Raw genomic sequence first — 55763 nt, forward strand, 5'->3', positions numbered from 1 at the left:
GCTTGGCCTTGACCACCTCGGTGTTGCCGGCCGCGGCGACCTGGAGGTCGAGGTCCTTGGAGCCGCCGAGCGTGCCCAGCGCCATGCCGCTGCCGTGATCGACGATGGCCGCGCCGATCGTGCCGTCGATGCTCATCATCTCCTTGAGGGAGACGTCCATTCCAGCCATGTCTCGTTTCTCCTTTCTGACGGGTTCGGTTCAGTGCTTGCGTGCTGCGACGGCGGCCACCGCGGCGGCCGTCTTCCTGCCCTCGAGCCGCAGCAGCCCGACGTTCGCGCCGGGTCCGGCCAGGACCGTGAGGACGATGGTGGGGCCGGCGGCGTAGAAGGCCACGAAGCCGGCGGTGCTGGAGATGAGCGTCTCCTCCAGGGCTCCCCGGCCGGTGATGACCAGCATCCGGCTGCTCATCGCGAGCAGCGCCGCCGACAGCGCCGCGACCTGCTCGCTGGTACGGCTCTCCAGGTCGCAGGCGATCGGCAGGCCGTCCACCGTGCAGGCGACGCTGCCGCTCACGTCCGGCGTACGCTCGCGGAGGAGCGTCATCTCCTCCAGCACCTCTTGTCGTAGCTCCACCGGTGGCCTCCTCCTGAGTGAGGGGAACCTCACGACAGCTCCTCCAGCGCCTTCTTCAGCCGCATCAGCAGCGCCAGATCGGTCGGATCGCCCGTGACGGGCGGCCCCAGCGGCTGGGGGGCCGCCCCGGGATCGTGCGGCGGTCTCCCCGCCGCCGCGTGCTGGCCGCGCTTGGGCAGGCCGGCCGGTTCCGGCTCGGCGAGCAGGCCCGCGGCGGCCAGCCTCCTGACGGCCAGCAGCACCGGGTACGCCGGCCGCCCGATCTGCTTGGCCAGTTCCAGCGGCGTCGCCTTGTGATCCGCCCGGACGACGACCTCCCACTGCACCCGGCTCAGCGTCACGCCGTGGCCGGGCAGCCGGGCCAGCGGACGTACCGGCAGGAGGTCCACATCGGCCGACGGCCAGATCTCGGCCAGCTGAGTCCGCCGCCGCGCGCACTCGCGGACCAGCCCGGCCACGTCGAAGAACCACTGCCCGCCCAGCCAGTGCCGCTCGCCCGGCCGGAACTTCGGCCGCGCCCCGCTGACCGGCAGCAGGAAGAAGGCCGCGTCCAGCACGCCGCCGAGCACCGCGTACTGCAGCTCGCCCGCCGTGAGCGGCCCCTCCTCGATCAGCCGCGCGCAGCCGCCGTCGTCCCGCAGCCGGCGCAGCGCCGTCTCGCTCATCAGGCCCCTGGCGGCCAGCAGCCGCTCGACGCTGGGCGCCTGGGCGCACTCCATGTACGTCACGCGCCCGTCCGCGAGGAAGATCGTGCCGCTCCTGCCGACCCGGAGCGCACCCGTGGAGCGCTCGCGGGCCAGGCCGGCCAGGAGGGTGTCCAACCTGGTCATGGGTCACTTCGTCGTCAGGGCGCTGGAGATGTTCTGCAGGCGGTGCCTGGCCAGGGCCAGGTTGGAGCGTTCCCGGTCCAGGCGCACGTAGATGACCAGCGGCCCCTCGAACACGGTCTCCAGCAGCCGCAGCAGATGGTGACCCTTGTCCGTGGTGACGAGCATGTCGTCGATGCGCACGACGTCGCCGGGGCACGAGCGGGCCAGCCCGTCGGTGGTGGCCCGCAGCGCCTCGGTGAGCGCCGCCGCCGACCGGTCGGCGTCCACCCCGGACGCGCTGCTGAAGGCCACCGCCATCCCGCTGGTGTGGTCGACCAGCATGGCGTCCAGCGCCCCCGGTATGGACATGACCTCTGCCAGGCAGGTGTCTATTCCGAGCACGGGACCTCCCTCGCCTTCATGGGAACGGAGGCAAGCGTAGGGGTCCGGCGTCACCCGACCGCGGCGGCGGAATCCTGGTGTTGGGCTTTTATACGGCTACGGGTAAGAAAAACAACACCAGTACGGATAACTCTACGATTTATGAATACATCTCACGGCTTCGGAGAATTTCGCCGACATGCTGCTCGGCCCAGGCGGCCACCGCCGCCATCGGATCGTGCAGGGAGTGCCCGAGGTCCGTGAGCGCGTACTCCACCCGCGGCGGCACCTCCGCGAACACCTCGCGCGTCACCAGCCCGTCCTGCTCCATGGCCCGCAACGTCTGGGTGAGCACCTTCGGCGTGACCCCGCCGATCCGCTCCCTGAGCCTGGTGAAGCGCATCGGCCCGCCGGCCAGGCAGAGCAGCACCAGCGCCGACCATTTGTCGCCGATCCGGTCCAGAACCACCCTCGTCGGACAGTTCGGGTCGAAGACATCACCGGTATCCATAAGGTACTTATAGCACGATGAAGTAACCAGTATCCGATGGATACTCTTGACCGCATGAAGATCCTTCTCTTTGGCGCGACCGGCATGGTCGGGCAGCGCATCGCCGCCGAACTCAGCGACCGCGGCCACGAGGTCACCGGCGTCAGCCGCCGCGGCCCCGTCAAGGGCGACATCCACGACACCGCCACCCTGGCCAAGGGTTACGACGCGGTCATCTCCGCCATCGGTCCCGCGCGCGACGTGGACGAGCCCGAGCAGCCGTTCCTCGACGCCAACCGCGCCCTGCTCGACGGCCTGCGCGCGGCCGGGGTGAGCCGGGTGATCGTCGTCGGCGGGGCCGGCAGCCTCCAGGTGGCCCCCGGTCTCGACCTGGTCGACACGCCCGAGTTCCCCGACGCGTACAAGAAGGAGGCGCTGGCCGCGCGCTCCGCCCTGCGCATGTACCGGGAAGTGGACGACCTCGACTGGACGTTCGTCTGCCCGGCGATCGTCATCGCCCCGGGAGAGCGTACGGGGACCTTCCGGGTCGGTGGCGACGAGCTCATGAGCGACGACGAGGGCAACAGCTTCATCTCCGCCGAGGACTTCGCCGTCGCCATCGCCGAAGAGGTGGAGCGCGACGCCAACCCGCGCCGGCGGATCTCCGTCGCCTACTGACCGCGTCCGGCCGCTACCGGCCGGACAACTCCTCGTCGGGCTCGTCCGGCAGCAGCGCCTGCTCGTCGGGCTTGTGCACCAGCACGTTGTCCACGTACGACTTCACCGCGGCGGGCAGCCCGACGTCGGCGCCCTCCTGCTCCGACAGGAACCAGCGGTGGTCCAGCAACTCGTGGAACAGCTGCGCGGGCTCCAGCTTCCCGCGCAGTTCCACGGGGATGGCCTCGACCGTCGGCTGGAACACCTCCGCCAGCCACCGGTGCGCCACGATGGCCTCGTCCTCGTGCCGCAGCCCCTTGGCCACCCGGAACCCGTCGAGGTCGTTGAGCAGCCGCCGCGCCTGGTTCTCCTCGACGTCGAGCCCGGTCAGCCGGAGCAGCCGCCGCTGGTGGTGCCCGGCGTCCACGACCTTGGGCCGGACGATCAGCCGGCCGGTGCCGACCTTGCGCCGCACCATCATCTCGGCGACGTCGAAGCCGAGCAGGTTGAGCCGCCTGATGCGCTGCTCCACGCGGTGCCAGTCCACCTCCTCGATGATCTCGCTCTCGTTGATCTCGTTCCACAGGCGGTGGTAGCGGGCCACGATGTCCTCGGCGGTCTCCATCGGGTCGATCGACGGGTGCAGCAGCCCGCCGGCCTCCAGGTCGAGCATCTCGCCGAAGATGTTCGTGTGCGCGGTGTCGATGTCGCCCAGCCGCTGCCCCTCGCTGATCATCGGATGCATCTCGCCGGTCTCGGCGTCCACCAGGTAGGCCGCGAACGCCCCCGCGTCGCGGCGGAACAGCGTGTTGGACAGCGAGCAGTCGCCCCAGTAGAAGCCGTTGAGGTGCAGCCGCACCAGCAGCACGGCGAGCGCGTCCAGCAGCCGGGTCAGCGTGTCGGGGCGCAGGGTGCCGGACATGACGGCGCGGTAGGGGAGCGAGTACTGCAGGTGCCGGGTGATCAGGGCGGCGTCGAGCCCCTCCTCGCGGCCGGTGACGTACGCGACCGGCTCGACCGAGGGGGCGTCGAGCCTGGCCAGGTCCCACAGGAGCTGGTATTCGCGCTTGGCGTAGCGCTCGCTGATCTCCTTGATCGCGTACACCTTGCCGGAGAGCCGGGCGAAGCGCACCACGTGCCGCGAGATGCCGCGCGGCAGATCGACCAGATGGCGCTGCGGCCAGTCTGCGAGGGGGACCTCCCACGGGAGGCGGATCAGGTCAGGGTCGCCTAGCGCGCCGGTGATCTGCAGGGGCATTTCCACAGGATAAGGTGCATCAGTGGACGAGTTTCTCAAGTGGTACTTTTCTCGCAATCCCGTCGCCGCAGCCTCTCTCGGGGCCGAAGGCCACGACCACACCCTCGGTGATCTCACCGCCTCCGGCTGGCAGACGCGCGAACGCGAGCAGGTCCAGTGGCTCGAACGCCTGTCGGCCGCCGAAGCTCCGTCCCTGGACGACGCGATCGACAGGGATCTCGTCCTGTCGCAGCTCAGGGGCTCGATCGCGCTCGCGTCCTGGCCCGAGTGGCGGCGCGACCCCGCCGTCTACCTCTCGACGATCTTCGCGTCCATGTACACCCCGTTCCAGCGCCGGCTCAAGCCCGAGGCCGAGCTGGTCGAGTCGGCCCTGACCCGGCTGGCCGAGGTGCCCGGCGTGCTGGCCGCCTGCCGCGCGAATTTGGACCCCGACCTGGCCGCCCCGCTGCTGATCACGCGCGGGCTCGGCCAGGCGCGCACCGGCCGCAACCTGCTCACCCGCACCATCCCGGCCATGGTCGAGGACGCCGGCCTGCGCGCCCGCCTGGCCGAGGCCGCGGAACCGGCCGCGCGCGCCTTCGACGACCTCGTCGCCTTCCTGGAGGGCTTCGAGTGCGGCGGCACCTGGCGGATGGGGGAGAAGCTCTACTCCACGCTGCTGCGCGAACGCGAGATGCTCGGGTACGGCGCGGCCGAACTGCACGCCAAGGGCCGGGCCGCCTGGTCGGAGCTGGACGCGCGGATGCGCGAGGTGGCGGTGGGGGTCAACGGCGGCGACGACTGGCGGGCGGCCATGGAGTTCCTCATGGACGACCACCCGCCGACGCTGGCCGACATGCGCGCCGAGTACGAGGCCGAGACGCGGCGGGCGCGCGAGTTCGTCCGCGAGCGGGACCTGGTGACCTTCGCCGAGGGCGAGGAGTGCGAGGTGCTGCCGTCCGCCGAGTACACCCGGCCGGTCCTCGCCGTGGCCCACTACCTGGCGCCGCCGCCGCTCAGCGCCTCGCGCAGGGGCGTCTTCTTCGTGCCGTACACGCCGGACGACTTCACCCCCGAGCAGGTACGCCAGCGCCTGCGCACCAACTCGCGGGCCCAGATGCCCTCCATCGCCGTCCACGAGGCCTACCCCGGGCACCACTGGCACCTGTCGTACATGGCGGGCAATCCCCGTGCCGTCAGGAAGGTGTTCAGGACGCCGTACTTCACCGAGGGCTGGGCCCTCTACGTCGAGAAGCTGCTGCACGAGCAGGGCTACTTCGACACCCCGGCCACCGAGCTGGCCCACCTCGACTGCCGGATCTTCCGCGCGGCCAGGATCGTCGTCGACACCGCGCTGCACTGCGAGGACATGTCCGTCGAGGAGGCCGAGACGTTCATGTCCACGAAGGCGTCGCTGTCGCCGGGGACGGCCCAGGGCGAGGTCAGCCGCTACTGCGCCTGGCCCACCCAGGCGCCGTCCTACCTCACGGGCGCCATCGAGATCGACCGCATCCGCGAGTCGTTCCGTGGCTCGCCGAAGGAGTTCCACGACCGGATCGCCGGATCGGGCGGGCTGCCGCTCGGACTGGCCGAGCAGGTCGCGCTCGCGTAGCCGGTCGGCGGCGGCCGCCTGAGCGGGTACGCGCTCGCACAGCCGCTCACCGGCGGCCGGCCGAGCGGGTCGCGTCCCCGCCTGGCCGATCAGCGGCGGGGGAAGGTGGGCGGGTTCGCCGCCCGCTCGATCACGGCGGCCAACTGCTCGTCCGTCAGGACGGTCGGCCGGCCGACGCCGAGCCCGCGCACGTAGACCTCGCACAGCCACTCCAGCAGCCGGGTGGCCTCGAACGCCTCCTCCAGGCTCGCCCCGATGCTCACCCCGCCATGGTTGGCCATCAGCGCGGCCCGCTTGCCCTCCAGGGCGGCGCGCACGTTCGCGGCCAGCTCCGGCGTGCCGTACGTGGCGTACTCGGCCACCCGGACGACCCCGCCCAGCAGCAGCGCGTTGTAGTGCACCGGCGGCAGCTCGGTCATCGTGGTGGCCACCACCGTGCCGAACACGGAGTGCGTGTGCACGATGGCCTGCGCGTCGGTGGTCTCGTAGACGGCCAGGTGCATCGGGGTCTCGCTGGACGGCTGCGCGTCGCCCTCCACGAGGTGGCCGGTCACGTCCACGATCGGGCAGATCTCCGGCGTCAGCCGGTCGAGCGCGACCCCCGAGGGCGTGACCGCGACCAGGTCGCCCTGGCGCACGCTGAGATTGCCCGAGGTGCCGATGACCAGGCCCAGCTCGACGGCGCGGCGGCCGTACTCGCACAACTGCTCGCGAAGGCTCATACGCGTGGAATGTAGTGCATCACAGGCGGTCCAGGGCCCGGAGCATGACGCGCTCGGCGTCGGCGCGGGTCAGGCGTTCGGGGTAGAGCAGCAGGTGCAGGCTGAGGCCGTCCATCAGGGCGAGCAGGTGCTCGGCGTGATCGTCCAGCTCGTCGGCGCCGTGGGCGTCCTGGTGGCCGGTGTCGAGGTCGTGGGCGGCCGGGCCGTCAGGGGCGGCGCCGTTCCGCAGTTCGCCGGCCGCGCGGGCCCGGCCGAGCAGGTCGCGGACGGCGGCGCGCAGCTCGTCCGCCTCCGCCCGCTGCACCCCGGCCAGCCGTTCCGAGGCCAGGCTGCGGCTCCAGAAGCTCACCTCCAGCCGGGTCTCACGGGCCCGCTCGTCGTCCAGCGGCAGGTTGTCCAGCAGCAGCTCGCGCAGCGCCGCGAGGGCGGAGCCGCCGGGACCGCCCGCGTCCGTCACCTTGCCGGTCAGCCGGGCGCGGATGCGCTGGTGCGACTGGCGCAGCGCCGACAGCAGGATCTCGTCCTTGTCGGCGAAGTAGTGGGCCAGCACGCCGTTGGAGTAGCCGGCCTCCTTGGCGATGGCACGGGTGGTGGCGGCGTCGATGCCGTCCCTGACGATCACCCGGCCGGCCGCCGACAGGACCTCGCGCCTGCGCTCGTCGTGATCGACGATCTTCGGCATCGAACCTCCGTTGACTTTTTATTCGGACGTCTGTCTATTTAGACTATGACCGTCGTCACCGTCGGCGTCCACATCGTCGACATACTCGCCCGGCCCGTCGAGCACATCCCCGAGGGCCAGGACACCGTACTGGTAGACCAGATCCGCCTCACCGCCGCGGGCGCCGCCGCGGGCACGGCGGTCGACCTGGCCAAACTGGGCCACGACGTGGTCACCATGGGATCGATCGGCGACGACGAGCTCGGCGACTTCCTGCTGATGATCCTGGCCAAGCGCGGCGTGGACGTCTCACGCCTCGTCCGCAGGCCGGGGGAGCAGACGGCGGCCTCGATCCTGCCCATCAGGCCCGACGGCGGGCGGCCCAGCTTCCACGTGCCGGGAGCCAACCTCGGGGTCACCTACGCCGACCTCGACACCGAGACGCTGCTCCGGGCGCGGGCGATCCACCTGGGCGGCATGGACGTCACGTTCGGCCTCGGCGACCCCGCGTTCTTCGAGCTGCTCGACACCGCCCGCGCGAACGGCGCCGTCGTCACCATGGACCTGCTCTCCGAGCTGCCCGACCTGCTCGGCATGGCCCGCGCGTTCCTCCCGCACGTCGACTACGTGCTGCCGAACGAGTCTCAGGCCCTGCTGACGACCGGTACGGACGACGTCGAGTCCGCCGCGCGGGCGCTGCTCGCCGACGGGCCGCGCGGCGTCCTCGTCACCCAAGGCGAGGCGGGCAGCCTCGTCGTGACGGAGGACGGCGTACGGCAGGTGCCGGCGCTGAAGACGGACGTGGCCGACACCACGGGCTGCGGCGACGCCTACTGCGCCGGCTTCGTCACCGGCCTGCTGCACGATCAGGACGTCCTGACGGCCGCCCGCTGGGGCACGGCCGCCGCCGCCCGGGTCGCCACCGGGCTCGGCTCCGACGCCGGCCTGACCGACCTCGACTCCACCCTCGCCCTCCTCTGAGCCTTCCCCAGAGCCTTCCACAAGCCTTTCTACGAGCCTTCCCACGAGCTTTCCCACGACAAAGGACCCCCTCATGACCGACGCAGACCTTCGCCTGCGGGCCCAGAAAGTCGTCCCAGGCGGCATGTACGGCCACCTCAACGCGGCCCTGTTCGCCCCCGGCTTCCCCCAGTTCTTCGAACGCGGCGAAGGCTGCCGCCAATGGGACGTGGACGGCCGCGAGTACATCGACTTCATGTGCAGCTGGGGCCCGATCGTGCTCGGGCACCGGCACCCGCGCGTGGAGGAGGCCGCCGCCCGCCAGGCCGCGCTCGGCGACTGCCTCAACGGGCCCGGCCCGGTCATGGTGGAGCTGGCGGAGCTGCTGGTCGACACCGTGCCGAGCGCGGACTGGGCGATGTTCTCCAAGAACGGCACGGACGCCACCACGCAGGCGCTCATGGTCGCCAGGGCAGCGACGGGGCGCACCAAGGTGCTGATGGCGCACGGGGCCTACCACGGGGCGGACCCGTGGTGCACGCCGTCCCTGTCGGGCACGACGCCGAACGAGCGGGCCGACCTGGTGGAGTTCGCGTACAACTCGCTGGAGTCCCTGGAGGCCGCGGCGGCCACCGTCGAGGGCGACGTGGCGGCGATCATCGTCACGCCGTTCAAGCACGACTCGTTCGAGGATCAGGAGCTGGTCGAGCCCGCCTTCGCCCGGGGCGCCAGGGCGCTGGCGGACCGGCTCGGGGCGGCGCTGGTGATCGACGACGTGCGGGCCGGGTTCCGGATCGACCTGCGCGGGTCGTGGGAGCCGTACGGTGTGCGGCCGGACCTGACGGCCTGGTCGAAGGCGATGGCGAACGGCTACCCGATCGCCGCCGTCACCGGGACGGACGCGCTGCGCGGGCCCGCGCAGACGCTGTACTCGACGGGGTCGTTCTGGTTCTCGGCGGTGGCGATGGCGGCGGCCAAGGCGACCATCGAGACGCTGCGCGACGAGGACGGCATCGGGGTCATGGAACGGGCGGGCACGCAGCTGCGTGACGGGCTGTACGCGCAGGCCAAGGCGCACGGGTTCGTGGTCAACCAGACGGGGCCCGTGTCGATCCCGTGGCTCAGCTTCGACGGCGACGCCGACCTGTCGGTGGCCATGTGGTGGAGCGACGCCTGCCTGCGGCACGGGGTCTACCTGCACCCGTGGCACAACTGGTTCATGTCGGCCGCGCACACGGAGGCGGACGTGGCCAAGGCCCTGGAGGGCACCGACCAGGCGTTCGCGGAGACCCGCGCCCACTTCGGCTGAGACGCGGGGTCACCCGCCCGTCACGGCGGCCGGGGCCCAGGGAAGCTCGCCGTCACGACCGTCGCTCCGACTCCGCGGCGGCCCAGGTGAAGACGCCCTTGGCCATGGTGGACAGCTCGTTCGCCGCCCTGGTGGCGAAGACCTCCGCGCGTACGCGGTGCACGCCCGCGTCGTCGGGCGCCGCCAGGGCGGCCATCTCCGCGAGGTGGCCGGCCAGCCGCTCGTCACCCTCGGACAGGGCCTTGCGCGCCGCGTCCGCCAGCGCGGCGGGACCGCCCGCGAGCTCCGCCACGGCCTTGGCCAGGACGGCGTCGGGGGCGGGCTTGAGATGGGCGGGGTTGCCGTCGTACCAGCCGCCGTAGAGCCGCCACAGGTTGCGCACCACGAACTCCGGCTCGTCGTAGCGCGCCCGCAGATAGGGCCGCTCCGACAGGTGCGCGGGCGGCCGTACGGCATGGACGATCTCGTCCAGCCGCGCGCCCGCGTTGAGCAGGTCGAGCGTCTGTGTGACCAGCGACTCCAGCCATTCGGCGGTCTCCAGCAGCGCCTGCCGGACGCGGTCGGCGCCGAAGATCGGCGCGCCGTGACTGGGCAGCATGATCTCCGCGCCCAGCCCGGCCATCAGGCGCAGGGCGTGCACCCACTCCCGGGGATAGCGCTGCACCTTCTGCGGGTTGCCGCAGTTGGGCGTCACCCAGATGAACAGGTCGCCGGGCAGCAGCAGCTTGTGCTCGGGCACCCAGCCGATGCTGGCGTCGTCGGTCTCGCCCTTGGCGTGCACGAGGTCGAACGTCAGCCCGCCGCGCCGCACGGTCAGCCGGTCGGCGTAGGTGACGTCGGGATGGCGGTAGACGTCCGGCCAGCGCAGCTGCGGCGCCTGGAACTGGCGCTGGTTGATCACCGCGTTGTAGCCGTTGGTCAGCACGTAACGCTCGAACCGGGCGACGACCGCCTCGTGGGCGTAGACCGTGGCCCGCCGCCCCTCCTCCTCGAAGGGGCCCGTGCCGAAGACGTGGTCGATGTGCCCGTGCGAGTAGAACGCGGTGGTCAGCGGGGCGCGGGTCCAGGCGCGTACGTCCTCGTGCAGCTTCTTCGCCGAGAAGGGGCTGCTGGTGTCGAACAGCGCCAGCTCGCCCTCGGTCTCGAACGTGATGACGTTGCCGAATCCCGGCCACCAGCCCACGCCGTCGGCGACGGTGAGGACGCCCCTGCCCTGCATGCCCGGGTCGACGATGCTGTCGTCGGCCTCGCCCCGCCACACGCGGTCCGCGTACTCGGCAATCATGGATCAACTCTTATTCTAGAATCTTGTTCTGTGCAAGCCCGTCACGGCAAGGTCACGTCTCGATCGCACCCTCTTGACGCCCGCGCGGGCTCGTTCGTACGTTGCGGAGATCGTTTAGGAAACTTTCCTAATTCAGGAGCCCCCATGACCCACCCGGGTGACATCACCAGGCGTCAGCTGCTCCGCCGGATCGGCATCACCGCGCTCGCCGCCGGCCCAGGCGCCGGTCTGCTGGCCGCGTGCGCCACCGCCGGCACCGGAGGCGAGCCCTCCGCCGCCCCTTCAACCTCGCTCCCCGCCTCCGCCGACCCGAAGAACCCCTTCGGCGTGGACGCCCAGAAGCCGCTCGAAGTGGTCATCTTCAGCGGCGGGTACGGCGACGCCTACGCCAAGGACCTGCACGAGGAGCTCTACAGGAAGGCGTTCGCCGGCGTCACGGTCAAGCACACGGCCACCCAGGAGATCGGCACCCAGCTCCGCCCGCGCCTGATCGGCGGCGACGCCCCCGACGTGATCAACAACTCGGGCCCCAAGTCGATGGACCTGGCCGCGCTGGCCGCCGAGGGGCACCTGGCCGACCTGGCCTCGCTGTTCGACGCCCCTTCGGTGGACGACCCGGCCAAGAAGGTGCGCGACACGATCACCCCGGCCGTGCTGGAGAACGCCAAGGTCACCGGCAAGGACCTGGTACTCAACTACACGGTGTCGCACCGGGCCCTGTGGTACAACGCCAAGCTGTTCGCCGCGAAGGGCTGGACGCTGCCGGCGACCTGGGAGGAGTTCACCGCGCTGGGGGAGACCGCCAAGAAGGAGGGCATCCTGCTCTTCGCCTATCCGGGGCAGAAGGGGCCGTACTACCAGTTCTGGAACGTCCTCTACACCGCCGCGAAGATCGGCGGGAACCAGGTCATCATCGACATCGACAACCTGGTCGACAACGCCTGGAACGCCGAGCCGATGAAGCGGGCGGTCACCGTCTGGGCGGACATCCAGGCGAAATATGGCGACAAAGCGTACTTCGGTCTCGATCACACCCAGACCCAGATCAAGCAACTGCAGAACAAGGTCCTCTTCTACCCGGTCGGCTCCTGGATCGAGAACGAGATGGCCAAGGACAAGCCGGACGACTTCGAGTACGCCATCGCCCCCATCCCCGAGGTCACCGGCTCCGACCGGATGCCGTACGGGGCCATCCAGGTCGGCGTCGGCGAGAACTTCGTGGTCGCCGCCAAGGGCAAGAACCCGCAGGGCGGCCTCGAATACCTGCGCCTCATGCTCTCCAAGGAAGGCGCGCGCGGCTTCACCGAGAAGACCAAGAACGTCACGGTCGTGAACGGCGCGGCCGAGGGCGTCGACCTGCCCGCCGGCCTCATGAGCGCCGCCAGGGCCCAGGACAGGGCCGGTCGGAACGTCATCACCGAGGCGCGCTTCGAAGGCTGGTACAAGGAGCTCTTCGACTACGGCACCGAGCAGATCAACGTGGTCATGGCCGGCCGGATCACCCCCGAGGAGTTCTGCGCCAACCTGCAGAAGAAGGCCGACGCCGTCAAGAAGGACGACGCGGTCACCAAGCAGACCAGGAGCTCGTGACCGATGGAGCGGCTGCGCAGGTACGGGTTCGTGGCCGGCTTCCTCGCCGTGCCGCTCGTGCTCTACACCGTCTTCGTCATCAGCCCGTACGTCCAGGCGTTCCAGCTCGCGCTGACGAGCTGGAACGGATACAGCTCGATCGTCCGCTACGTCGGGCTGGACAACTTCGGGCGGCTGTTCCAGGACGAGGTCTTCTGGCGGGCCCTGCGCAACCACGGGATCCTGCTGCTGGTGCTGCCGCTCGTCACCATCCTCATCGCGCTCGTCTTCGCCTTCCTGCTCAACCTGGGCGGCGGCACCCGCGGCGCCGGGATGAAAGGGGTGTGGGGGTCGAACTTCTACCGGACGGTGTTCTTCTTCCCCCAGGTCCTGGCCGTGGCCGTGGTCGGCGTGCTGTTCCAGGCCGTCTACCGGCCCGACGAGGACGGCGTGATCAACGGCGTGCTGGCCAGGTTCGGCGTCGACCCCGTCGGCTGGCTCATCGAGCCCGACCTGGCGCTGTGGTCGATCATCGCGGTGATGGTCTGGCAGGCGGTCGGCTTCTACGTGGTGCTGTTCTCGGCGGGCATGGCCGCCATCCCCAAGGACTACTTCGAGGCCGCCGCGCTAGACGGGGCCAACCGGCTGCGGCTGTTCTTCTCGATCACGCTGCCGCTGCTGCGCGACACCGTACAGGTCGGGTGGATCTATCTCGGCATCGCCGCCTTCGACGGGTTCGCGCTCATCCAGGTGCTGGCCGGCGACAAGGGCGAGCCCGACGGCGCCACCACCATCCTGCCGATCACGATCTACAACACCGCCTTCTCCTACCAGAAGGTCGGCTACGCCTCCGCCATGGGCGTGGCGCTGTTCTTCCTCACCGTGACCTTCGCGGTGCTGACCTTGCGGACCACCAGGCGGGAGAGGGTTGAGCTGTAGATGGCTCCGCGCGAGATCGAAAGACCCCGGTTCGGCGTGCTCAACGGGCTGTCCCACGTGGCGCTGGCCGTGTGGGCGCTGCTCATCGTCGCGCCGCTGCTGTGGACGTTCCTGGCCTCGTTCAAGAGCAACGCCGAGATCTTCGGCGATCCGCTGCAACTGCCCGGAGCGCTGCGGCTGGACGCCTGGGGGCGGGCCTGGGACACGGCGCACATCGGCCGGTACATGCTCAACACCGTCATCGTCGTCCTCTTCGGCACGGCGGGGACGATGGTGTTCGGCTCGATGGCGGCGTACGTGCTGGCCCGCTACCGCTTCCCCGGCAGCAGGCTGATCTACTACTACTTCGTGGCCGGGCTGGCGTTCCCGGTGTTCCTGGCGCTCGGGCCGCTGTTCTTCGTGGTCAAGCAGGTCGGGCTGCTGAACTCGCACGTGGGGCTGGTGCTGGTGTACGTGGCGTACTCGCTGCCGTTCACCGTGTTCTTCCTCGCGGCCTTCTTCAGGACGCTGCCCGAGGCCGTCGCCGAGGCCGCCCAGATCGACGGCGCCTCGCACACGCGCACGTTCTTCCAGATCATGGTTCCCATGGCCAGGCCGGGCCTGATCAGCATCACGATCTTCAACGTGCTCGGGCAGTGGAACCAGTATCTGCTGCCGCTGGTCCTCCTGGCCGGCGACCCGGACAAATGGGTGCTCACCCAGGGCATCGCCAGGATCTCCACCCTGGCCGGCTACGAGGCGGACTGGCCCGGCCTGTTCGCCGCCCTGTCCATCACCATCCTGCCGGTCATGATCGTCTACATCATCTTCCAGCGTCAGATCCAGTCGGGGCTCGGCTCGGGGGCCCTCAAGTAACGTGGGTGCCGAGGCGACGGAACGCGGGAGACCCCATGGACGTGGACAGCAGGCTCGCCGGCCTGCCCGGCTGGCGGCGCGAAGGCGACGAGATCAGGCGCACGCTCACCGCGCCCGACTTCCCCGCCGCCATCCGCATCGTCGACGAGATCGCGGTCAAGGCCGAGGAGCTCGGCCACCACCCCGACATCGACATCCGCTGGCGCACCCTCCACCTGGCCCTGACCACGCACGACGCGGGCGGGCTCACGGAGCTCGACTTCACGCTGGCCGCGCTGATCGACGACATCGCGGCAAAACATGGCGCCTAGCCGTCCATTACCCTACGTGGCCGAGCGGTCACTGGTTAGAGTGGGTGCCCTCTCGGAGCCCTCGTGCCGGTGGGGCTCTCGTCATGGGGGGTCTCATGCGCGTGCCCGCACTCCTGCTCATCCTGCTGACGGCGGCCTGCGCCGCACCGCCCGCTCCCGTCCAGAACGCCAAGACCGCGCCTGAGCCCGGGGAGACGGTCAACCTGTCCGCCGCCGGTGAGTTCACCGGCGACGACACCGCCGCCATCGCCTACGACCGCAAGCTCGCCCCGAAGGGCAGCCAGGCGAGCGTCACCGTCGAGTCCTCCAACGGTCAGACCCGCACCTCCCTCGTCGCCGAGGGCTTGCTGCCCGACCGCCGCTACGGCGCCCACCTGCACACCAAGCCGTGCGGCAGCAAGCCCGACGACTCGGGCCCCCACTACCAGCACCACCCCGGCCAGATCGACCCGACCAGCGAGGTCTGGCTCGACTTCACCACCAACGGCGAGGGCGCCGGCCGCGCCAGCGCCCGGCACGAGTGGGCCCTCGACCCGGCCAAGGTGCCCGGCTCGCTCGTCATCCACGCCAAGGCCACCAAGCCCTCGGGCCCGCAGGCCGGCCAGGCAGGCGACCGCATCGCCTGCCTGACGCTCAAGTGACCGCTCAAATCCTGCCGTCATAGGCCGCGACCGTCAGCGTTCCCGCGCGCTGCAGATAGCCGGGAATGGGCGCCTCCAGCCGGACCCTGATCGTCAGCGTCTTCTCGCCGCGCGGCTGTCTGCCCAGGCCGAAATAGCCGGCCCCGCGGCGGGTCGGCGGGGCGGAGCACTGATGGGGGCCCTTGATCGGGCGCCCGTTCACCCACATGTCGGTGGTGAGCCGCTCGGTGAGACCGTCCCCGCAGTAGGTGACGATGGCCACGGTACGACCCCGGTTCGGCACGGTCAGCGTCACCTCGCGGGTGCCGGGCCAGGTGGCGCTGGCCTTGGTGACCAGGTGGAGATTCTCGCTGATCTTCGCCGGCGGCTCGACCGGGGGCGCGGGGGCCTTCGGCGTGGCCGGAGCCGTCCACTCGTACACGCCGAACCGCCATTGCCCTTTCGCTTCGCGCCCGGGAAAGCTCTCGACGGTGAAGGTCACCGTCCGCGTCCCGGCGGGGAAGAGCTGCATGTCGACCGCCTTGCCCCGCTCGCACGAGTTCATCAGAAAGGGCGCCGGCAACAGCTGGAAGACCTTGCTCACACCCGGCACCCGTGCGCTGACCCTCGGTGGCCACGCTTTGGGAGCCGGGCAGTCGGGCAGGATGGCCACCGGCTTGCCGGTCACCTTCACCTGGAACGTCGTCACCTTCGCCCGCGACGGATCGAGCGTGGCCGTGGCGAGCCTGCGGTAGACGGTGCCGTCGGGCTCGACGTACCGCCGTGGCAGCTTCTCGTCGACCCGCGCGGTGATCGGCTGATCGACCTCGTCCGCCCCGCCCAGGCCGGCCACCGTCCCCGCGCCGGCGACCGCCACCGCGACGGTGCCGGCCACGGCGAGGGCGAGGGCCGACAGCCGGCGCCGCCGCGCGTGCCGCTCCCCGGCCCGCAGCGCGTGCCACGGAATCGGGCGGTCGAGCGCCGGCCGGCTGCGCTCGTCCAGCAGGTCGCGCAGTTCCCTGTAGCCGGTAGGCATGGCGTTACCCCCTCCTGTCGTACGCGAACGACTCGTCCATCCGCAGCTTGGCCAGCGCCCTGCTCGCCTGGCTCTTGACCGTCCCGACGCTGCAGCCGAGCGTCGCCGCGGTCTGGGCCTCGCTCAGGTCCTCGAAGAAGCGCAACACGATCACGGCCCGCTGCCGGGCCGGCAGCCGGCCGAGCGCCTGCCAGACCAGCTCCCGATCGTCGGCCCGCCCCATGTGGTCGGCCGCCTGCGCCAGGTCGGGCGGCGACCCGCTGGTCACCTCGGCCTGTCTCCAGCGCCGCCGCCACCAGGAGACGTGCAGATGCACGATGATCTTGCGTACGTACGCCTCCCGCTCGGCCTCCAGCCGCGGCCAAACCTGCCACGCCTTCAGCAGCGCCGTCTGCACCAGGTCCTCGGCCACTCCCCAGTCACGGGCGAGCAGGTAGGCGGTGCGGAGCAGCCGGTGCCACGACGCTTCGACGAACGCGTCGTACTCCGATCGATCCGCCATACGCGGTCCTTCCTCAGGGGACAGTCACCCGTCCTACGCCCTCGGAAGCCGAGAAGGTTGCTCAGCCTACGGGAAGCCCCCTATTCGCCGTGGTAGAGGCGGTCGAGATCCACGAGCAAATAAGTGCACTCCTAAAAGGGTTGCCGGTGTGGTCAGGGCTTGGTGAGGAGGGTGAAGGCGGCGCGGGAGACGACCAGTTGGTCCAGGCCGTCCTGGTCGGTGATCGGGGCGGTGGGGTCGACGGCCATGGTGGTGACGACGTACGTCTTGCCGGTCTTCGTCCGTGCGAGGAAGCTCAGGTCCGAGAGGCCGGCCTCCGAGCCGCCCTTGAACCACACCGTCGGCCACTGCTTCTCGTCCAGGCCGAGGCCGGCGTCGTTGATCGACAGGGCCTCCCCGACACGCTTGTCGCCCTGCCGCACCAGGTGCCCGTAGGCCCGGCAGATGTCGGACGGCGAGGCGAAGTACTCGATGGTGTCCAGCTCGCGCGGCTCGGTCCAGGGCTTGATCTGCGCGAGGGGCGTCCTGGCCACGACCTGCTCCAGGTACGCCTGCCGCTTGCCGGGGCTCAGCGACAGGTACCGCTTGGCCAGGCGCGGGTAGTCGGCGCCCTTCAGCGCGAACAGGTCCCTCGTCGTCAGGAGCGGCACGTTGCCCTTCGCGCGGACACCCCACGCGCGCATGGTGCGCTCGACGGCCTTCCGGCCCACCTTGTGGATGAGCAGGTCGGTGGCGGTGTTGTCGCTGATGGAGATCATCAGCTTGGCGGCTTCGAGCACCGACACCTTGCTGCCGTCGGGGCGGTCCTGGAGCTTGCCGGTGGGCAGGCTCTTGAGCTCGTCCTTGATCGTCAACTGGGTGTCCCAGCCGAACGCGCCGCGCTCGATCCGGTCGGCGACCGTGCCGAGCACGTACAGCTTGATCATGGAACCGAGCGGGCGGGCCCGGTCGGCGGCGATGGTGTGCGCGGGCACGCAGCGGCCCTTCCCGGTCAGCTCGGCCGCCAGGAAGCCCGTCTGCGGGGAGACGGCGCGCAGCAGTTTGTCCACCTCCGCCCAGCTCTTCGGGGCCGGCTTCGCCTCGACCGGCTCGCGGAACTGCAGGCCGGTCATCAGGCCCGCGCCGTCCACGACGATGACGATCTCGAACGGGGTGCCGCCCGCCACGACCCTGGCCACCAGCTGACTGTCGTCGGAACCCACGATCCGCTCCAGCCGCATGCCCTTGACGTCGGCGAAGATCTGGTTGATCTGCGCGGGGGGCACGGCCTTGAGGAAGTCCGCGGTGAAGTGCCCGGCCAGCTCGTCGTCGGCGATCGGCGCGCGCGGGACCGCCTCGAACAGCCAGCTCAGCTGCTTGCCCGCGGGGGTGCCGGGGATCTGCGGAGCGGTGGAGGACGGTGTGGGGGAGGCCGTGGGGGCGGTGTTCGCCTGGACGGGGGCGGGTCCGCTCACGCACGCCGTCATGGTGACCGCCATGGCGGCCGTCGCGAGCAGCCGGACGGGCTTCGACCTGGTATTCATGAGGAGCTCCGTTTCGGACTTGAGGCTGAAGGATTGGGGCTCTGGGCTTGAGGGTTTCGGGGCCGTGCTCTGGCTTCGTGGTCTCGGGTTCCGGGTTGGGGGGTTCTGCTTCGTCTCTTCAGCGAACACCGGGCGGCGTGGCCGCCACCACCAAGCGGGCCGCCGTTGTCGCTGGTGGGGATGGCCGTAACGAATATGCGGATAACCTCATAGACGCGTACGCGCACGTTCGTCACGATGAGGCTTTATGAAGCGGAGGCTGATGGCCGCGCCGCTGGCGTTGCTGGCGGCCGGGAGCATCGTGATCGGCGCGCTCCTGGAGTCGGGGCTGCCCGCGCCGGCCACGCAGTGGGCGTTCGTCGCGGTCTCCCTGCTCCTGCCCGCGCTGGGCTGGCTGCTGGCGGCCAGGCGCCCCGACCTCGGCTACGGCTGGCTGCTGCTGGCCGCCGCGCTGGCCCTGGGGCTCGGCTTGCTCGGCGTGGGCCTCGGTCTCCACGGCGGCCCCTCGGCGCTGGTCACCTTCCTCTGCTCCCTGCTGGCCGTGTTCTACGGCCTGACCTTGATCTACGTGCCGCTGCTGTTCCCCGACGGGCGGCTGCCGTCGCGGCGCTGGCGGATCGTGGCGTGGATCTCGGGCCTCGCGATCGCGGCGCACGCCGTGGGCGCCATCATGGCGGGCATCACCCCGTCCACGATGGACCGGCCGCCCTCGGCGGGGACACTGGCCGCGATGCTCACGTCGGGAACCGGGCAGCTGGTCACGTGGATCATGGCGGTGATCGTGTTCTGCGGGCTGGTCCTGCGCTGGCGGCGGGCCGGCGAGGGCGAGCGCGGGCAGTACGCCCTGATGGTCGCCGGCATGGTCGCGACCGTGGTGGGTGTGGTGCTGACGTTGCTGTTCAGCTACGGCGGGGTGCAGATCGCGGCGGTCGGCATGATCGGGATCCTGACGGTGGTCGGCTCGGTGCCCGCCGCGATCGCCGTGGCGGTCGTGCGGCACCGGCTGCTCGACATCCGCGTCGGCCTGCGGGGCTCGCGCCTGCAGCTCGTGTTCGACCTGCGGCCGACGGCGGACGAGGTGCTGTCCGACCTCGGTACGGCGCTGGAGGACGCCGCCGAGCCGGTGGAGCAGGTCGGCCGGCTGGCCGCGGCGGTGCGGTCCGGGCTGGACCTGCGGTGGGCGGCCGTGACGCTGGCCGACGGCACCCGCGTGGTGGCGGGCAGGGAGAGCGGCGAGGCGGTGCTGGAGCTGCCGGTACGCGGCGGGCTCGGCCGGATCGAGTGCGGCCCCAGGGACGCGGGCCCGCTGACCCGGGTGGACCGCCGGCTGCTGGAGGCCCTGGCCGTGCCCGCCGGGCTGGCGATCCAGAGCGCCGGCCTGGTCACCCGCCTGGTCAACGCGCAGGAGGCCGAGCGCCGCCGGATCGAGCGCAACATCCACGACGGCGTCCAGCAGCAGCTCGTCGCCCTCATCGCCGGCCTCGAACTGGCCCGGGCCACCGGCGGCGGCGCCGACCTGCTGGCCGGCCTGCGCGAGCAGGCCCGCCAGACGCTCGACGACCTGCGCGAGCTCGCGGCCGGCATCCATCCCTCCTCGCTCAGCCAGGGTGGCCTGGTGGAGGCCGTGGAGGAGCGCTGCTCCCGGCTCCCCGTGCGCACGACGGTGAGCGCGCCCCCGCCGCTGCGGGCCCGGCGCTTCGCCGACGAGGTGGAGGGCGCGCTGTACTTCACGGTGAGCGAGGCCGTGGCGAACGCGCTCAAGCATGCGGGCGCGGCCAGCATCGAGGTCGGCCTGTCGCAGCCGGACGGCCGGCTGAGCGCCACGGTCGCCGACGACGGCGCGGGCTTCGACCCGCGGACGACGAGCCGCAGGGGCCTGGCCACACTGGCGGACCGGCTGGACGCGCTCGGCGGCGAACTGACGGTGGACAGCGAACCGGGGAAGGGGACACGGGTGAACGCGTGGGTGCCGATCGGTGGGTGAGATGATCCGCACGGTGGTGGCGGACGACCACTACCTCGTACGCGAGGGCACCAGGCGGCTGCTGGAGATGTCCGGCGAGGTGACGGTCGTGGGCGCGGTGGGCGACGCCGACGAGCTCATGGACGCCGTACGCAGGCTCGGCCCCGAGGTCGTGATCACCGACATCCGGATGCCGGGCGGGCAGTGGCGGCAGGGCTTCGAAGGCATCGACGCCGCCCACCGCATCCGCGCCGCGCATCCCGGCGTCGGGGTGGTGGTGCTGTCGCAGTTCGCCGACGCGCTGTTCGCGTTCGAGCTGTTCAAGCACGGCACGGAGGGGTACGCGTACCTGCTCAAGGACCGGGTGGGCGATCTGGACGAGCTGCTCGGGGCGATCAGGGCGGTGGCGTCGGGCGGCTCGGTGATCGACCCGAAGGTGGTCGAGGGGCTGCTGGCCAGGCGCGACGTACGCGGCCAGCAGGAGGCGCTGACCGGCAGGGAGCGGGACGTGCTGCGGGAGATGGCCCACGGCCGGACCAACGCGGCCATCGCCCGCGCCCTGCACCTGTCGATCTCCTCGGTGGAGAAGAACGTCAACGCCATCTTCACCAAGCTCGGCCTGGAGAACAGCGGCGACGTGCACCGGCGGGTGGCGGCGGTGCTGGCCTACCTGGGGCCGGAGCCCTCGTGACCGGCCCCAGGCAGGCGGCTCATCCGTAGCCTGGACGGCTCAGCGGTAGGCCAGGCGGCGGAGCAGGATCTCGGCCGGGCCGCGGTGGCGTACCCGCCGCATGACGTCGGCCAGCACCAGCGAGCCCAGCCAGGTCAGCGCCGCCACGCCGGTGGCGGCGGCGAGGCCGAGGTCGTCCTGCAGCCCCAGACCGTAGGGGTAGAAGACCAGGACGAACACGACGGACTGGAAGAGGTAGAAGGTCATCGACCGCTGCCCGAGAGCCTCGACCATCGTGGTGAGCCGGCCCCTGCTCCGGGAGGCCCGGATCGCGACCAGGGCGACGAGCGCCGCCATGCCGATGCCGCCCGCGTACCCGGTGAGCGGCTGCGCCATCGCGGCCGCCCACACCGCCGCGTCCGGCGCGCCGTTCCACACCCCGATCTGCAGGAGACCCGCGGGCAGTCCCCCGGCGACGGACAGAGTGGTGCTGATCACCGCGAAGCGGATGAGGAGGGAGCGGTGGCGCTCGGGCTCGTCCAGGATGCGGCGGCGCGCCGCCCACATGCCCAGGGCGATCCCCGGCACGACCGTGACGATGACCGAGAGCACGCTGAAGGGCCAGACGAGGGTCCGCTCCACGAGCAGCTCGCCGAAGCCCCTGGCGCCGGCCGCGACGCTGCCCTTGGTGTAGGTGGACACGCCCTGCGACAGCGGGAACCACAGCACGGCCCCGATCACGGCGGTGGCGGGGATCAGCGTGAGCCCGGCCGTCCACAGCAGCGCCCTGTCGCCCCGCCGCAGCAGGCCGGTCAGCAGGACGGCGCCGAACCCGTACACGGCGAGGATGTCGATCGGCACCAGCGCCACCGTGTGCGCGAACCCGATCGCCATCAGCCACCAGCCCCGCCGGCGCAGCAGCTTGCGGGCGCTCACCCAGGACTCGCCGCGGGCGAGCCGCCGGTCGAGCAACTGCACCAGCGCGTACCCGAAGAGGAAGGCGAACATCGGCCGCGCGTGGTTGCCGACGAACAGGACGTGGAAGAGGTCGGCGATCGCGTTGGCCACCGCCGGGCCGCGATCGACGGAGGTCACGAACAGCGGCGCGTGCGCGAACCCGATGGCCAGCAGCATCACGCCGCGCGCCAGATCAGGGGCGAGCGCCCGTGCGGGAGCGGGGGTGGGGACAGTGCTGGTGGTGGGGCCCGGCGGGGCGGGGGCGGGGACGGTCTCGGCGGTGGTGGTGCCTGGCGGGGCGGGAGCCCCGGGCAGTGTGGTCATCTCTCCTCCTGCGTGCTCAGCCCGCCTGCGCGGCGCTCCTGGCCGCGTCGATGTTCTTGCGCAGGGCGGTCGTGATCGGCTTGACGGGCTCGGACAGTTGCTCGATCCGCTTGCGGTGCCGGTAGGACTCGGTCCTGGTCAGCACCACCTTCATCCGGGCGGCGGCGGCCAGCGCCGCCAGGACGCGATCGTCCTGCTCCATCCGGGTGACCGGCCGGCCGCCGCGGATGGCCTGGCCGACGCGCTCGGCGAGCCTGCGCCACAGGTACGCCTTGCGCGGCGTGACCACGGTGAGCGGGAACAGCAGGAAGCGGCGCCGTTCCACGTTGATGACCCGGTCGTGCTCCAGTTCGTCGCGCACCAGCCGGACCGCCTTGCCGCTCTCCTTACGGATCCAGTGCCGCCAGGAGCGGGGCGGCGAGGTGGAGATCTGCTCCCACACGACGCCCGGCAGCCCGCCGTGGCGGGGAGCGCTGCGGGCCCGCGGCTTGCCGGACTCGTCGGTCAGGTGCCCCGCCAGCAGCAGCTCGGCCAGGGCCGCGGCGCGCAGCAGGTAACCCAGCTCGCCGCGGTTGGTCAGGCGCTCCTTGCTCAGGTCGAAGGCCAGCATGAAGGCCGCCCTGGTCAGCGGTTCAGTCTGCTTCGCCGGTGTCTCCATCCGCCTGCTCCTGTTCGTCCTGGCCCTCGTCCTGGCTCTCGTCGGGGATCTTCTTCGGCCGCCCGCGCGGGCGGATCCGCCCCACCCCCTCGGGCATCCGGCCGGCTTCGGTGAGCGCCCTGCGCAGCAGGAACTCGATCTGGGAGTTCGTACTGCGCAGCTCGTCGGACGCCCACCTGGCCAGCGCGTCGTGGACCACGGGGTCGAGCCGGAGAAGGATCTTCTTACGTTCCACGGTGATTACTGGTAGAGCGTGCCGGTGTTGACCACCGGCTGGGTGTCACGGTCGCCCACCAGCACCACGAGCAGGTTGCTCACCATGGCGGCCTTGCGTTCCTCGTCGAGCTCGACGACGTCGTGCTCGGCGAGCTTCTCCAGGGCCATCTCGACCATGCCGACCGCGCCCTCGACGATCCGCTGCCTGGCCGCCACGACCGCCCCGGCCTGCTGGCGGCGCAGCATCGCGTGGGCGATCTCGGGCGCGTACGCCAGGTGGATGATGCGGGACTCGATGACCTTCACGCCGGCGGAGGCGACCCTGATCCCGATCTCGGTGGACAGCTGGTCGTTGATCTCCTCGGCGTTGTCGCGCAGCGACAGCCTGGGCTCGCCGTGGGCGTCGTACGGGAAGCTGCCCGCGATGTGCCGCACCGCCGTCTCGGCCTGGATGGCCACGAACTCCAGGAAGTCGTCCACCTCGAAGACCGCCTGCGCGGTGTCCTCCACCTGCCAGACCACCACGGTCGCGATCTGGATGGGGTTGCCGTCGGCGTCGTTGACCTTGGTCACGTCGGTCTCGTGGTTGCGGATCCTGGTGGAGACCCGCCGGCGCTGGGTGATCGGGTTGATCCACTGGAAGCCGGGGTTGCGCAGGGTGCCGATGTAGCGGCCGAGCAGCTGCACCACCCTGGCCTCGCCCGGCGCCACCGCGGTGAGGCCGAAGTAGAGGAAGAACCCGGTGAGCCCCAGCAGGATGCCCACGACGAGCGCCCACAGCCCCAATGTCCCGCCGTCCGTGGCGAGCACGGCGATCCCGACGATGAACAGCGCGATGCCGGCCAGCTCCAGCGCCGTCGCCACGCCCGCCATCACGAACCCGTTGGCCGCGCGCAGCGGCCGCTCGCTGATCTGGGGCGCCGGCATGTCCACGACCGTGCCTTCGAGCGCGACCCCGCCCGATGTGTTCGCCATCGGCCTGTCTCCCTTCCATGGTGACTTCACCTTGCTAGCAAAGTGATATCACTTTTTGAGAGATGAGGGAAGCCCTCGGCTCGGTGGGACCTTTGTGCGGGCATGGCGGCAGCGCCGCGCACGCGCAGGGGAGCGGCGGTTCTCAGGTGGTGCGGGGTTAGGAGGCCCGCCGAGGTCAGCCGAAGACGGCGGGAGGCGGGACCGGGGCGAGGACCGGGTCGCCGTCCTTGATGGCGGCCGCGCCGGCGACGAAGTTCGTCAGCGCCTCGCCGTGGACGCAGCGCGCCTGGGTCAGCCCGCCCGCCGCCCGCCGCGTCAGCAGGTCCATCGGCAGCTCGGTACGGGAGGCGGCCACGATGAGGTTGCCGAAGCGGCGCCCGCGCAAAATGCCGGGCTCGGCCAGCAGCGCGACGTGCCGGAACGTGCCCGTGACCGTGGCCACCAGCCGCCTGGCGAAGGCGAGGCCCTTGCCGTCGGCCAGGTTGATCAGCAGGGTGCCGCCGGGGCGCAGGACGCGGGCGAGGTCGCCCATGTACTCGGCCGTGGCCAGCTCGACCGGCATCGTCGCCCCGGTGAACGCGTCGAGGACGATCAGGTCGGCCGTCTCGTCCCACACCTTGGCCGTGCCCTCGCGCCCGCCCGCGACGATGACCTTCAGCCGGGGGACCGAGCGCAGATCGAGCTGCTCGCGGACCAGGTTGACCAGCAGGCCGTCCGGCTCGATCACGATGTGCCTGGACTCGCGGCGGGTGGCGGAGACGTAGCGGGGGATCGTGCAGGCGCCGCCGCCCACGTGGACGCAGCTCAGCGGACCTTCTGGCAAAAGGTCGATCACATCCGCCATGAGTCGTACATACTCAAATTCCAGAAATGTCGGGTCTTGTAGATCTACATACGACTGAGGTACGCCATCCTTGGACAGCACCCAGCCGTCCTGCCTGTCCAGATCCCGGAGCAGCTCGATCTCGCCGAAAGTCACCGGGTACAGGCCAGGCATCGGCTCCCGCTGTCCACGTGCCACGTCTGATCCCCTCCTGGGAGAAACCGTATGCGACGACGAAGGCTGATTGTGCTCGTTATCGCCGTGGTCGCGGTAGTCGGGGCGGGGGCCTTCGCCGTCATGGCGTCGAATCGGGTCAAGGGCAGCGCCTCGGAGACGGCCTCCGCGTACTTCGCGGCCTGGCGCGAGGCGGACGCGACGGAGATGGCGCGCCTGGTCTACCGGCCTCCCGGCGACTTCGTCGTCCGGCACCGCGCGCTGAGCGACGAGTTGCACGTCGAGTCCATCGAACTCGTGCCGGGCAGGTTGAACAGCACGGGGGAGGAGAGCGCCGAGGTGCCGTTCGCGGGGGTGCGGCACCTGTCGGAGTTCGGCGCGTGGCCGTTCGACAGCGTCTTACGGCTGGCCGTACGCGACCGGTCCTGGAAGGTGCTGTGGGCGCCCGAGACCCTGCACCCGCTGCTCAAGGACGGCGGCACGCTGGAGCTGGCGGAGATCGACGCCTCGGCGGCCGAACTGGTCACCGCGGAGGGCGACAAGATCCCGAACGACAGCTACGCCGACGCCTACCTCAACCCGCTCAAGCCCGAGTTCGAGCAGGCCGTGCACGGCTGGGCGCTGGTCGCCAAGGCGCCGGGGCAGCCCAACCGGCAGCTGATGACCCGGCGGCCCGAGGCGAACGTCGAGCGCACCACCCTGTCGCGCCCGGTCCAGGCGGCGGCCGCGCGGGCGCTGGACGGCGTGGAGGACTCCACGATCATCGTCATCCGGCCCAGCACCGGCGAGATCATCGGCCTGGCCGACCGGCTGAAGGACAACTACAGCGCGGTGCGCGACGTCTTCCCGCCCGGCTCCGTCTTCAAGACGATCACCGCGGCGGCCCTGCTCAAGAGCGGGCTCGACCCGGCGGCCCAGGTCGGCTGCCCGGGCACGTACCAGATCCCCTTCCACGGCCTGTACGAGAACGACGGCGAGGTGGACCGGGGGGTCGTCACGTTCACCGACGCCTTCGCCCACTCGTGCAACACCACCTTCATCGAGCAGGCCACCACGCGGCTGACGGGGGCCGACCTGCGCGAGACGGCGGACGAGTGGGGCTTCGGCCGGCCGATCGCCACCGGCATCGGCGGGACCTGCGGCACCGTGCCGGAGACCACCGACCTCGACCTGCTCGCCGCCGACGTCATCGGCCAGGGCGAGGTCGTCGCCACTCCGCTGTGCATGGCCGCGCTCGCCGCCGCCGTCGAGAGCGGCACCTGGCGCTCGCCGCGGCTGCTGTCGAAGGAGCAGGTACGCCGCATCGACGGCGTCCCGCACGGCGACGTCGTCATGGACGGGACGGTCGTGGCCGCGCTGCGGGACATGATGACGGCCGTCGTCGACCACGGCACCGCCAGCGACTCAGGGCTGCCCGAGGGGGTCGCGGGCAAGACCGGGACCGCCGAGGTGGAGGGGGAGACCTCGCACGCCTGGTTCCTCGGCTACCGCGACGACCTGGCCTTCTGCGTCTTCATCAGGAACGGGGGCTCGGGCCGGGCCGCGGCCGTCCCGGTGGCCGCCCGCTTCCTGAAGGGCCTGTGATTCCACCGGGCCGGAAGGAGAGCGTCCGCTAACCTACGGTACCGTAGGTTTCATGACGACCATCACCGTGAAGCCCAGGCTGCGAGGCTGGTTGCACACTGGAGCGCTGCCCGTCACCCTGATCGCCGGGTTCGTGCTCGTGGCGCTCGGTCCCACCTTGCAGGCGCGCGCCGCCGCCGCCGTCTACGCCGTCACCTCGGCCCTGCTCTTCGGCATCTCCGCCACCTACCACCGCGGTGAGCTCGGCCCCCGGCTCGCGGAGTTCCTGCGCCGGGTGGACCACGCGAACATCTACCTGATCATCGCCGGGACCTACACCCCGTTCGCCCTCCTGGCGCTGGACGGCGCGCCCCGCGTCGCGGTGCTCTCGATCATCTGGAGCGGCGCCCTGGCCGGGGTGCTGTTCCGGGTGCTCTGGATGAACGCGCCGCGCTGGCTCTACACGGTGCTCTACCTGGCGCTCGGCTGGACCGCGGTCTTCGTCATGCCGCAACTGCTCGAAGGCGCGGGCCTGGCCGCCGTCGTGCTGGTGGCGATCGGTGGCGTGTTCTACTCGGCCGGAGCCGTCGTCTACGGCCTGCGCCGCCCCGATCCCTCGCCCCGCTGGTTCGGCTTCCACGAGGTCTTCCACGCCTTCACCGTCGCCGCGTACCTGGTGCAGTACATCGCGGTGTCGATCGTGGTCTACTCCCACGTCTGACCCCCAGGCGGTCATGAAAGGGCCGATCGCCGACATTTGACCCGCCGCTGGTCTGTTCGAGGGCGTCTCCCGGAAAGGCAGACCAGTATGGGGGATATCTCTCGTTCGTGGTGGCTGCTGCTCATTCGCGGCCTGGCGGCGATCGTCTTCGGCATCCTGGCGCTCAGCTGGCCCGGGCTCACGCTGCTCGTCCTGGTGGTCTTCTTCGGCGTGTACGCCATCGTCAGCGGCGCGTCCGAGCTGTTCGCCGGATTCCGCCACGGGGCACGGTCACGCGCCTGGCTGATCATCTCCGGGATCCTCGGCGTCCTGGCCGGGATCGTGGCCTTCGTCTGGCCGGGCCTCACCGCCGTCGCCCTGCTCTACATCATCGCCTTCTGGGCCGTCTTCAGCGGTGTCGCCGAGATCGTGGCGGGCGTGCAGCTGCGCAAGGTGATCGACAACGAGTGGATGTTCATCGTCGGCGGCGTCCTGTCGGTGATCTTCGGTGTCCTGCTGCTCATCTGGCCCGGCGCGGGGCTGCTCGGCCTGGCCTGGCTGATCGGCGTCTTCGCGATCCTCTACGGCATCGCGATGATCGCCCTGTCACTGCGCGTGAAGAACTTCACTTCGAGGGCAGGTATACCGTAAATTTTGTCTGGATGCCGACATTCTTCAAGAGGAATGTCAGGCACCCGATCCGCTGTGGAGGCGCCATGGACGTACACGCCCGCCTTGCCCGCCACCTTCTCGTCGACGGATACCGGCTCGTGCTCGATCTGGAGCTCAGCCACGGCTCCTGGCTCGTCGACGCCAGGAACGGCCGCCGCTACCTCGACTTCTACACCTTCTTCGCCTCGGCCCCGCTGGGCGTGAACCCGCCCTTCGACCCCGACTTCACCCACCTGCTCGGTCAGGTGGCCCGCAACAAGCCGGCCAACCCCGACATCTACACCGAGCACCTGGCCGACTTCGTCGACACCTTCGCCCGCGTGCTCGGCGACCCGGCCCTGCCGCACCTGTTCTTCGTCGAGGGCGGCGCCCTCGCGGTCGAGAACGCGCTGAAGACCGCCTTCGACTGGAAGAGCCGCCGCAACGAGGCCGCGGGCCGATCACGCGACCTGGGCACCCAGGTGCTGCACCTGACCAAGGCCTTCCACGGCCGCAGCGGCTACACGCTGAGCCTGACCAACACCGAGCCGGGCAAGACCGACCGCTTCCCCGCGTTCGGCTGGCCGCGCATCGACGTGCCCGCCATCCACTTCGGCGACGTCGAGGCCGCCGAGGAGCGGGCACTGGCCCAGGCGCGGGCGGCGTTCGAACGGCACCCGCACGACATCGCCTGCTTCATCGCCGAACCCATCCAGGGCGAGGGCGGCGACAACCACATGCGGCCCGAGTTCCTCCAGGCCATGCAGCGGCTCTGCCACGAGTACGACGCCCTGTTCATCCTGGACGAGGTGCAGACCGGCGGCGGCACGACCGGGACGCCGTGGGCGTACCAGCAACTGGGGCTTGAGCCCGACGTGGTGGCCTTCGCCAAGAAGGTCCAGGTCGGCGGGATCATGGCGGGCCGCAGGGTGGACCTGGTGCCCGACAACGTCTTCCAGCAGAGCGGGCGGATCAACTCGACGTGGGGCGGTGGCCTGGTGGACATGGTGCGCAGCCGCGGCATCCTGGAGATCATCGAGCGCGACGGCCTGATCGCCCGTGCCGCGAGCGTGGGGGAGATGCTGCTCGAACGTCTCACCAAGCTGGAGGCGGAGCGTCCGGAGGCGCTGTCCGGCGTGCGGGGGCGTGGCCTGATGTGCGCCTTCGACCTGCCCGACCAGGCCGCCCGCGACGCGCTGGTGACCCGGCTGAGGGAGGAGCACGGGGTGCTGGTGCTGCCGTGCGGGCCCAGGTCCGTCCGCCTGCGCCCGGCGCTGAACATCCCCGAGCCCGACATCGACCACGGCCTGACCGCCCTGTCCGCGGCCCTGTAGACGGGGTTACTGGGTGACGCTGGTGGCGGTGCGCCGCGGCCCGGCGTAGCGCCAGAAGAAGTTGAGCAGCACGCTGACCCGGTTGCGCCCGCCCAGCAGGTACGCCACGTGGATGAAGATCCACACCAGCCAGGCGGGCAGCCCGCGCATGGTCAGCCCGTTGGCCAGCTGCAGCACGGCCTCCGCCTTGCCCACCGTCGCCATGATCCCCGGATCCTGGTAGGAGAACGGCCGCAGCGGACGCCCCTGGATCGCCGCGGCGATCTGCCGGCCCACGTGCTTGCCCATCTGGATCGCCGGCTGGGCGAGCTGGGGCAGCGGTTCCGGCGGCCCGGACAGGTCCCCGGCGACGAAGATCTCGGGATGCTCCGGCACGTTGAGCGCCTCGGTGAGCGTGATCCGGCCGCCCTTGCCCTGCGGCAGCCCCCAGGCGCCCACCTCGGGCGGCGCGGTGACGCCGAGGGCCCACACGGTCACGTCGCTCGGCAGCCGGGTGCCGTCCTTGAGCACCACGGCGTCCGGCTCGACGGAGGCCACGGTGGAGCCCAGCCGCAGCCGTACGCCGCGCTTGCGCAGCGCCTTGGCCGCCGAGTCGCGCAGCCGCGGCTTGTACGGCGCCAGCACGTAGTCGAAGCGCTCGACCAGCGTCACGCTCGTCTGGTCCGGCCGCACCTCGGGATGCGTCAGCGGAACCGTGCGCCGCCGCAGCTCGGCCAGCGTGCCGGCCATCTCGACCCCGGTCGCGCCCGCGCCCACCACCACGATGTGGGTGCTCTCACGCCGTCCCGCCGCGGTGTCCTCCAGGCAGTGCTGCATCAGCCGGCGCAGCGTGGCGGCGTCGTTGAGCGAGTAGATGGGGTGGGCGTTCTCCTGCGCGCCGGCCACGTTGAGCCAGTTGGTGGTGACGCCGGTGGCCAGCACCAGGTAGTCGTAGTCGAGCACGGTGCCGTCGTCCAGCTCGACCTTCTTCTCGTCGGCCAGCACCTTGCTCAGCGAGGCCCGCCTGGCCCGCACATTGGGCCACTTGGCGGCGAACGTCCTGATCGGATAGGACACGTCGGACGTCCCCATCCCCGCCGTGGCCACCTGGTAGAGCAGCGGCTGGAACGTGGAGTAGGGGTTGCGGTCGACGACCGTGACCAGCGCTCCGCTCCTGGCCAGCTCCCGTGTCGCGTTCAGCCCCGCGAAACCCGCGCCCACGACGACGACCCGCGCTCTCTTCACCATGAAGAAGTCCTTCCCCATCGACAGCGTCATGGATGCCTATGGCACCGCCAGCATCTCTTAAACCACTGAATACGGGATCGGCACGAAATCTCCGCCGCACGTAAGAGGGCCCTCTCGCCTGATCGGGGGAGCGAGAAGGCCCGTGACCGGGGCCGGCGGCTACTCCTGACGTGAGCGCCACAGCCCGATGGCGGTGACGCGGGAGTCGACGCCGAGCTTGGCGTAGATCCGGTTGACGTGGTTCTTCACGGTCTTCTCGCTGAGAAACAGCCGCCGCGCGATCTGCCCGTTGGACTGACCGGTCGCAATGAGGTCCATGACCTCGGCTTCGCGTTTGCTCAGGGACGTGAACACGCTATCGAACGCTGCGTCGTCGACTCTCATCCGGCCTCCGGGGGCGCGCAGACGGTCAGATCGCCGATGGCCCCCGTGCTTCCGGCGTTAGCGGTAGACAGCGAGCATAACCCGCATTGTCATGATTTGGGGCCGTTGTCGGTAGAAAAGACAAACGGCCGGTCCCGAAGGACCGGCCGTTCGCGCTGGGGTGAGTGAAGGGACTTGAACCCTCGACATCCAGGACCACAACCTGGCGCTCTGCCAACTGAGCTACACCCACCACGGCCACCCACTGCGTGGTGGCACAGGAAAAGTGTAGCGGGATTCGGGAGTCTTTACGCCACCCGTTTAGCCGCTGACCCGCTCTGCCAGGGCTCTCGCGGTCGCCGAATCGGGCCCCGGCTGACCCACGAAGATCGCCGCGCGGTAGTAGCGCAGCTCCCTGATGCTCTCCGTGATGTCCGCCAGAGCACGGTGTCCGCCCTGCTTTTCCGGTGCGGCGAAGTAGACCCGCGGATACCACCGGCGCACCAGCTCCTTGATCGACGAGACGTCGATCATCCGGTAGTGCAAATAGGAATCCACCCCGGGCATGTCGCGGGAGATGAACGTGCGATCGGTGCCGATCGAGTTGCCGCACAGCGGGGCCTTCTTCGGCTCGGGCACGTGGCGGCGGATGTAGTCGAGCACCAGCGCCTCCGCCTCCGCCAGCGTCACCCCGCCCGCCAGCTCCGGCAGCAGCCCGGAGGCGGTGTGCATCTCGCGCACGACCTGCGACATCTGCTCCAGGGACTCGGGCGGCGGTTTGATGACCACGTCGACGCCCTCGTCCAGCTGGTTGAGCTCGCTGTCGGTGATCACGCACGCTACTTCGACGAGCGCGTCGCGCCCCAGGTCGAGTCCGGTCATCTCACAGTCGATCCAGACCAGCACGTCACTCATTCGATCTCCTCGCCCAGCGGCTCGGAGCAATCCGCCCGCTTGTTACCCCACCAGCCTAGTGCCACCGGTCAGGCCGGTTTGAGCGAGCCGAGAACCTGCTCGACCACGTCGGTGCCCAGATTGTCGGGAACGGAGACGTACGCGATGGCCGGAGTCTGCCCGTCGCCCCGATCCACGAGCACGATCGCCCCGTTCTCCTTCTTCCACTTGTAGCCCTTCTCCTCCGAGATCTTGGTGAAGTCGAGCTCGAACCGCAACAGCCAGGCGTCCTTGTCGCCCACCTTCATCGCCTTGTCCTCGATGACCTTGCTCTCGTGGGCGGGCGCGTAGTAGCGGGTGGTGAAGTCCACGAAGACGGCCTTGGCGGTGTCGCCGAGACCCGTGGCGCCGGAGTAGGGGTAGAGCTCGTTGAGCAGCCCCGTGAAGACGTTGCCGATCCAGTCGTCCTCGCCCTCGTAGTTCTCCTGCGCGTCCGCCTTGACCGCGGCCGTCCACTGCTGCTCGGTCGGCCTGCCGTTGTTGACCGCGTTGACCGCGGCCACCTCCCAGCCGCTGGGCACCTTGAAGGCCAGCCCGCTGCGCGGATCGGTGATCACGCCGTCGGCCGGCTGCGGGAACTCGCCGCCCTGGCTCGGCAGCGGGTCCTGCGACGGCGGCCCCTGGGACGGAGGCTCCTCGGTGGGGAAGCGCGGCTCGGCCGTCTCACGGGGCGGCGACGCGACGCCCGTGCTGTCCCTGTTGATGAAGAAGATCCCGGCCACCACGATCAGCGCGAGCACCACCAGCGCCGCCAGGCCGCCGAACACCCACGGCAGCGGGTTGCCCTGCTTGGGCGGCGGCGGGTAGCCGGGCCCCGGCAGCGGCCCGCCCCACTGCTGGGTGGGCGGCTGCGCCGACGACTGGGTGGGCCCGCCGGGGGCGCCGTAGGCCGACTGGCCGTAGGTGGGGTTGCCGAACTGCAGTGTGGGGTTCGCCGGCGTCGCCGCCCAGCCGGGCCCGGTCTGCGGCTGGGGCTGCTGCTGGGGTGGTGGCTGGGGGAACGACTGTGTCGGGGCCTGAGCGGACGGCTGGGAGGGAGGCTGCGGCTGGGGGCCGGACGCCGGCTGCCGGGACTGGCCCTGCGGCTCCTGGGCGTGCAGCGCGTCCGTCCACTGGCTGCCGTCCCACCAGCGGAGCTGAGGCTCTCCGTAGGGGTCGGGGTACCAGCCCGCGGGGGTCTGCGTGGTCATGTTCGCCAGATTAGTAAGAACCGCTTTGATATGCATTGCTGAGCGCGATCGGGCGGTCCCCGCCCGGCCGGCCGGTCAGCACGTACGGGGCCCTGTCAGCACGTACAGAGGCTTGTCAGCACTTGTAGGAGAACGTGGCCTTGTCCGAGCGCACCGGCCCCGGCGTGAGGATCCGCAGCGTGGCCGTGGCCTTGACGTTGCTCCTGCCCCGCAGCGTCCACCGCAGCGGCACCGTGTACGACGTCTTGTCGGCCTGCGTGCGTAACGTCCCCTTGACGACCTCCTTGTCGAGGTTCTTGCGCCACTCGTACGTGATCTCGCCCGGCCCCCCGTTCGTGACGACCGTGCCGGTGACCACCACCGCGCGGTCGCAGCCCTGCGTCTTCTTCGGCGCCACCACGTTCACCGACATGACCGCCAGGTCCGGCGCGGTGCCCAGCTTGAGCCAGGCCAGGACCGCCCCCGCCATCACGATCGCGAACACGACCGCCGACAGGATCGTGCGCCGCCGCCTGGCCCGCGAGACCCGGTCGGTCCGCCCGCCGGGGCGGTGCATGGTGGCCGCCTCGTCGCGGCCCGCACGCCAGATCCGTTCGGCCTCCGTCTCCTGCCGCTCCCGCGCCTGCGGCTGGGTCCCGACCCCCGGCCCGAACTGAACCGGTCCCGTCGACCGGCCGGGGACGTGCAGCAGCGTGACGATGTCGCCCTCGTCCCTGTTCGGCGGGACGACCGGCGGGGCGGCCGAGGCGCGCCCGTAGGCCGGCGCCTGGGCGAACGCCGACCGGCCGCGCGCCGCACTCGCCAGGGCGTCCCTGCTGATGCGGCCGCCCGGCAGCGTGCCGCGCTCGTTGACCAGCAGGTCGCGGGCGGCGGCCAGACCCAGGGTGCCGGCCGTGTTCGCGGCCCGTTCGAACAGCGCGGCCACCTCGGGGGCCTGCCGGCCGGCGGAGGCGCCCAGGCCGCGGGCCAGTGAGGCCCAGCCCGCCGCGTCCCGTTCGCGCGGAGAGACCCGCGCCCTGATGGCGTCGGACAGCCCGCGCTCCGACAGCAACGAGACGCCCTCGGAGGTGACGACCACCGTGCCCGGATGCACCGAGCCGTGCGTGACCCCGGCGGAGTGCAGCGCGAGCAGCGTCTGGGCGGTCTCCACCAGGGCGGAGGCCGCCCCGCCCGGATCGACGGGACCGGCCGCGAGCAGGTCGGCCAGCGTCGGGCTGACCGCCTGCGCGGTGAGCAGCCACACCTGCTCGCCCGCCGCGACGACGTCCGCCACCGGGATCAGCCCGCTCAGCCCGGCCAGCACGAGCCGCTGGTCGGTCATGACCGCCTGCACGACGCGGTCGCGGACGCCGGGCAAGCCGACGATCTTCGGGTCGAACAGCAGCGCGCCGGCCCTGCGGCCGTCGGGCGAGATGGCGTCGATCCAGTTGCCGAGTTCGGTCATCCAGGTGTGCTCGGTGAGCCGGAATCCGGCGATACCGTTGTCAGGGTTGTTCATCGCCGTCTGCCCCCCGGGCGCGTCTAGCGCTTCCTTCTGTGACGTCCCGCCATACGGCGCCTCACCGCAAGTGTGACCGGTAGCGCGCCCGTCGTCACCAGGGTGAGCCCGATCAGCGCACCGCCCGCGCCCCCGTCAGTGGATCCGTCAGTGGATCCGCCAGTGGTCCCGTCGGTGGCCCGAGGGGCCTGCACCGTCGGTTCGCGGCGCGGCGGCTCCTGGCCGCCGTCTCCCGTGCCGCCCGTGGAGGTGGGCTCGCTCTGGGTGGGCGAGGCCGTGGTCGGGTCGGGGATCGGGTCCGGCCGCCGGGTCGGGGCCGTGGCGCTCGGCGCGGCCGAGGTGGGCGGCCGCTCGCCGTCGGGACGGTAGACGTCGCCGTTCAGCTCGGGCTCCTCGCTCTCCGTGGCGGTGGGCTTCGCGGTGGTGGGCTTGGGGGTCGGCTTCCTGGTCCTGACCGGCGTCCGCGCGGGCGTGGGGGTCGGCTTCCTGGTGGCCGTGGGCCGTACGACCGGGGGAGCGGCGCTTTCCGTGGCCGTCGGGACGGGCGCGGAGGTGGTCTCCTCCGGAGTGGGCACCGCCTCCTCCTCCGGCTCCTCGGTGGCCTCGTCCGGCGTCTGCTCGACGGCCGGCTCGGGCTCGGACGTGGTCGGCGTGACCTGGGTGGTCTGCGCCTGGAGCACCGGCTCGTCGGATCCGGTGCTGACGAACATCACCACGGCCGCGACGAGCACGCCCGCCGTGGCCGTGGCCAGGGCGATCTTGACCGGCAGCTTGCTCAGGACGCTCGGCGGCTCGTCGAAGTCCGTCTCGGCGAGCGCGGTCTCCGTCTGCGCGGGCTCCTCCAGCGCGGTCGGGAAGAGCAGCACCAGCAGGCCGGCGAGGGCGGCCAGGCGGCGGCGCCCGCGCTCCTCCCAGTCGGGCCCGTACGCCTGCGCCGCGACGGCCTCCAGCTCGGTCAGGAACGCTTCCGCCGACGGCGGCCGCTCCGCCGGGTCCTTGGCCAGGCCGCGCTCGACCAGGTCGCGCAGCTGCCCGGGGATCTCCTCGGTCGGCGGGGCCACGGCCTGGTGCTGGTGGGCCAGGGCGGCGAGGTTGGGGGCGCGGAAGGGGCGGGTGCCGGTCAGGCACTCGAAGAACACGACGGTGGCCGCGTAGACGTCGGTCGCGGGGCCCGCGGGCTTGCCCGCCCACTGCTCGGGCGCCATGTACGGCGGCGTGCCCGCGGCGCTCGCGTGCTCGCCGGTCCTGACCGCGATGCCGAAGTCCACCAGCTTGGTGACGCCGTCGTGCTGGACCATGACGTTCTCGGGCTTGAAGTCGCGGTGCACGACCCCGATGGCGTGCGCCGAGGCGAGACCCTGCAGCGAGCCCTTGAGCACCGTCAGCGCCGCCTCAGGCCCCGTGGGCCCCTCGGAGCGCAGGAGCTCGCGCAGCGACACGCCGTTGATCAGCTCCATGATGATCGCCGCGCCCTGCCCGGCCTCGACGTAGTCGATCAGCCTGGCGTGGTACGCGCTCTGTAACGTCGCCAGCAGCCTGGCCTCGTGGCGGAACCTGGCCACGAACCCGACGTCGGCTCTCAGCTCGTCGCTGAGGTACTTGATCGCCACCTCGGCGCCGTCGTAGTCACGCCTGGCCAGGACCACCCGGCCCGCGGCCCCCGAGCCCAGCTCGCGGACCTCGGTGTAGCCCGGGACCCCCCACGGCCCATCACCGTACATAACGGTTCTCCTCTGGAGTCACTAGGGCCCCCACCCTCATCAAACGGTCCGTAGCTTAACCAGAGGGAGCCGCTTTCCCGCTACCGTTATTCAGACAAGCGGGGAAATGTCACCCAACGGTACCGGGAGACTCGGGCCTCGGTGTGATCTTCGGCGTCGCCCGCGGCGTCTCCTTCGTGGGCTCCTGCGGTTCCTCGCTGGGCGTGTCCCGCGGCTGCTCCACCGGCTTGTCGCTCGGTGGCTCCTTGGGCGGCTCCTCCTCCTGGCACGCCGGGGTGGCGCCACTGCGACCGGCGCTCCCGCCGGCCGCGGCCGGGTCGGTGGCGGCCGTCACCGACCACTTCGAGCCGCAGGGCAGCTTGGCCCGGTAGGCGAACGACCGGCTGTAGGAGGTCGCGCCCGACAGGGTCACCGTGCGCGTGTCGGCCCCCTCGCCGGCCGCGAGCCTGACGGTGAGCCGTACCGGCTGGGTGTTCGCCGTGGTGACCCTGACCTGCGTGGAGACCCCGCCGGCCCGCGCGCCCGCCGCGACGATCGCCACCCGCCGCACCTGCGGCGGGCACGGCACCGAGACCCGCGCCGTGTCGGTCCTGCCGCCCGCGCTCACCCGCACCGACAGCGTCGAGCCGCAGGGACGGGACCTGAACGTGTGGGTGAAGGCCCTGGAATAGGAGGTGCGGCCGGACAGGGTCGCCTCGCGGGTGCCCGCCCCCTCGCCGTCGACCGCGAACCTGGCCTCGACCGGGATCGCGCCGGCGCCGCTCGCGGTGAGCCTGACCCGGGCGGTGGCCGTGCGGCCGGGCGCCTCGGGCAGGCCGAGGGCGACGCTGAGTGCGGTCACTCTGGCCGGGCAGGCCGGCACGGACAGGGAGGCCGTCCTGGTGCCGCCGGGGGCCGCCGGTGAGGTGGCGACGCTCAGCGTGACCGTGCTGCCGCAGGGACGCTCGCCGATCCGCCAGCTCAGCGTGCGGGTGTAGGAGGTGGCGCCGCTGAGGCGCAGGCGCTGGGTCCTGCCGTCCGTGCCGGGCGCCGCCCAGGTGGCGGTGACGGTGACCGCGCCGGCGCCGTTCGTGCGGAACGTGACCGTGCTGCGGGCGACGTCGTTCTCGCCGAGCGTGATGCCGCCCACGCTCACTCCCAGCACCGAGGCGGCCGGCGGCGTGCTCGGCTCCGGCTCGGAAGGCGTGGGCGTGGGCGTGGGGGTGGGGGTCGGTGTGGCGGACGTGGGCGTCACGCTCGGGGTGCCGCTGCCCGTGCCGGTGCTGGTCGGCTGGGTGGCCTGCCCGGTCGGCTCCTGCTCAGGGCGGTCGGCCTCGGGCGGGTCCTGCGGGACGGCCTGCGGCGTGGTCCCCGGCTCGGCGGCGGGATCGACGCCGGGGCCTGAATCCGGGCCGGTATCGGTGCCGGGATCGGACTCCGGTTCGGTGGCCGGCGCGGGATCGGACGTCGTCGGATCGGCGACCGGCGCCGTCTCGACCAGGCTGGGCGGCACCGCGGCCGCCGCTCCGACCGGCCGCTCCGGCGGCGGCTGCCGGTTGACCAGCACGACCACCACCGCCACGGCCGCCGCCGAGGCCACCGCGCCGCCCATGGCCAGCCGCCGCGTGTTCGCGCGCAGCCCGCGGAAGACCGTTCTGGCCAGCGACGTGGCCACCTCGGGCGCGGGTGCGGTCTGCGGGGTCGGTAACAGCAGCGCGAGCAGCGCCACGAGCGCGGCCAGCCGGCGCCTGCCCCGCTCCTCCCAGTCCTCCCCGTACGCCGCCCTGGCCACCGCCTCCAACTCGGCCACGAACGCCGTCGCCCCGCCGGGCCGACGCGCCGGATCCTTGGCCAGCCCGCGCCGCACCAGCTCGCGCACCGGCTCGGGCGCGTCGTGGAAGGGCACGGGGGCGTGCACGTGCTGGTAGCCGAGCACGCTCGGCTCCGTGGAGCGGTAGGGCCGGTGCCCGGTCAGGCACTCGAAGAAGACGGCCGTGGCCGCGTACACGTCGGTGGCCGGCGAGGCAGGCTGTCCCTCCCACAGCTCGGGCGCCATGTAAGGCGGCGTCCCCTCCGGCCGCGCGGTCGTGCCCTGCCTGACCGCGATGCCGAAGTCGACCAGCTTGCTGACCCCGTCGTCGCGGACGATCACGTTCTCCGGCTTGTAGTCCCGGTGGACCAGCCCCATCTCGTGCGCCTTGGCCAGCCCCAGCAGCGAGCCCTTGAGCACGACCAGCGCCGCCTCCGGCTCGGTGGTGCCGTTCTCGCGCAGCAGCGCCCGCAGCGAGACGCCGTTGACCAGCTCCATCACGATGGCCGCGCCGCCGAAGTCCTGGACGTACTCCCACATCGTGGCGATGTTCGGATCGCGCAGCGTGGTCAGCAGCCGCGCCTCCGACTGGAACCTGGCCAGCGCGGCCGGATCACGCCGCAACTCCTCGGACAGGTACTTGATCGCCACCCTGACCCCGGTGTCGTCGTGCACAGCCTGGACGACGCGCCCGCTGGCACCCGCCCCGAGCTGCTTGATCTCCGTGTAACCGGGAGCACTCCACTGCATATCCGCTCTCCCATCAGGAGCCGGCCCACCTGATGAGACGCGTGATCATGGGCTGGGGTTTTCCAGGTGGTTCCGGATTCATGGAACTACTCCCGATGGAGGATGTGAACAGGCGCACCGATACCTTCTGGGAGCACCGAATCCGGCTCGGGTTCGCCCCACGACGTGACCAGCGGCAACACCCCGGCCCATACCGGCAGGTCGTAGTCCTCCTCCTCGTCCACCGGACCGCCCCTGCGCACTTTGACCGAGGCCTCGTCCAGCGGCAGCGCCAGCACCGCCGTGGCGGCCAGCTCCTTGCGGTTCGGCTTGCGCACGTAGTCCCACTGGCCCGGCGCGAGCCGCTCGGCCAGCGCCCGCAGCCCCTCCATCCGCTCGTCCTCGTCCGTCACCAGCCTGGCCCGGCCGTAGACGATCGCCGAGCGGTAGTTGACCGAGTGGTGGAAGATCGAGCGGGCCAGCACGATGCCGTCAAGGTGGGTGACGGTGACGCAGACGTCGGTGCCCTCGCCCGCGCGCAGCGACGAGGCGCCGGTGGAGCCGTGCAGGTAGAGGGTCTCGCCGATGCGGCCGTAGCCGGTCGGCACGACCATGGGATGGCCGTTCACGATCACGCCCAGGTGACAGATGAGGCCGCTGTCGAGCACCTCGTACAGGTCGTCGCGGTCGGTGCTGCCGCGCTCCTTCGAGCGCCCCAGCGTCGTACGGGGAGTGGTGGAGAGCATGATTCGACCGTAACCACGAAGTGGACCTACGCTGTAGGGCCACTATCCAGCCCTTCGCAGAGACCACTTCCATGCGCAACCACGTTGACCTGCCCGTATCGCTGTCGCGCGACGCGGACGAACCGCTCACCGCCCAGCTGGCCGGCTGGCTGCGCCGCGCCATGCTGGACGGCACGCTGGCCGCGGGCGAGCGGCTGCCGTCCACCCGTGGCCTGGCCACCCAGCTCGCGGTCAGCAGGACCGTGGTGACGGAGGCGTACCAGCAGCTCTACGCCGAGGGCTGGCTGGACGGGCGGCACGGCTCGGGCACGTTCGTGGCCGACATCGAGCATGCGGCGCGGCCGCCCGTCCCGCCGGAGCGCGCCGTGCCCGCGCCCGTCCCGCCGCCGGCGCCGGCCGACGTGATCGATCTCACGGCCGGCCGGCCCTGGGTGCGCGACTACGACCGGGCGGCCTGGAAGCGGGCCTGGCGCCGGGCCGCCGACCTGCCGCCCGGCGCGGACCCCGACCCGTACGGCCTGCCCCGCCTGCGCGAACTGCTCGCCGACCACCTCAGACGCGCCAGAGGCATGGCCGTCGGCCCCGAGAACATCCTGGTCACCCGGGGCACCGGCAACGGTCTCGACCTGTGCGCGCTGGCCCTGCTCCATCCCGGTGCGAAGGCCGGCGTGGAGGACCCCGGCTACCACGTGGCGCGCACGGTGTTCGCGATCAGGGGCGCCGAGGTGGTGCCCTGCCCGGTCGACGCCGACGGCGTGATCGTGGACACGCTGCCCTCGGACCTGCGGGTGCTCTACACCACGCCCGCCCACCAGTACCCGCTGGGCGGCCGCCTGCCGATCCCGCGCAGGGAGCGCCTGCTGGCCTGGGCCAGGAGCACGGGCGCGACCATCGTGGAGGACGACTACGACGCCGAGTTCCGCTACGACGTCGCCCCGCTGCCCGCCCTCTACGGCCTCGACCCCGAGCGGGTGGTGCTGCTCGGCTCGCTGTCCAAGATCCTCTCGCCCGACGTGGGCGTGGGCTGGCTGGTCGGGGAGGCCGGGCTGGTCGGCCGGCTCGCGGAGCTGCGCCGCGCGACGGGTGACCGCACCAGCGGGCCCGTCCAGCAGGCGGTGGCGACCCTGCTGGAGCGCGGCGACATCGACCGGCACCTGCGCAGGATGCGGCTGGAGTACGCGCGCCGCCGCGCCGCCGTCGTCGAGCTCCTCGGCCCGGTCTGCCGGCTGCGCGGCGACACGGCCGGGCTGCACGTCCTGGCCGAGCTGCCCGCCTCCGTGGTGCCCGCCGTCGTCGCGCGGGCCGCGGAGCTCGGCGTGCTGCTCGACTCCGCCGAGCGCCACCACCACGCCGGCACGCGCCTGCACGGCCTGGTCATCGGGTACGGCTCCGCCTCGCTCCCCGACGTCAGGCGGGGCTGCAGGATCCTGGCCGCCCTCATCCGTGCGGGCCGGCCGTAGGCGGCTCCAGCCGGCGCAGGACGGGCAGCGAGCGGGCGGTGTACATCGGGTCCACGGGCAGCACGTGCCTGGCCCACCAGCGCGCGGGAGCGGGATCGGGGGAGGGGTCGGTGAAGGCGGGGGCGTAGTCGTCGTACGGCGGGTCGTACAGGTAGCCCGTCGAGACCCCGTGCCGCTCCAGCTCGGCGATGGCCGCGTCCCTGTCGCGTACGAGGAGCGGCACCCGGAACAGCGGCCGGCTCAGGTCGTCGAGCACGGCCGGGGCGACGGTGGGCAGCTCGGCCAGGCGCTGCACGCCCGCCAGCCGGCGCGCCCGGTCGCGGGGCACCTTGGCCGCCCGCCGCCCCTGGTACCAGCGGGCCACCCGGCCCCGGCGGGCCCGGTAGCGGTGCAGGTCGGCGTGGACCCAGGGGTCGAAGGGCGGCAGCGAGGGGATCTGCTTGAGCGCCAGTTCGAGCTCGGGCGCGGCCAGGGCGATGCGGAAGCCCTCACGCGGCTCCTGCAGGCCGAGGCGGCGCATGAGCTTGAGCGCGGGACGCACCAGGTCGAGCTTGAGCGCCCCCTGGCGGGCCATGGAGGTGGCCACGCTGAGCAGGTCGGCGCGCAGGGAGCCGCGGGTCAGCAGCTCGTCACGGGCGCGGGTCAGCGCGTCGAGATCGGCCTTGCTCTCGACGGCCAGCACGCCGCCCGAGCCGGCGCCGGGGTGCTTGGACAGGCTGAACACCCCGGCCTGGCCGAAGGTGCCGAGGGGCCGTCCGCCGAGGTCGGTCTCCATCGCGTGCGCGACGTCCTCGATCAGGATCTTCCCGGCGAAGGCGGGGGCGTCGTCGGGCAGGCCGTACAGGTTGGTCGTCAGCACGGCGTCGACCGCGCCGAGATCCACCCGGGCGACGTCGATGTTGCCGTCGCGGGGCGACAGCGGCGCGATCACCGGGCGCAGCCCGGCCGCGAGCACCAGGAAGAGGATCTCGTCCGCGGAGATGGGGGACATCAGCAGCCGCTGACCGGGCCGGCACCAGTGGCGTAGTGCCAGGTAGAGGCCGAGCCGGTTGGACGGAAGCGACAGACAGTGACGGCCTGTGCGCTCTGCGATGCGTTTCACCCTTGTAGGACAGTACGCAGTCTTCCGTACGTTTTCAATGCCTTGTCCGCAGTTTTGAGCAGCAGCGGATTGGCCATGACCGTAGCGCGGGTCTTGCGCGCCGGCACCCGCATCAGCCAGTGCAGCCCGGCCGCCGCGCCGACCCTGGCCACACGCCCTTCGGCCACCTCCAGCTCGCCGTTCTTGAGCTTGTCCTTGTACTCCTTCTGGCCCCGGCCCATGTCGATGACCTCGATGCCGGACTCGGCGGCCCGCTCGGCCATGGCCAGGTGGTGGATGAGGCCGGGGGAGTATTTGGAGTATCGGGGGTCGTAGGCGGGGAACCAGCCCGCCAGCGTGGTGCGCGTGCGGACGCCGAAGTGGCCGGCCACCGGCCGCTCGTCCACGTAGATCATGTCCAGCACCCCGGCGAAGCTCTCGGTCTGCGTGGCCAGCAGCCGCTCGACCAGCTCCACGATCCACTGGTGGGCGAACCTGTCGGTGCGGCCGGTGCGCCGATACTGGTCGGTCTTCCAGCCCAGCAGGGTGCGCAGGGGCGCCAGGTCGGTGGTCGCGTAGTCGTGGCGGATCGGCCCGGCCTCGCGCTGGAGCTTGCGCGACTTGGCCAGGGTGGACTTGTAGGTCTTGCCGGAGTGCGCACGCAGGAACTCCGTGTAACGTTCCCAGCCGTCGCGCAGGTCGATGATCGGCGAGGGATGCCGTTCGTGGTGCTCGCCCATCAGCGGCTGACCGGCCACCAGGTGGTCGAACTCGTAGACCGACAGCCCGCAGCCCTTGATCAGCCGGACCGGGTCGATGTGCACGTCCTTCGCGTGCACCAGCCCCTGCGCGTCGGTGAGCCCGGAGGCGACCGGCTTGCCGATGCCGAGGGGATGTCGCTCGAACGGGAAGAATCCCACGATCTCCTGGCCGTCGTGAATGACGGCGACTCTCACGTCATCGCGAAGTTCGCCCACCGTGAGCGTGAACTCGGGGGAGAGGAAGGGATTGTCGAAGGCGGCGTGCGCTTCCTGAAGGGCGCGCCATCGGGTCACTTCCGTCGGGCCCAGTTCGCGAGGCAGGGCAAGGGTGATGCGCATGGGCTCCTACTGTCGGCATGCACTCTCTGTCCGGCATGGGCCAGGGGTGTTCTCCTGCCAGATTAAAGGATCTCGCGCCATGGCATAGCCGCAGGTCCGGAACGTTACACAACTCCCAGGTGGTGTTCAGGACCGAGTGACGTTCTAATGTGTGTTCATGACCGTACCTGGCATCGACCACCCCCGATTGGTCGAGTGGATGGGCCGTAATGTGCCCGACGCCGGCGAACCGCAGTCCGTCGCGCTGATCTCGGGCGGCAGGTCCAACCTGACCTACGTGGTCGAGGCCCGGGAGCGCCGTCTCGTGCTGCGCCGGCCGCCCCTCGGTCACGTGCTGCCCACCGCCCACGACATGCGACGCGAGTGGCGGGTCATCTCGGCGCTCGCGCCGACGCCGGTGCCCGTTCCCGAGCCGGTCGCGTTCTGCGCCGACGAGGACGTGATCGGGGCCCCGTTCTATCTCATGGGGTACGTGGAGGGCGTCGCCGTACGCGAGAGCGAGCAGCTCGGCGACCCCACGCCCGAGCAGACCCGCCGGCTGTCCGAGCGGCTGGCCGAGGTGCTGGCCGCCATCCACGCCGTCGACTACCGCGAGGTGGGCCTCGGTGATTTCGGACGGCCGGAAGGCTACCTGGCGCGCCAGCTCGACCGCTGGTGCCAGCAGTGGGAGCGGTCGAAGACGGCCGATCCGCCCGAGTACCACCGGCTGGTGGAGCGCCTGCGCGCGCGGCTGCCCGCCGAGGCCGCCGGCACGCTGGTGCACGGTGACTACCGGCTGGACAACACGCTGCTGCGGCTCGGCGACCTGGAGATCACGGCCGTGGTCGACTGGGAGATGTCCACGCTCGGCGACCCGCTGGCCGACCTGGGGCTCACCCTGACCTACTGGCACGACCGCGGCGACGACGAACGGGCCCGCATCCCGGTGGCCGGAGACGTGACCGTGGCGCCGGGCTTCCTGAGCGCCGCCGAGTTCGCCGGCCACTACACGAAGGTCTCCGGGCGCGAGATCTCCGACCTCGGCTTCTACGTGGCCTTCGGCAACTTCAAGCTGGCCGTCATCGTGGAGGGTATCCACGCCCGCTTCAAGCAGGGTAAGACCGTGGGAGAGGGATTCGACCGCATCGGATCCGCCGTGCCCACCCTGATCTCCCGCGCGCACCGCATGCTCGACCAGCACTGAACGCCTCGACCACGGGTTCCGACCCCCGCAAGGAGCGCCCATGAGCACAGTTGCACTGATCACCGGAGCGGCGAGCGGCATCGGGGCCGCCGTGGCCCGGCGTCTGTCGGGCGGAGGCGTCAGGTGCGTCCTCGTCGACCGCGACGGCGAGGGCGTCGAGCGGCTGGCCAAAGAGGTGGACGGCGCCTGGCTGGCGGCCGACGTCAGCACCGAGGAGGCCTCGTTGGAGGCCGTCGCCCTGGCCGAGCGGCGCTACGGGCGGCTCGACCTGATGCATCTCAACGCCGGCGTCAGCGGCGGGGTCGACCTGGCCGACTTCGACCTCGAACGCTACCGCCAGGTCGTCGGCGTCAACGTCGACGGCGTGGTCTTCGGCGTGCGGGCCGGCGTCCCGCTGCTCACCCGCTCCGGCGGCGGCGCGATCGTGGTCACCGCGTCGCTGGCCGGGCTCGTCGGCTTCTCCGGCGACCCGATCTACACCATGACCAAGCACGCCGTCGTGGGCCTGGTCAGGGCGCTGGCCGAGCCGCTGGCCGGCAAGAAGATCCGCATCGGCGCGGTGTGCCCCGGCTTCACCGACACGCCGCTGGTGGCCGGATCGCGGGAGATGTTCGTCAACGCCGGCTTCCCCCTGCTCACCGCCGAGGACGTGGCCGCGGCCGTCGAGACCGCCTTCTACGCCGAGACTCCGGGGACGCTCCTCGTCGTTCAGCCGGGCCGCCAGCCGGTGCCGTACCGCTACGCCGGCGTGCCGGGGCCGGCGGGCGGGCAGCGACCGCCACGCACGGATTGACGGCGAGCGGGCCGCGACCGCCGTGTGCGGATTGACGCCGAGCGGGCAGTGACGGCCGCGCGCGGATTGACGGCAAGTGGCTTGCAAGCGGGACGATTACCGTAATAGGGGCTGGGCTGCTGCCCGGCCCCTTCTACCTTTGCGAATCTTGTAGGTTCGTGATCCTCCCTAACGTCTCGCGAGGATGAGGAGCGTTCAGTGATACCGACCGACGGCCGGCACGCGCGCCGACGATCGCCGTGGCCGATCGCCCTTGGAGCCGGCATTCTCGCGGTCGTCCTGGTGGCGGGCATCATGGTCTACGCGGCCCTGCGCACCAAGGCCCGCGGCGAGTTCAGAGGCAGCGAGGTGGCCACCAACATGCCCACCGAGCCTGCTCCCCAGCTGGAGCAGCCGCCCGCGCTGACCAACTGGCCGCGCTGGGGCATCACCCACACGCAGTACAGCGCCGACAACGAGCCGCAGCAGGTCGCGGAGGAGGCCAGAGGCGTGCTGGGCCGGGTCCCGATGCTGCAGAACCAGCACATCATGGGCTGGGGCGTCGGCAACCCCGAGCCGAGCCCCGGGCAGTTCAACTTCCGTGACCTCGACCGGCGGCTGACGTTCATGTCGTCCTCCAGGGGCGTGCCGATCATCACGCTCTGCTGCGCGCCCGACTGGATGAAGGGCGGGCAGGCCGGGCGTACGGACTGGAACAAGAACCACACGGTCGCCCCCAAACGGGAGCACTTCGACGACTTCGCCAAGCTCGCCACGCGGGTGGCCAAGCAGTATCCGACGGTCAAGCACTACCTGGTGTGGAACGAGTTCAAGGGCTTCTGGGACACGACCACCAACCGGTGGGACGCTCAGGGCTACACCGAGATGTACAACAAGGTCTACACGGCGCTGAAGAAGGTCGACAAGGACATCAAGGTCGGCGGCCCCTACATCCCGATCGAGAGCAACGCCCGCGGCGGGCAGTCGGAGCTGCGCGGGCCCTGGGGCACGGTCGACCAGCGGGCGCTCGAAGCCATCAAGTACTGGATCGAGCACAAGAAGGGCGCCGACTTCATCGTCGTCGACGGGGCGTCGATGACGAACGACAAGGGCAACGTGCCCGACGACTTCGCCGCCCAGGCCAAGTTCGGCGCCATCACCACCTGGCTGCGCGAGAAGAGCGACGACCTGCCGGTGTGGTGGGCCGAATGGTACGTCGAGCCGGAGAACTCCCAGTGGAGCGAGGAGAAGCGCACGGCCGTGCAGGCGAGCGCGCTGATGGAGTTCGCCAAGAGCGGGGTCACCACGGCCCTGTACTGGAACCCCCAGCTCAAGGGGCAGGGCGAGTGCGCCGGCTGCCTCTGGGGGCCCAAGGTGGGCGGTGAGCTGCCGATGGCCGGGCTGCTCAGCGGCTTCACCAAGTGGTTCCCCTCCGGGGTGCGGGTGCAGGAGGTGGAGTCGTCCAGCCCGAAGGTGAAGGCCATCGCGCAGGAGCGGCAGACCGTGATGGTGAACACCTCGGGTGAGGACGTCACGGCGACCGTGGACGGGCGTCAGGTCACGCTGGCGCCGTACGAGATCAAGTGGTCGGGACGCGGCGGCGCCTGACCCGGCGCGTCCCGGACGGAGGCGGGCCCGGCGAGGCCCGCCCGGCCCGCTCAGCCCGGCCCGCTCAGCCCGGCCCGCTCAGCCCGGCCCCTCAGACCGGCCCGCTCAGCCCGGTCAGCTCAGTGCGGCCCCGTCGGCGGCGTCCGCTCGGCTCAGGCCGAAGTGCGGCAGGCAGGGCTCCAGGCCGTGCACGTCCACCGGCACCGGGCTGGTGAAGTCGTCCCGTTCGAGCCGGAGCCGCTGCTCGACGGCCCGCCGCCCGCGGACCTCGTGCACCGACACCCCGTCCGGCCGGTAGCCCAGCCTGCGTGAGACGCCCAGCGAGGCCGGGTTGTCGACGAACGCGCCGCTGCCCGCCGTCAGCGCGCCCAGGCCCGCGAAGGCCAGGTGCAGGACGGCGGCGCGCATCTCCGTGCCGAGCCCCTTGCCCTGGTAGGCCTGGCCCAGCCAGGAGCCCGTGCTCACGTGACGGGTGACCGCGAACGTGCGCGCCTGGAGGTCCTGGACCCCGATCACCCGCCCGTCGTGCACGACGACGAAGTTGCAGTACCAGTCGTCCGGCTGCCACCGGGACATGACGCCGAGGTGGTAGCGGATCAGGCTTCCCGGCAGCTCGTCGCGGGGCGCCTGCGTCCACGGGACGAAGAACGGCATCCGCTCAGGGTCGTGGATGCCCTCCAGGGCGCGATCGGCCAGCTCGTCGAGGTCGTCGAGGGTGGGCAGCCGCAGCTCCAGGCGGGGTGTGGTCAGGCGCAGGCCGAAAAGGGGTAGATGGCGCATGCCGCTCCATTGTTCCTGCTCACGCCGCCGCGGTCATGCCATTTTCGCCGGGGCCGCGTGCCGACCACCTCTCGTGCGGCTTCTTCCGGGGCCTGCGCCGTCCGTACGGCCGCCCGTCCCATCGGTGGGGCTGCGCCAGTACGTCAGGTAGCGCAACCACCACTCCACCGGCCCGTACCGGTGCCTCCTCAGCCACCACCGGCTGTAGCCGACCTGGAGGGCGAAGATCCCGAGCGCGATCAGCACCTCCGCCGGCGGGCTGACCCGCTCGATCAGCGCCAGCCCGTACCCGGTGAAGATGAGCGAGCAGATCAGCGACTGCGCCAGATAGTTGGACAGTGCCATCCGGCCCGGTGCCGCCAGCGCCCGCCCGGCCCGCGGCAGGTACGGCAGCAGCCGCAGGAACGTCGCCGCGTACGCCGCCGCCAGCAGCGGAGCCGTGACCAGATCCACCGCCTCGCCCCAGAACCGGTGCTCAGCGCCGTTCCAGGCCGACGACGTGTAGTACAGCGCGCCGGCCAGCCCGACCGTGAACCCCGCCCACTGCAGCCGGCGCAGCGTCTCCGTGTAGGCCCGCACGTCGCGCAGCGCGCCCAGCTTGCCCACCGCCAGCCCGATCAGGCACGCGGCCAGCACCGCCGGCCCCTGGAAGAGCACGCGGGCCACGATGATCAGCGACAGCTTCCTGAGGTGCTCGGAGACGATGTCCCAGAAGGCCCCGCCGAGGGCCGAGTCGGACGCGGCGGCCTGCGCGGACCCGTCCGCGACCCGGCCCGACAGGTCCATCCCGCTCGTGGCCAGCACTGCCAGCAGCGCGAAGCCGAGCGCCAGCAGCACCGTCAGCGCGACCGCGAGCAGCACCGCCGTCCTCGGCCTGACCGCGCGGAAGAGGAGCAGGGCCAGGCCCACGGCCGCGTACGTGGTCAGGATGTCCCCGGGGAACAGCAGCACGGCGTGGGCCAGCCCGAGCAGCCCGAGCCCCGCCAGCCGGCGCAGGAACATCGGCGCGAACGGCAGGCCCCGGCGCGCGGCCGAGCCGACCTGCAACGTGAAGCTGTAGCCGAACAGGAAGGAGAACAGCAGATAGAACTTGTTCTCGAAGAACAGCGTCACGACCCACCGCACGCCCCAGTCGAGGGACGAGCCGAACGCGGGCTCCGCCATCCCGGCCATCCGGTAGCCGGAGGCCAGGAAGGCGATGTTCACGACGAGGATGCCGAACAGCGCGAAACCCCGTAGGGCATCGACGGAGGCGATCCTCGCTGCCGCGAGGGGTGCGTCCGGCCTGGCGGGAGATGTCCCCTGTGTCCTCATCGGAGGACATCATCCCGCAGAACCTGAGTGTTTCCTGTGAATTCAGTTATTTTGCGCGATGTAGATGAACCGCTCGACGATCACCGCCAGGGCGATCGCGAACGCCGGCACCGCCAGGAAGAGCAGGCGTTTGCGCGCCCTCGGCGCCCGGGTCGGGCCGTTCAGCCGGATGATCTCGTAGCCGAACAGGGTGACCCAGGTCACGGCCAGCGCGCCGATGCCCACCGGCGTCCACGGCGTCGTCGGGTCGCCGCGTCCCTTGTAGGGGTTCGGCTCGGGGATCTCGGTGCCCCTGACGAACTTCTTCCAGGTGTAGAGCGCCGCGTCGTCGTTCGAGAGCACCTTCTTCAGGTCGGGCGACTTGTCCAGCGCCGCCCGGAACCGCTCGCCCCAGTCGGCGGGGAAGCCCTCGTTGAGCTGCAGATAGCTCACCTGGCCGCGGCTCACCATCAGGTACGAGTTGCGCGGCTGCGTCTTGAGCTTCTCGATGGCCTTGTCGACCCGCGTGGGGTCCTTGAACACCAGCGCCTGCTCGGCGAAGTTGACCCGCTCCACGTCCCGCTCACCCCACGGCAGCGTCGGCGTGACCTCGGGGCCCTCCTTCGGCACCAGGTAGAGCACCTTGGCACTGGGGCTGTCGTGGTCGTAGACGTAGTGCAGGGCGGCCACCTCGCCGGTGGTGACCCGCTCGAACTTCTCGTTGCCGTACCGGGCCAGGAAGAACGCCATCGCGAACATGATCGCGAAGCACGCGGCCAGCACCAGCGAGATCTTCTTGGTCAGCTCGGGGTTGAAGCGCACGTTCCGCTTGCGCAGCGGCACCGTCTCCTCGCGCACGTCCGCGCTGTCGGCCGGCAGGTTCGGGAAGAACGCGTACGCGGCCAGCAGGCACGCGCCGGGCAGCGCGAACATGTAGATCCGCAGCCCGATCTCGCCGCCGTAGCTCTGCAGGCCGAGCGCCAGCACCGGCACGCACAGCAGGATCAGCGCCGAGCGGTCGAACACCCCGCGCCGCAGCCGCCGGAACAGCCCGGCCGCCGCGCAGCCGAGGATCACCGCGAGGATGCCCAGCCGCGCCTGCAGCACCATCGCGTGCGCGGGGTCGGTGCCCTCGATCCGGTCGCCGGTGTTGCTGCGCAGGTTGGCCAGGATGTTGCCCAGGCCGCCGAAGATCGTGTCGATCTGGCTGGCCCAGAAGCCCACCGTCATGTAGCTGATCCAGGCCAGCACCATCAGTCCGAGGAAGAACGGCAGCGCCCAGGTCAGCGTGGTCCGCCTGAAGATCAGGAACGCCGTCAGCACGCCGAGCATCATGAACGGCGTGATCTGGTGCGAGGCCACCGACGCCACGAACAGCGCCACCAGCATCATCAGCATGAGCAGCTTGTCGGCCCTGAACGTGCCGGTGTTGGCCAGCTCGCCCGGCGTCATCGCGTCCAGCTTGCCGATCCACTTGCGCAGGCCCTTCGGCGGGATCGGCTTGGTCCGCGGCTCCACCCGCCCGAACCAGCGCAACAGGATCGCCACGAACGCCAGATAGAGGGCGAAGGTGAAGCCCTGCGGCGAGAAGTAGTCCTGGCCGATCCACTGCACCAGCACGAACAGCAGCGCCGCGAACCACCTGGCCCGCGTGGTGGCCACCACCTGGCGCAGGATCAGCACGAACGGGAGCAGGTAGAGCAGGTTCGACAGGAGCGGCGTCCACTGCAGGATCGTCGTCATGTCGCTGATGCCGGCGGCCTTCGTCACGAACGCGAACAACGCGAAGAAGCCCGGCCAGCCCATGCGGGCGTCGATGTTGATCGCCGTCTCGCCGGTCCTGCCGATGAACTCCACGAAACCGGCGTGGATGTAGGCCGTCGGGAAGCGCGGCTCCTCCGCCACCAGGGCGCCCGCGCCGTGCAGCGCGAACGTGATGGCGGCGATCTGGAACAGCAGCAGGAACTTGCGGTCCGTGCTCTGGGAGACCGTGACGAAGAACGACACGAGCATGATCAGGATGGCGATGAACGCCGAGGTCGGCAGCGCCGAGATCAGCCCCAGGCCGTCGATGTCGGCCGGGTCGACGCCGCGCAGGGGGCCCGGGGGCACCTTGAGCGCGAGCACGTACATGACCAGGCCCTCAAGGGTCAGCAGCACGGGCAGCCACTTGGGCGCGCTCGCGACGAGCGCCCCGGCCCTGGCCCGCAGCGTCCTCGGCTTCGCGGCCTGCTGCGGCTTGCCCTGAGGCTGCCCCGGCGGCTGCCCCGGCGCCGGTCCGGCCTGCGCCGGCGGCCCCTGCGGACTCTGCGCCGGCGCGCCTGCGCCGGGCGGCGGCGCGGTGGCCGGCCGCACCAGATCCTTGAGACTGTGCGCCGTCCCGCCCCCCGTACCGCCGGGCGCGGCTCCGGTCGCGCCTCCCGGTGCGGGGCCGGTCGCCGCGCCACCCGGGGCCGCCCCGGTCGCGGGTCCTCCGGACGGATGCGCTCCCGCGACGGCTCGTCCCGCACCAGGCCCAGCCTGAACGGGCGGCGCTCCGGCAGACCCCGCCTTGGCCGGACCGCCGGTGGCCGGCGCGTCCCCGGCCGGGCCGCCGGTGGACGTCGTGCCTGGGGCCGGGCTGCCGGCGACTCGAGTGCCGGGGGCGTCGGTGGACGGCGCACCGGGAGCCGGGCCGCCCTTGGCCGGGCCGCCCTTGGCCGGGGTGCCGGTGGTCGGGGTGCCGGTGGTCGGGGTGCCGGTGGGCTGGACCTTCATCGGCTGGGTTCCGGCTACCGGGCTGGCCGTGCCCGGTCGTGCCTGCGCCGGAGTCGCGCTCTTCGGGGGCGCGCCGGCGGGGGAGCCCGTCGCCGCGGATGCGGCGGTCGTCGAAGGCGTGCCGGTCGAGCCCTTGGCGGGCGTCCCGGGCTTGGCGGGCGTCCCGGGCTTGGCGGGGGTCCCGGGCTTCGCGGGCGTTCCGGGCTTGGCGCCGGTGTCACCGGGCGGGCGCGGGGCTTCGGGTTTCGGGCCGGTGGCGGGACGGGAACCGCCGGTCCGCTCGGCGTCACCGGCCGGCTGAGGACCGGTCGACTGAGGGCTGGACGGTTTGGGGCCGGCCGACTGAGGGGCGGACGGCTCGGGGCCGGTCGGCCGAGGGGTGCTGGGCGGCTGTGAAGGCGCGCCTGGCTTCGTCGCAGTGGTCGCCTGTGCCCCACTGGCCCCTGGCTTCCCTCCGGCCGTCTGCGGCCCGCTGGGCGGCTGGGAGCGCGGCCCGGGCCGGGTGGGGACCGCCGCGTCGTCGCCGGCCCGCCCCGTAGGCGGATGACCGATGTGCAGCGACGGCAGCCGGATCGCCGTGGTCTGGTCGGCGCTCGCCGCGGAACCGTCGTCGCCGGAACTGCCGGAACTGCCGGAAGAGACGGCGGGGTTCGTGGGGGAGTCAGCGTCCCGTGAAGAGTCGGCGGTGCTCTTGGGGGAGTCGTCAGCCGCGCCGGAACCCTCGCCCGCCGGCGGAGAGTCGAACGTCAGCTTCGGGATGACTCCCGTAGCTTCCGGATCGAAGGGCACGTCTGACTCCTCCTTGTCCGCGCGCACGTCCTCACGTACGTCGTCCCCGCGCACGTCCGAGGAGCCGGTGCCCCCCGTTGTCATGCCATCGCCGTCCCGTTGCCTCACGTTGACCATCATGCGGCCCCGGACGACCCCTGGGTGACAGTCGGCCTACCGCTTTCGCCATATTTGAGAACTCTGCGAAGATTTCCGAAGATCAAAAGTGCGACGAGCACCTCGCTGAGAAGCAATCCGTACCCCACCGCGTTCACCCCGAAGTACGGGAAGAGCGCCAGGGTGGACACCAGCACGGCCACCGCCAGCCCGATCTGGACCGCCGCGAGCGTCCGCGCCTTGCTCTGCGCCCGCAGCGCGCTCAGATAGACCTCGATCAGCACCCGCGGCAGCACGGCCAGCGCCATCAGCCGCAGCAGCGTCGTGCCCTCCTCGGCGAACTCCGAGCCGAAGATGCGCAGGATCAGCGGCGCCCCGAGGATCGCCACCGCGATGATCGGAGTGACGATCATGAACGCCCGCCGCAACGCCCGCCGGCAGTTGTCGGCCAGTTTGGCGCGATCCAAAGAACCCTCGACGGTCAGCGACACCGCCATGTTCATGGCCAGCAGCTCGATCATGCTGGCCAGCGTGTGCGCCATCGAGAAGCGCCCGAACGTGGCCTCGCCCACCTGCGTGGCGACCACCACGGGCACCAGGTAGACGATCGCCAGGATCGACAGCGTGCCGGGGAAGTCGCCCGCCAGGAACCGGCCGACCTCCCGCAGCCGGGGCGGCTCGTGGACGGGGGCGGCCTGCTTGAGGTGCCGGGGCACCACGACGCCGAAGATCAGCCAGTTGACCGGGATCAGCGCGAGCGCGGTCGGGATCACCCACGAGACGAAGACGCCGCCCGAGGGCAGCGCGCCCGCCAGGGCGACCAGCAGCCCCATCTTGACCAGGCCGAAGATCAGGTTGTTCATGGGCACGAACGTGGCCCGGCGCAACCCGGTCAGCACCACGTCCTGCAGCGTGAACACGGCCCACACCACGACGGAGGCCAGGAAGAACAGGCCGGGCCCGAACCCGCCGAGCACCTGGTAGGTCTGCCCCCACAGCGGCAGCGTCAGCAGGAAACCGAGCGCCGCGACCCCGCCCGTGGCGGCGGCCAGGCCGTACCCGCGCAGGATGAGCTCGGGCGTGCGGCGGCCCGCCACCGGCAGGAAGCGGGCCAGCGCGCCGACGAACCCCAGCGCGGTCAGCGACGCGAACAGCCGCATCGCCGTGATCACCGCCTGGCCGCGGCCGAACTCCTCGGGCGTGTAGAAGTGGGCGGCCAGCAGCCAGTAGCCCATGCCCAGCACACCGGTGACGACGGTGTTGGCCATGAGCGCGTAGCCCTGGCGGAACAGCGGGTTACGCAGGTCGGTGCGGACCTTCGCCCAGACGCTAGACATTTCCGCGCACCCGCTGCAGCCCGTACCTCGTCCTGCGCACGACCGCGTACCCCTTGGTGAGGATGCGCTCGCGCAGGTAGATGAGGGGTACGGCGTTGCCTTCGACGGCGCGCTTGAACATGTTGATGGTCGTGCCCTTGCCGACCGTCAACCGGGGGATGGCGAGCATGTCGTGCCGGTCCGCGGCGATCGTGTTGCTCACGGCGCAGGCGGCGAAGTAGCCGGCCTTGCGCACCTCGCGGCGGACGCGGGCGCTCGAATAGCCGTAGGGGTAGGCCATGGTGGCGACCGGCGCGCCGATCTTCTCCTCCAGCAGGCCCTTGTTCTTGCGCAGCTCCTGCCGCAGGTCCTCCATGCGGAGCTGGTCGAGCTGCGGATGGCTGTGGCTGTGGCCGCCGATCTCGATGCCGGTCTGGGCGGCCTCGCGGGCCTGGCCCCAGGACAGCATGTCGTCCAGCGCCCTGCCCGCGGCGTCCTGGCCCGCGTCGGACACCCAGCCGCTGGTCAGGAAGACCGTGGCGGGGAAGTTGTAGCGTTCGAGCAGGGGCAGCGCGTGGCTGTGGAAGTCGGCGTAGCCGTCGTCGAACGTCACCACGATCGGCTTGTCCGGCACCGAGCGGCCGTTGTTCTTGTTGAGTGAGGCCACCAGGTCGCCCAGCGTGAGCGGGGTGAAGCCGCTCTCGGACAGGTAGGCGAGCTGCTCGGCCAGGTCGGAGGGCCGGACCGCGTGCGGCCTGGTCTCGTCGTTGGGCGCGTCGGTGACCGAGTGGTACATCAGGATCGGTACGCGGATCATGATCGTGCCGCCTTCAGCCGTACGGAACCGACGACGTAACCCCAGGTCGTCCAGGCCAGCCCGATCACGATCGCGGCGGCCCGGCCGAGACCGCCGACGTCACCGCGCAGCGCCTCGCCGAGCCCGCGCAGCGCGCCGAGCGGCAGCGTCTTCATCGCGTGCGCCCGCTCGCTGGACAGCCCGTCCTGGGTGCCCACCTCGCGCGTCACCAGGGCCTTCGACAGCCCCTCCGCGTAACACCTGGACCTGAAGTAGGCGAACCGCTCGCGCACCTTGGACACCTTGTGCCCGATCACCGCGCGCGGCTCGAACAGCATCACCGAGCCCGGCCTGCGCTGGCTCAGCCTGATGCAGAACTCGGTCTCCTCGCAGCCCAGCGGGCGCGACTTGCGGCCCTGCACGCTGCGCCCGATGCCGCTGTGGAACCCGCCCACCTCGGACACGGCGTCGCGCAGGAAGGCGGCGTTGCCGCCCATGACGTTGCGGATCGGCGCCCTGACCGCGGGCATGCCGCGGTAGGTGCAGCCGACCGTCCAGTCGAACTCGTACGGGAACCAGCGCGGCCGCCGGCCCGACGCCCACAAGGGGTCGGTCCGGCCGCCGACGCCCACCACGCCGGGTTCCTGGAAGCCCTCCTCCAAAGCCTCCAGCCACCCGGCGTCGGCGACCGCGTCGTCGTCGAGGAAGGCCACGATCTCACCGTCGGCCGTGGCCACACCGGTGTTCTTGCCTCCTGACAACCCCTGCTCGTGCGTGTTCTCCACCACGATGGCCTGCGGGTACTCGCGCTTCAGCTTGAGGTGCAGGTCCGGGTTGTGGTCGACCACCAGGATCAGCTCGTGTGCCGGGCGTGTCTGGTTCTCGACCGACTCGACTGCCTGCCTGATGTCCTCCCACCGCTCGTCGGTGTAGACGCAGATGACAACAGACGTGTTCACAACGGTCCTCTTTTTTATGCGACGCCTCGGTCAGCGGCGGGAGTGGCGGCGGGCTCAGGCTGAGGGGGAGCGGGCTGGCGACGCCACTCCTTCAGGATGGTCTTGAGCACGCGGAAGCCATCTCGTACGACGTGAAGGTTGCTCTCGCCGTGGATGCGGTTGCGCTCGTGACTCGGCACCTCGTGCACCTTCAACCCGGCCTTGGCTGCCCGCACGTTCATCAGCGTCTCCACCTCGAAGCCGTCGCAGTCGAGGTCGAGCGTGTCAAGGTGGCGGGCCCAGAAGGCGTTGTAGCCGTAGCACAGGTCGGTGTACTGGGTGCGGTACATCACGTTGACGATGCCGGTGAGCACCTTGTTGCCGAGCCGCCGGTTGATCGTCAGGTCGTCGCTGCCGCCTCCGGCGGCGTAGCGCGAGCCCTTGACGAAGTCGGCGCCGGTCACGAGTGCCCCGACGAAGTTGATGATCTCGCGGCCGTCGGTGGAGCCGTCGGCGT

The 55763-nt window shown here is 71.2% G+C and carries 53 protein-coding genes and 1 tRNA gene (2 of these 54 only partly in view); 19 read left to right on the top strand and 35 right to left on the bottom strand.

Annotated features, from left to right (window positions below; genetic code table 11):
- The 5 genes from B0I32_RS41280 to B0I32_RS41300 form a co-directional block, all read right to left on the bottom strand.
- A protein-coding gene (locus B0I32_RS41280) for a hypothetical protein (protein WP_106248998.1) crosses the window boundary here: on the bottom strand, positions 1-169 show its beginning. The gene continues 203 nt to the left of window position 1, outside the view; the window shows 169 of its 372 coding nt (coding positions 1-169); the start codon lies at positions 167-169; the stop codon falls past the left edge of the window.
- A gap of 30 nt (positions 170-199) precedes the next feature.
- Positions 200-574: a roadblock/LC7 domain-containing protein gene (locus B0I32_RS41285; RefSeq protein WP_106248999.1), complete on the bottom strand. Its 375-nt coding sequence runs from the start codon at positions 572-574 to the stop codon at positions 200-202.
- 29 nt (positions 575-603) lie between these two features.
- Entirely contained in the window at positions 604-1404 is an 801-nt protein-coding gene (locus B0I32_RS41290) for a hypothetical protein (RefSeq protein WP_106249001.1), read from the bottom strand.
- 3 nt (positions 1405-1407) lie between these two features.
- On the bottom strand, positions 1408-1785 hold the full coding sequence (locus B0I32_RS41295) for a roadblock/LC7 domain-containing protein (RefSeq protein WP_106249002.1): 378 nt from the start codon (positions 1783-1785) through the stop codon (positions 1408-1410).
- A gap of 139 nt (positions 1786-1924) precedes the next feature.
- A complete protein-coding gene (locus B0I32_RS41300; protein WP_106249004.1) occupies positions 1925-2275 on the bottom strand; it encodes a winged helix-turn-helix transcriptional regulator in 351 nt (116 codons plus the stop codon).
- Between the two features lie 54 nt (positions 2276-2329).
- Between B0I32_RS41300 and B0I32_RS41305 the strand changes: the two genes are divergently transcribed.
- Entirely contained in the window at positions 2330-2932 is a 603-nt protein-coding gene (locus tag B0I32_RS41305) for an NAD(P)-dependent oxidoreductase (RefSeq protein WP_106249006.1), read from the top strand.
- 13 nt (positions 2933-2945) lie between these two features.
- Here the strand turns inward: B0I32_RS41305 and B0I32_RS41310 are convergent, their stop codons facing one another.
- Positions 2946-4169, bottom strand: a complete 1224-nt coding sequence (locus B0I32_RS41310; RefSeq protein ID WP_181308354.1) for a DUF4032 domain-containing protein — start codon at positions 4167-4169, stop codon at positions 2946-2948.
- 22 nt (positions 4170-4191) lie between these two features.
- Between B0I32_RS41310 and B0I32_RS41315 the strand changes: the two genes are divergently transcribed.
- Positions 4192-5760, top strand: coding sequence for a DUF885 domain-containing protein (locus B0I32_RS41315; RefSeq protein WP_106249007.1), 1569 nt, complete (start codon positions 4192-4194; stop codon positions 5758-5760).
- Between the two features lie 89 nt (positions 5761-5849).
- On the opposite strand, the gene B0I32_RS41320 is transcribed toward B0I32_RS41315, so the two are convergent.
- Together B0I32_RS41320 and B0I32_RS41325 are read right to left on the bottom strand one after the other, a co-directional pair.
- Positions 5850-6482, bottom strand: coding sequence for a class II aldolase/adducin family protein (locus B0I32_RS41320; RefSeq protein ID WP_106249009.1), 633 nt, complete (start codon positions 6480-6482; stop codon positions 5850-5852).
- A 19-nt stretch (positions 6483-6501) separates the two neighbouring features.
- Positions 6502-7164 (bottom strand): TetR/AcrR family transcriptional regulator, encoded by a 663-nt coding sequence (locus B0I32_RS41325; RefSeq protein ID WP_106249010.1) that lies wholly within the window; start codon positions 7162-7164, stop codon positions 6502-6504.
- A 45-nt stretch (positions 7165-7209) separates the two neighbouring features.
- Here B0I32_RS41325 and B0I32_RS41330 point away from each other — a divergent pair, with 45 nt between their 5' ends.
- Positions 7210-8124 carry a carbohydrate kinase family protein gene (locus B0I32_RS41330; RefSeq protein ID WP_106249012.1) on the top strand — a complete coding sequence of 305 codons (915 nt, stop codon included), beginning with the start codon at positions 7210-7212 and terminating at the stop codon, positions 8122-8124.
- Positions 8125-8197: 73 nt separating this feature from the next.
- The gene (locus B0I32_RS41335; RefSeq protein ID WP_106249013.1) at positions 8198-9412 is read left to right on the top strand and encodes an aminotransferase class III-fold pyridoxal phosphate-dependent enzyme; all 1215 of its coding nucleotides are present in this window, start codon (positions 8198-8200) and stop codon (positions 9410-9412) included.
- A gap of 52 nt (positions 9413-9464) precedes the next feature.
- Here the strand turns inward: B0I32_RS41335 and B0I32_RS41340 are convergent, their stop codons facing one another.
- Positions 9465-10697, bottom strand: a complete 1233-nt coding sequence (locus B0I32_RS41340; protein WP_106249015.1) for an alkyl sulfatase dimerization domain-containing protein — start codon at positions 10695-10697, stop codon at positions 9465-9467.
- A gap of 144 nt (positions 10698-10841) precedes the next feature.
- Here B0I32_RS41340 and ngcE point away from each other — a divergent pair, with 144 nt between their 5' ends.
- From ngcE to B0I32_RS41365, 5 genes are all read left to right on the top strand, one after another.
- Positions 10842-12287 (top strand): N-acetylglucosamine/diacetylchitobiose ABC transporter substrate-binding protein, encoded by a 1446-nt coding sequence (gene ngcE, locus B0I32_RS41345; protein WP_106249017.1) that lies wholly within the window; start codon positions 10842-10844, stop codon positions 12285-12287.
- Between the two features lie 3 nt (positions 12288-12290).
- Complete coding sequence (locus tag B0I32_RS41350) at positions 12291-13205, top strand: carbohydrate ABC transporter permease (RefSeq protein ID WP_106249019.1); 915 nt, start codon at positions 12291-12293, stop codon at positions 13203-13205.
- Positions 13206-14060 carry a carbohydrate ABC transporter permease gene (locus B0I32_RS41355; RefSeq protein WP_106249021.1) on the top strand — a complete coding sequence of 285 codons (855 nt, stop codon included), beginning with the start codon at positions 13206-13208 and terminating at the stop codon, positions 14058-14060. It abuts the gene before it with no gap.
- Positions 14061-14095: 35 nt separating this feature from the next.
- Positions 14096-14371: a 4a-hydroxytetrahydrobiopterin dehydratase gene (locus tag B0I32_RS41360; protein WP_106249022.1), complete on the top strand. Its 276-nt coding sequence runs from the start codon at positions 14096-14098 to the stop codon at positions 14369-14371.
- 95 nt (positions 14372-14466) lie between these two features.
- Positions 14467-15012: a superoxide dismutase family protein gene (locus B0I32_RS41365; RefSeq protein WP_181308356.1), complete on the top strand. Its 546-nt coding sequence runs from the start codon at positions 14467-14469 to the stop codon at positions 15010-15012.
- Positions 15013-15016: 4 nt separating this feature from the next.
- Here the strand turns inward: B0I32_RS41365 and B0I32_RS41370 are convergent, their stop codons facing one another.
- From B0I32_RS41370 to B0I32_RS41380, 3 genes are all read right to left on the bottom strand, one after another.
- Positions 15017-16027 (bottom strand): hypothetical protein, encoded by a 1011-nt coding sequence (locus tag B0I32_RS41370; protein WP_106249026.1) that lies wholly within the window; start codon positions 16025-16027, stop codon positions 15017-15019.
- Positions 16028-16031: 4 nt separating this feature from the next.
- Positions 16032-16529 (bottom strand): SigE family RNA polymerase sigma factor, encoded by a 498-nt coding sequence (locus tag B0I32_RS41375; RefSeq protein WP_106249028.1) that lies wholly within the window; start codon positions 16527-16529, stop codon positions 16032-16034.
- Between the two features lie 152 nt (positions 16530-16681).
- Positions 16682-18052, bottom strand: coding sequence for a serine hydrolase (locus tag B0I32_RS41380; protein WP_106249030.1), 1371 nt, complete (start codon positions 18050-18052; stop codon positions 16682-16684).
- A gap of 247 nt (positions 18053-18299) precedes the next feature.
- Here B0I32_RS41380 and B0I32_RS41385 point away from each other — a divergent pair, with 247 nt between their 5' ends.
- Positions 18300-20036: a sensor histidine kinase gene (locus tag B0I32_RS41385; protein WP_106249032.1), complete on the top strand. Its 1737-nt coding sequence runs from the start codon at positions 18300-18302 to the stop codon at positions 20034-20036.
- 1 nt (position 20037) lies between these two features.
- A complete protein-coding gene (locus tag B0I32_RS41390; RefSeq protein ID WP_106249033.1) occupies positions 20038-20706 on the top strand; it encodes a response regulator transcription factor in 669 nt (222 codons plus the stop codon).
- Between the two features lie 39 nt (positions 20707-20745).
- Here the strand turns inward: B0I32_RS41390 and B0I32_RS41395 are convergent, their stop codons facing one another.
- The 5 genes from B0I32_RS41395 to B0I32_RS41415 form a co-directional block, all read right to left on the bottom strand.
- The gene (locus B0I32_RS41395) at positions 20746-21966 is read right to left on the bottom strand and encodes a DUF418 domain-containing protein (RefSeq protein WP_106249035.1); all 1221 of its coding nucleotides are present in this window, start codon (positions 21964-21966) and stop codon (positions 20746-20748) included.
- Between the two features lie 16 nt (positions 21967-21982).
- Positions 21983-22624, bottom strand: coding sequence for a GPP34 family phosphoprotein (locus B0I32_RS41400; protein WP_106249036.1), 642 nt, complete (start codon positions 22622-22624; stop codon positions 21983-21985).
- A complete protein-coding gene (locus B0I32_RS41405) occupies positions 22599-22865 on the bottom strand; it encodes a type II toxin-antitoxin system antitoxin (RefSeq protein ID WP_106249038.1) in 267 nt (88 codons plus the stop codon). The genes B0I32_RS41400 and B0I32_RS41405 overlap by 26 nt, the downstream gene beginning before the upstream one ends.
- Positions 22865-23815 carry an SPFH domain-containing protein gene (locus B0I32_RS41410; protein WP_106249040.1) on the bottom strand — a complete coding sequence of 317 codons (951 nt, stop codon included), beginning with the start codon at positions 23813-23815 and terminating at the stop codon, positions 22865-22867. The genes B0I32_RS41405 and B0I32_RS41410 overlap by 1 nt, the downstream gene beginning before the upstream one ends.
- Positions 23816-23990: 175 nt before the next feature.
- Positions 23991-24812, bottom strand: a complete 822-nt coding sequence (locus B0I32_RS41415; RefSeq protein WP_181308378.1) for a spermidine synthase — start codon at positions 24810-24812, stop codon at positions 23991-23993.
- A 72-nt stretch (positions 24813-24884) separates the two neighbouring features.
- Here B0I32_RS41415 and B0I32_RS41420 point away from each other — a divergent pair, with 72 nt between their 5' ends.
- The 4 genes from B0I32_RS41420 to lat all read left to right on the top strand — a co-directional run bounded on the left by B0I32_RS41420 (position 24885) and on the right by lat (position 29060).
- Complete coding sequence (locus tag B0I32_RS41420) at positions 24885-26396, top strand: penicillin-binding transpeptidase domain-containing protein (RefSeq protein ID WP_181308358.1); 1512 nt, start codon at positions 24885-24887, stop codon at positions 26394-26396.
- A 52-nt stretch (positions 26397-26448) separates the two neighbouring features.
- Complete coding sequence (trhA, locus tag B0I32_RS41425; protein ID WP_106249043.1) at positions 26449-27096, top strand: PAQR family membrane homeostasis protein TrhA; 648 nt, start codon at positions 26449-26451, stop codon at positions 27094-27096.
- A gap of 87 nt (positions 27097-27183) precedes the next feature.
- A complete protein-coding gene (locus tag B0I32_RS41430) occupies positions 27184-27726 on the top strand; it encodes an HdeD family acid-resistance protein (RefSeq protein ID WP_106249045.1) in 543 nt (180 codons plus the stop codon).
- A gap of 65 nt (positions 27727-27791) precedes the next feature.
- On the top strand, positions 27792-29060 hold the full coding sequence (gene lat / locus B0I32_RS41435) for an L-lysine 6-transaminase (RefSeq protein WP_106249046.1): 1269 nt from the start codon (positions 27792-27794) through the stop codon (positions 29058-29060).
- 6 nt (positions 29061-29066) lie between these two features.
- Here lat and B0I32_RS41440 read toward each other — a convergent pair whose 3' ends face one another.
- The 9 genes from B0I32_RS41440 to B0I32_RS41480 all read right to left on the bottom strand — a co-directional run bounded on the left by B0I32_RS41440 (position 29067) and on the right by B0I32_RS41480 (position 39277).
- Positions 29067-30287: an NAD(P)/FAD-dependent oxidoreductase gene (locus tag B0I32_RS41440; RefSeq protein ID WP_219912287.1), complete on the bottom strand. Its 1221-nt coding sequence runs from the start codon at positions 30285-30287 to the stop codon at positions 29067-29069.
- A gap of 159 nt (positions 30288-30446) precedes the next feature.
- Positions 30447-30671, bottom strand: a complete 225-nt coding sequence (locus B0I32_RS41445; protein WP_106249049.1) for a helix-turn-helix domain-containing protein — start codon at positions 30669-30671, stop codon at positions 30447-30449.
- 156 nt (positions 30672-30827) lie between these two features.
- Positions 30828-30903: transfer RNA gene (locus tag B0I32_RS41450), tRNA-His, on the bottom strand.
- 68 nt (positions 30904-30971) lie between these two features.
- Positions 30972-31565 carry an oligoribonuclease gene (gene orn / locus B0I32_RS41455; RefSeq protein ID WP_106249050.1) on the bottom strand — a complete coding sequence of 198 codons (594 nt, stop codon included), beginning with the start codon at positions 31563-31565 and terminating at the stop codon, positions 30972-30974.
- A 68-nt stretch (positions 31566-31633) separates the two neighbouring features.
- Positions 31634-32794 (bottom strand): DUF2510 domain-containing protein, encoded by a 1161-nt coding sequence (locus B0I32_RS41460; RefSeq protein ID WP_106249052.1) that lies wholly within the window; start codon positions 32792-32794, stop codon positions 31634-31636.
- Between the two features lie 115 nt (positions 32795-32909).
- Positions 32910-34292, bottom strand: a complete 1383-nt coding sequence (locus B0I32_RS41465) for a protein kinase family protein (protein ID WP_106249053.1) — start codon at positions 34290-34292, stop codon at positions 32910-32912.
- 23 nt (positions 34293-34315) lie between these two features.
- On the bottom strand, positions 34316-36013 hold the full coding sequence (locus B0I32_RS41470; RefSeq protein WP_106249055.1) for a serine/threonine-protein kinase: 1698 nt from the start codon (positions 36011-36013) through the stop codon (positions 34316-34318).
- Positions 36014-36122: 109 nt separating this feature from the next.
- A complete protein-coding gene (locus B0I32_RS41475) occupies positions 36123-38552 on the bottom strand; it encodes a serine/threonine-protein kinase (protein WP_106249056.1) in 2430 nt (809 codons plus the stop codon).
- An 86-nt stretch (positions 38553-38638) separates the two neighbouring features.
- Entirely contained in the window at positions 38639-39277 is a 639-nt protein-coding gene (locus B0I32_RS41480; RefSeq protein ID WP_106249058.1) for a pyridoxamine 5'-phosphate oxidase family protein, read from the bottom strand.
- A 71-nt stretch (positions 39278-39348) separates the two neighbouring features.
- Between B0I32_RS41480 and pdxR the strand changes: the two genes are divergently transcribed.
- On the top strand, positions 39349-40737 hold the full coding sequence (gene pdxR / locus B0I32_RS41485) for a MocR-like pyridoxine biosynthesis transcription factor PdxR (RefSeq protein ID WP_106249060.1): 1389 nt from the start codon (positions 39349-39351) through the stop codon (positions 40735-40737).
- On the opposite strand, the gene B0I32_RS56860 is transcribed toward pdxR, so the two are convergent.
- Together B0I32_RS56860 and B0I32_RS41495 are read right to left on the bottom strand one after the other, a co-directional pair.
- Positions 40715-41839: a DegT/DnrJ/EryC1/StrS family aminotransferase gene (locus B0I32_RS56860; protein ID WP_181308360.1), complete on the bottom strand. Its 1125-nt coding sequence runs from the start codon at positions 41837-41839 to the stop codon at positions 40715-40717. The two genes, pdxR and B0I32_RS56860, sit on opposite strands and share 23 nt — an antisense overlap.
- Positions 41836-42918 carry a GNAT family N-acetyltransferase gene (locus B0I32_RS41495; protein WP_181308362.1) on the bottom strand — a complete coding sequence of 361 codons (1083 nt, stop codon included), beginning with the start codon at positions 42916-42918 and terminating at the stop codon, positions 41836-41838. The genes B0I32_RS56860 and B0I32_RS41495 overlap by 4 nt, the downstream gene beginning before the upstream one ends.
- 157 nt (positions 42919-43075) lie before the next feature.
- Here B0I32_RS41495 and B0I32_RS41500 point away from each other — a divergent pair, with 157 nt between their 5' ends.
- The 3 genes from B0I32_RS41500 to B0I32_RS41510 all read left to right on the top strand — a co-directional run bounded on the left by B0I32_RS41500 (position 43076) and on the right by B0I32_RS41510 (position 46481).
- Positions 43076-44101: a phosphotransferase family protein gene (locus B0I32_RS41500; protein ID WP_106249196.1), complete on the top strand. Its 1026-nt coding sequence runs from the start codon at positions 43076-43078 to the stop codon at positions 44099-44101.
- A gap of 40 nt (positions 44102-44141) precedes the next feature.
- On the top strand, positions 44142-44894 hold the full coding sequence (locus tag B0I32_RS41505) for an SDR family oxidoreductase (protein WP_106249062.1): 753 nt from the start codon (positions 44142-44144) through the stop codon (positions 44892-44894).
- Positions 44895-45092: 198 nt separating this feature from the next.
- On the top strand, positions 45093-46481 hold the full coding sequence (locus tag B0I32_RS41510; RefSeq protein ID WP_106249063.1) for a GH39 family glycosyl hydrolase: 1389 nt from the start codon (positions 45093-45095) through the stop codon (positions 46479-46481).
- A gap of 114 nt (positions 46482-46595) precedes the next feature.
- Here the strand turns inward: B0I32_RS41510 and B0I32_RS41515 are convergent, their stop codons facing one another.
- The 7 genes in view from B0I32_RS41515 to B0I32_RS41550 are tightly spaced (at most 42 nt apart) and all read right to left on the bottom strand, a layout consistent with a single transcriptional unit that may run on beyond the window.
- Positions 46596-47261, bottom strand: coding sequence for a GNAT family N-acetyltransferase (locus tag B0I32_RS41515; protein ID WP_106249065.1), 666 nt, complete (start codon positions 47259-47261; stop codon positions 46596-46598).
- A 33-nt stretch (positions 47262-47294) separates the two neighbouring features.
- On the bottom strand, positions 47295-48575 hold the full coding sequence (locus B0I32_RS41520; protein WP_106249066.1) for a DUF418 domain-containing protein: 1281 nt from the start codon (positions 48573-48575) through the stop codon (positions 47295-47297).
- Positions 48576-48617: 42 nt separating this feature from the next.
- Positions 48618-52184: a hypothetical protein gene (locus B0I32_RS56865; protein WP_146178503.1), complete on the bottom strand. Its 3567-nt coding sequence runs from the start codon at positions 52182-52184 to the stop codon at positions 48618-48620.
- Positions 52185-52216: 32 nt separating this feature from the next.
- Positions 52217-53533, bottom strand: a complete 1317-nt coding sequence (locus tag B0I32_RS41535) for a lipopolysaccharide biosynthesis protein (RefSeq protein WP_106249071.1) — start codon at positions 53531-53533, stop codon at positions 52217-52219.
- Positions 53526-54329, bottom strand: coding sequence for a polysaccharide deacetylase family protein (locus tag B0I32_RS41540; protein WP_106249072.1), 804 nt, complete (start codon positions 54327-54329; stop codon positions 53526-53528). Before B0I32_RS41540 ends, B0I32_RS41535 begins: the two co-directional genes overlap by 8 nt.
- Complete coding sequence (locus B0I32_RS41545; protein WP_106249074.1) at positions 54326-55267, bottom strand: glycosyltransferase family 2 protein; 942 nt, start codon at positions 55265-55267, stop codon at positions 54326-54328. Before B0I32_RS41545 ends, B0I32_RS41540 begins: the two co-directional genes overlap by 4 nt.
- A 14-nt stretch (positions 55268-55281) precedes the next feature.
- A protein-coding gene (locus B0I32_RS41550) for a glycosyltransferase family 2 protein (protein ID WP_106249075.1) crosses the window boundary here: on the bottom strand, positions 55282-55763 show its 3' portion. 352 nt of this gene lie beyond the right edge of the window; only the last 482 of its 834 coding nucleotides appear in the window; its start codon lies beyond the right edge, outside the window; its stop codon occupies positions 55282-55284.

It is taken from the genome of Nonomuraea fuscirosea (genome assembly GCF_003001935.1).
Classification (GTDB): domain Bacteria; phylum Actinomycetota; class Actinomycetes; order Streptosporangiales; family Streptosporangiaceae; genus Nonomuraea; species Nonomuraea fuscirosea.

Excerpts from the sequence above, each read along its gene's own strand:
- B0I32_RS41480 (WP_106249058.1), bottom strand. The coding sequence starts at position 39,277 with ATGCTCTCCACCACTCCCCGTACGACGCTGGGGCGCTCGAAGGAGCGC.
- B0I32_RS41320 (WP_106249009.1), bottom strand. The coding sequence starts at position 6,482 with ATGAGCCTTCGCGAGCAGTTGTGCGAGTACGGCCGCCGCGCCGTCGAG.
- B0I32_RS56865 (WP_146178503.1), bottom strand. The coding sequence starts at position 52,184 with ATGACAACGGGGGGCACCGGCTCCTCGGACGTGCGCGGGGACGACGTA.
- B0I32_RS41375 (WP_106249028.1), bottom strand. The coding sequence starts at position 16,529 with ATGGCGGATCGATCGGAGTACGACGCGTTCGTCGAAGCGTCGTGGCAC.
- B0I32_RS41350 (WP_106249019.1), top strand. The coding sequence starts at position 12,291 with ATGGAGCGGCTGCGCAGGTACGGGTTCGTGGCCGGCTTCCTCGCCGTG.
- B0I32_RS41335 (WP_106249013.1), top strand. The coding sequence starts at position 8,198 with ATGACCGACGCAGACCTTCGCCTGCGGGCCCAGAAAGTCGTCCCAGGC.
- orn (WP_106249050.1), bottom strand. The coding sequence starts at position 31,565 with ATGAGTGACGTGCTGGTCTGGATCGACTGTGAGATGACCGGACTCGAC.
- B0I32_RS41355 (WP_106249021.1), top strand. The coding sequence starts at position 13,206 with ATGGCTCCGCGCGAGATCGAAAGACCCCGGTTCGGCGTGCTCAACGGG.
- B0I32_RS41300 (WP_106249004.1), bottom strand. The coding sequence starts at position 2,275 with ATGGATACCGGTGATGTCTTCGACCCGAACTGTCCGACGAGGGTGGTT.
- B0I32_RS41505 (WP_106249062.1), top strand. The coding sequence starts at position 44,142 with ATGAGCACAGTTGCACTGATCACCGGAGCGGCGAGCGGCATCGGGGCC.
- B0I32_RS41430 (WP_106249045.1), top strand. The coding sequence starts at position 27,184 with ATGGGGGATATCTCTCGTTCGTGGTGGCTGCTGCTCATTCGCGGCCTG.
- B0I32_RS41330 (WP_106249012.1), top strand. The coding sequence starts at position 7,210 with ATGACCGTCGTCACCGTCGGCGTCCACATCGTCGACATACTCGCCCGG.
- B0I32_RS41340 (WP_106249015.1), bottom strand. The coding sequence starts at position 10,697 with ATGATTGCCGAGTACGCGGACCGCGTGTGGCGGGGCGAGGCCGACGAC.
- lat (WP_106249046.1), top strand. The coding sequence starts at position 27,792 with ATGGACGTACACGCCCGCCTTGCCCGCCACCTTCTCGTCGACGGATAC.
- B0I32_RS41470 (WP_106249055.1), bottom strand. The coding sequence starts at position 36,013 with ATGTACGGTGATGGGCCGTGGGGGGTCCCGGGCTACACCGAGGTCCGC.
- B0I32_RS41465 (WP_106249053.1), bottom strand. The coding sequence starts at position 34,292 with ATGAACAACCCTGACAACGGTATCGCCGGATTCCGGCTCACCGAGCAC.
- B0I32_RS41385 (WP_106249032.1), top strand. The coding sequence starts at position 18,300 with ATGAAGCGGAGGCTGATGGCCGCGCCGCTGGCGTTGCTGGCGGCCGGG.
- B0I32_RS41410 (WP_106249040.1), bottom strand. The coding sequence starts at position 23,815 with ATGGCGAACACATCGGGCGGGGTCGCGCTCGAAGGCACGGTCGTGGAC.
- B0I32_RS41380 (WP_106249030.1), bottom strand. The coding sequence starts at position 18,052 with ATGAATACCAGGTCGAAGCCCGTCCGGCTGCTCGCGACGGCCGCCATG.
- B0I32_RS41540 (WP_106249072.1), bottom strand. The coding sequence starts at position 54,329 with ATGATCCGCGTACCGATCCTGATGTACCACTCGGTCACCGACGCGCCC.
- ngcE (WP_106249017.1), top strand. The coding sequence starts at position 10,842 with ATGACCCACCCGGGTGACATCACCAGGCGTCAGCTGCTCCGCCGGATC.
- pdxR (WP_106249060.1), top strand. The coding sequence starts at position 39,349 with ATGCGCAACCACGTTGACCTGCCCGTATCGCTGTCGCGCGACGCGGAC.
- B0I32_RS41515 (WP_106249065.1), bottom strand. The coding sequence starts at position 47,261 with ATGCGCCATCTACCCCTTTTCGGCCTGCGCCTGACCACACCCCGCCTG.
- B0I32_RS41370 (WP_106249026.1), bottom strand. The coding sequence starts at position 16,027 with ATGCCTACCGGCTACAGGGAACTGCGCGACCTGCTGGACGAGCGCAGC.
- B0I32_RS41440 (WP_219912287.1), bottom strand. The coding sequence starts at position 30,287 with ATGGTGAAGAGAGCGCGGGTCGTCGTCGTGGGCGCGGGTTTCGCGGGG.
- B0I32_RS41475 (WP_106249056.1), bottom strand. The coding sequence starts at position 38,552 with ATGCAGTGGAGTGCTCCCGGTTACACGGAGATCAAGCAGCTCGGGGCG.
- B0I32_RS41535 (WP_106249071.1), bottom strand. The coding sequence starts at position 53,533 with ATGTCTAGCGTCTGGGCGAAGGTCCGCACCGACCTGCGTAACCCGCTG.
- B0I32_RS41305 (WP_106249006.1), top strand. The coding sequence starts at position 2,330 with ATGAAGATCCTTCTCTTTGGCGCGACCGGCATGGTCGGGCAGCGCATC.
- B0I32_RS41310 (WP_181308354.1), bottom strand. The coding sequence starts at position 4,169 with ATGCCCCTGCAGATCACCGGCGCGCTAGGCGACCCTGACCTGATCCGC.
- trhA (WP_106249043.1), top strand. The coding sequence starts at position 26,449 with ATGACGACCATCACCGTGAAGCCCAGGCTGCGAGGCTGGTTGCACACT.
- B0I32_RS41520 (WP_106249066.1), bottom strand. The coding sequence starts at position 48,575 with ATGAGGACACAGGGGACATCTCCCGCCAGGCCGGACGCACCCCTCGCG.
- B0I32_RS41495 (WP_181308362.1), bottom strand. The coding sequence starts at position 42,918 with ATGCGCATCACCCTTGCCCTGCCTCGCGAACTGGGCCCGACGGAAGTG.
- B0I32_RS41365 (WP_181308356.1), top strand. The coding sequence starts at position 14,467 with ATGCGCGTGCCCGCACTCCTGCTCATCCTGCTGACGGCGGCCTGCGCC.
- B0I32_RS41325 (WP_106249010.1), bottom strand. The coding sequence starts at position 7,164 with ATGCCGAAGATCGTCGATCACGACGAGCGCAGGCGCGAGGTCCTGTCG.
- B0I32_RS41395 (WP_106249035.1), bottom strand. The coding sequence starts at position 21,966 with ATGACCACACTGCCCGGGGCTCCCGCCCCGCCAGGCACCACCACCGCC.
- B0I32_RS41400 (WP_106249036.1), bottom strand. The coding sequence starts at position 22,624 with ATGGAGACACCGGCGAAGCAGACTGAACCGCTGACCAGGGCGGCCTTC.
- B0I32_RS41290 (WP_106249001.1), bottom strand. The coding sequence starts at position 1,404 with ATGACCAGGTTGGACACCCTCCTGGCCGGCCTGGCCCGCGAGCGCTCC.
- B0I32_RS41390 (WP_106249033.1), top strand. The coding sequence starts at position 20,038 with ATGATCCGCACGGTGGTGGCGGACGACCACTACCTCGTACGCGAGGGC.
- B0I32_RS41360 (WP_106249022.1), top strand. The coding sequence starts at position 14,096 with ATGGACGTGGACAGCAGGCTCGCCGGCCTGCCCGGCTGGCGGCGCGAA.
- B0I32_RS41500 (WP_106249196.1), top strand. The coding sequence starts at position 43,076 with ATGACCGTACCTGGCATCGACCACCCCCGATTGGTCGAGTGGATGGGC.
- B0I32_RS41415 (WP_181308378.1), bottom strand. The coding sequence starts at position 24,812 with ATGCCTGGCCTGTACCCGGTGACTTTCGGCGAGATCGAGCTGCTCCGG.
- B0I32_RS41460 (WP_106249052.1), bottom strand. The coding sequence starts at position 32,794 with ATGACCACGCAGACCCCCGCGGGCTGGTACCCCGACCCCTACGGAGAG.
- B0I32_RS41445 (WP_106249049.1), bottom strand. The coding sequence starts at position 30,671 with ATGAGAGTCGACGACGCAGCGTTCGATAGCGTGTTCACGTCCCTGAGC.